Annotated in this window: 63 protein-coding genes, 1 pseudogene and 2 riboswitches (2 of these 66 only partly in view); of the genes and pseudogenes, 15 read left to right on the top strand and 49 right to left on the bottom strand. The window is 39.6% G+C overall.

Annotation, left to right across the window (positions count from 1 at the left end):
* The 10 genes from spoIIIAF to ACQKFG_RS05785 all read right to left on the bottom strand — a co-directional run.
* On the bottom strand, positions 1-208 hold the 5' portion of the coding sequence (spoIIIAF, locus tag ACQKFG_RS05830) for a stage III sporulation protein AF (RefSeq protein WP_192205461.1). It extends 401 nt beyond the left edge of the window; only the first 208 of its 609 coding nucleotides appear in the window; its start codon is at positions 206-208; the stop codon falls past the left edge of the window.
* A gap of 16 nt (positions 209-224) precedes the next feature.
* Entirely contained in the window at positions 225-1433 is a 1209-nt protein-coding gene (gene spoIIIAE / locus ACQKFG_RS05825) for a stage III sporulation protein AE (protein ID WP_192205462.1), read from the bottom strand.
* A gap of 33 nt (positions 1434-1466) precedes the next feature.
* Entirely contained in the window at positions 1467-1856 is a 390-nt protein-coding gene (gene spoIIIAD, locus ACQKFG_RS05820; RefSeq protein ID WP_228467710.1) for a stage III sporulation protein AD, read from the bottom strand.
* A 14-nt stretch (positions 1857-1870) separates the two neighbouring features.
* A complete protein-coding gene (spoIIIAC, locus tag ACQKFG_RS05815; RefSeq protein ID WP_034308319.1) occupies positions 1871-2074 on the bottom strand; it encodes a stage III sporulation protein AC in 204 nt (67 codons plus the stop codon).
* Positions 2075-2095: 21 nt separating this feature from the next.
* On the bottom strand, positions 2096-2611 hold the full coding sequence (gene spoIIIAB / locus ACQKFG_RS05810) for a stage III sporulation protein SpoIIIAB (protein ID WP_192205464.1): 516 nt from the start codon (positions 2609-2611) through the stop codon (positions 2096-2098).
* Complete coding sequence (spoIIIAA, locus tag ACQKFG_RS05805; RefSeq protein WP_427557009.1) at positions 2604-3536, bottom strand: stage III sporulation protein AA; 933 nt, start codon at positions 3534-3536, stop codon at positions 2604-2606. The genes spoIIIAB and spoIIIAA overlap by 8 nt, the downstream gene beginning before the upstream one ends.
* A gap of 348 nt (positions 3537-3884) precedes the next feature.
* Positions 3885-4442 carry an elongation factor P gene (gene efp / locus ACQKFG_RS05800; RefSeq protein ID WP_192205468.1) on the bottom strand — a complete coding sequence of 186 codons (558 nt, stop codon included), beginning with the start codon at positions 4440-4442 and terminating at the stop codon, positions 3885-3887.
* A 26-nt stretch (positions 4443-4468) separates the two neighbouring features.
* Entirely contained in the window at positions 4469-5530 is a 1062-nt protein-coding gene (locus ACQKFG_RS05795) for a M24 family metallopeptidase (RefSeq protein ID WP_427557004.1), read from the bottom strand.
* Positions 5531-5977 carry a type II 3-dehydroquinate dehydratase gene (aroQ, locus tag ACQKFG_RS05790; RefSeq protein ID WP_260284837.1) on the bottom strand — a complete coding sequence of 149 codons (447 nt, stop codon included), beginning with the start codon at positions 5975-5977 and terminating at the stop codon, positions 5531-5533.
* A 94-nt stretch (positions 5978-6071) separates the two neighbouring features.
* Complete coding sequence (locus tag ACQKFG_RS05785; RefSeq protein ID WP_427556997.1) at positions 6072-6584, bottom strand: YqhR family membrane protein; 513 nt, start codon at positions 6582-6584, stop codon at positions 6072-6074.
* Between the two features lie 334 nt (positions 6585-6918).
* Here ACQKFG_RS05785 and ACQKFG_RS05780 point away from each other — a divergent pair, with 334 nt between their 5' ends.
* Together ACQKFG_RS05780 and ACQKFG_RS05775 are read left to right on the top strand one after the other, a co-directional pair.
* Positions 6919-7872, top strand: coding sequence for a DUF1385 domain-containing protein (locus tag ACQKFG_RS05780; protein ID WP_192205474.1), 954 nt, complete (start codon positions 6919-6921; stop codon positions 7870-7872).
* A 138-nt stretch (positions 7873-8010) separates the two neighbouring features.
* Complete coding sequence (locus ACQKFG_RS05775) at positions 8011-8385, top strand: SA1362 family protein (protein ID WP_081395494.1); 375 nt, start codon at positions 8011-8013, stop codon at positions 8383-8385.
* Between the two features lie 22 nt (positions 8386-8407).
* Here ACQKFG_RS05775 and ACQKFG_RS05770 read toward each other — a convergent pair whose 3' ends face one another.
* Both ACQKFG_RS05770 and splB read right to left on the bottom strand, forming a co-directional pair.
* Positions 8408-9289: a patatin-like phospholipase family protein gene (locus ACQKFG_RS05770; protein WP_349727995.1), complete on the bottom strand. Its 882-nt coding sequence runs from the start codon at positions 9287-9289 to the stop codon at positions 8408-8410.
* An 86-nt stretch (positions 9290-9375) separates the two neighbouring features.
* On the bottom strand, positions 9376-10401 hold the full coding sequence (gene splB / locus ACQKFG_RS05765) for a spore photoproduct lyase (protein WP_349727994.1): 1026 nt from the start codon (positions 10399-10401) through the stop codon (positions 9376-9378).
* Positions 10402-10538: 137 nt separating this feature from the next.
* On the opposite strand from splB, the gene ACQKFG_RS05760 reads away from it, so the two are divergent.
* A complete protein-coding gene (locus ACQKFG_RS05760; RefSeq protein WP_427556992.1) occupies positions 10539-10724 on the top strand; it encodes a hypothetical protein in 186 nt (61 codons plus the stop codon).
* 131 nt (positions 10725-10855) lie between these two features.
* On the opposite strand, the gene ACQKFG_RS05755 is transcribed toward ACQKFG_RS05760, so the two are convergent.
* Both ACQKFG_RS05755 and ACQKFG_RS05750 read right to left on the bottom strand, forming a co-directional pair.
* Entirely contained in the window at positions 10856-13426 is a 2571-nt protein-coding gene (locus ACQKFG_RS05755) for a vitamin B12-dependent ribonucleotide reductase (protein ID WP_427556989.1), read from the bottom strand.
* Positions 13427-13817: 391 nt separating this feature from the next.
* Positions 13818-14654 carry a lipoate--protein ligase family protein gene (locus ACQKFG_RS05750; protein WP_192205481.1) on the bottom strand — a complete coding sequence of 279 codons (837 nt, stop codon included), beginning with the start codon at positions 14652-14654 and terminating at the stop codon, positions 13818-13820.
* 203 nt (positions 14655-14857) lie between these two features.
* On the opposite strand from ACQKFG_RS05750, the gene ACQKFG_RS05745 reads away from it, so the two are divergent.
* Positions 14858-15241: a rhodanese-like domain-containing protein gene (locus ACQKFG_RS05745; RefSeq protein ID WP_076365383.1), complete on the top strand. Its 384-nt coding sequence runs from the start codon at positions 14858-14860 to the stop codon at positions 15239-15241.
* A 163-nt stretch (positions 15242-15404) separates the two neighbouring features.
* Here ACQKFG_RS05745 and gcvPB read toward each other — a convergent pair whose 3' ends face one another.
* The 3 genes from gcvPB to gcvT are packed head-to-tail and all read right to left on the bottom strand — an operon-like array spanning position 15405 to position 19325.
* Positions 15405-16862, bottom strand: a complete 1458-nt coding sequence (gcvPB, locus tag ACQKFG_RS05740) for an aminomethyl-transferring glycine dehydrogenase subunit GcvPB (protein ID WP_192205482.1) — start codon at positions 16860-16862, stop codon at positions 15405-15407.
* Entirely contained in the window at positions 16855-18201 is a 1347-nt protein-coding gene (gene gcvPA, locus ACQKFG_RS05735) for an aminomethyl-transferring glycine dehydrogenase subunit GcvPA (RefSeq protein ID WP_342614150.1), read from the bottom strand. The genes gcvPB and gcvPA overlap by 8 nt, the downstream gene beginning before the upstream one ends.
* Before the next feature lie 17 nt (positions 18202-18218).
* Positions 18219-19325 carry a glycine cleavage system aminomethyltransferase GcvT gene (gcvT, locus tag ACQKFG_RS05730; protein ID WP_192205484.1) on the bottom strand — a complete coding sequence of 369 codons (1107 nt, stop codon included), beginning with the start codon at positions 19323-19325 and terminating at the stop codon, positions 18219-18221.
* A 140-nt stretch (positions 19326-19465) separates the two neighbouring features.
* A riboswitch (glycine riboswitch) is annotated at positions 19466-19549 on the bottom strand.
* Positions 19550-19552: 3 nt separating this feature from the next.
* Positions 19553-19640: riboswitch (glycine riboswitch) on the bottom strand.
* A 374-nt stretch (positions 19641-20014) separates the two neighbouring features.
* Between gcvT and ACQKFG_RS05725 the strand changes: the two genes are divergently transcribed.
* Both ACQKFG_RS05725 and ACQKFG_RS05720 read left to right on the top strand, forming a co-directional pair.
* Positions 20015-21703: a DEAD/DEAH box helicase gene (locus tag ACQKFG_RS05725; RefSeq protein WP_192205485.1), complete on the top strand. Its 1689-nt coding sequence runs from the start codon at positions 20015-20017 to the stop codon at positions 21701-21703.
* The gene (locus ACQKFG_RS05720) at positions 21681-22481 is read left to right on the top strand and encodes a YqhG family protein (RefSeq protein WP_192205487.1); all 801 of its coding nucleotides are present in this window, start codon (positions 21681-21683) and stop codon (positions 22479-22481) included. Before ACQKFG_RS05725 ends, ACQKFG_RS05720 begins: the two co-directional genes overlap by 23 nt.
* Before the next feature lie 43 nt (positions 22482-22524).
* Here ACQKFG_RS05720 and ACQKFG_RS05715 read toward each other — a convergent pair whose 3' ends face one another.
* From ACQKFG_RS05715 to comGD, 5 genes are all read right to left on the bottom strand, one after another.
* Entirely contained in the window at positions 22525-22710 is a 186-nt protein-coding gene (locus ACQKFG_RS05715) for a YqzE family protein (protein WP_063233067.1), read from the bottom strand.
* A 116-nt stretch (positions 22711-22826) separates the two neighbouring features.
* On the bottom strand, positions 22827-23213 hold the full coding sequence (gene comGG, locus ACQKFG_RS05710) for a competence type IV pilus minor pilin ComGG (protein WP_192205490.1): 387 nt from the start codon (positions 23211-23213) through the stop codon (positions 22827-22829).
* Entirely contained in the window at positions 23206-23685 is a 480-nt protein-coding gene (gene comGF, locus ACQKFG_RS05705; RefSeq protein WP_192208338.1) for a competence type IV pilus minor pilin ComGF, read from the bottom strand. Before comGF ends, comGG begins: the two co-directional genes overlap by 8 nt.
* A complete protein-coding gene (locus ACQKFG_RS05700; RefSeq protein ID WP_192205492.1) occupies positions 23633-23971 on the bottom strand; it encodes a hypothetical protein in 339 nt (112 codons plus the stop codon). The genes comGF and ACQKFG_RS05700 overlap by 53 nt, the downstream gene beginning before the upstream one ends.
* Entirely contained in the window at positions 23958-24401 is a 444-nt protein-coding gene (gene comGD / locus ACQKFG_RS05695) for a competence type IV pilus minor pilin ComGD (RefSeq protein ID WP_192205494.1), read from the bottom strand. Before comGD ends, ACQKFG_RS05700 begins: the two co-directional genes overlap by 14 nt.
* Positions 24402-24695: 294 nt before the next feature.
* Here comGD and ACQKFG_RS05690 point away from each other — a divergent pair, with 294 nt between their 5' ends.
* On the top strand, positions 24696-26195 hold the full coding sequence (locus ACQKFG_RS05690) for a recombinase family protein (RefSeq protein ID WP_427556978.1): 1500 nt from the start codon (positions 24696-24698) through the stop codon (positions 26193-26195).
* Here the strand turns inward: ACQKFG_RS05690 and ACQKFG_RS05685 are convergent.
* From ACQKFG_RS05685 to ACQKFG_RS05655, 7 genes are all read right to left on the bottom strand, one after another.
* Complete coding sequence (locus tag ACQKFG_RS05685) at positions 26192-27034, bottom strand: hypothetical protein (RefSeq protein WP_427556975.1); 843 nt, start codon at positions 27032-27034, stop codon at positions 26192-26194. The two genes, ACQKFG_RS05690 and ACQKFG_RS05685, sit on opposite strands and share 4 nt — an antisense overlap.
* Positions 27035-27116: 82 nt before the next feature.
* The gene (locus ACQKFG_RS05680; RefSeq protein WP_427556972.1) at positions 27117-27266 is read right to left on the bottom strand and encodes a hypothetical protein; all 150 of its coding nucleotides are present in this window, start codon (positions 27264-27266) and stop codon (positions 27117-27119) included.
* A gap of 184 nt (positions 27267-27450) precedes the next feature.
* Positions 27451-27597 (bottom strand): hypothetical protein, encoded by a 147-nt coding sequence (locus tag ACQKFG_RS05675; protein ID WP_427556969.1) that lies wholly within the window; start codon positions 27595-27597, stop codon positions 27451-27453.
* Positions 27598-27635: 38 nt separating this feature from the next.
* Positions 27636-28100 carry a hypothetical protein gene (locus ACQKFG_RS05670; RefSeq protein ID WP_427556966.1) on the bottom strand — a complete coding sequence of 155 codons (465 nt, stop codon included), beginning with the start codon at positions 28098-28100 and terminating at the stop codon, positions 27636-27638.
* A 1-nt stretch (position 28101) separates the two neighbouring features.
* Complete coding sequence (locus ACQKFG_RS05665) at positions 28102-28434, bottom strand: hypothetical protein (protein WP_427556963.1); 333 nt, start codon at positions 28432-28434, stop codon at positions 28102-28104.
* Positions 28435-28652: 218 nt separating this feature from the next.
* On the bottom strand, positions 28653-29297 hold the full coding sequence (locus tag ACQKFG_RS05660) for a hypothetical protein (RefSeq protein WP_427556960.1): 645 nt from the start codon (positions 29295-29297) through the stop codon (positions 28653-28655).
* A gap of 55 nt (positions 29298-29352) precedes the next feature.
* Positions 29353-30342: a hypothetical protein gene (locus tag ACQKFG_RS05655; protein WP_427556958.1), complete on the bottom strand. Its 990-nt coding sequence runs from the start codon at positions 30340-30342 to the stop codon at positions 29353-29355.
* 927 nt (positions 30343-31269) lie between these two features.
* Between ACQKFG_RS05655 and ACQKFG_RS05650 the strand changes: the two genes are divergently transcribed.
* Together ACQKFG_RS05650 and ACQKFG_RS05645 are read left to right on the top strand one after the other, a co-directional pair.
* Positions 31270-31407, top strand: coding sequence for a hypothetical protein (locus ACQKFG_RS05650; protein ID WP_427556955.1), 138 nt, complete (start codon positions 31270-31272; stop codon positions 31405-31407).
* Positions 31408-31542: 135 nt separating this feature from the next.
* Positions 31543-32358, top strand: coding sequence for a helix-turn-helix domain-containing protein (locus tag ACQKFG_RS05645; protein WP_427556952.1), 816 nt, complete (start codon positions 31543-31545; stop codon positions 32356-32358).
* Between the two features lie 2161 nt (positions 32359-34519).
* On the opposite strand, the gene ACQKFG_RS05640 is transcribed toward ACQKFG_RS05645, so the two are convergent.
* From ACQKFG_RS05640 to ACQKFG_RS05610, 7 genes and pseudogenes are all read right to left on the bottom strand, one after another.
* Complete coding sequence (locus ACQKFG_RS05640) at positions 34520-34714, bottom strand: hypothetical protein (protein WP_427556949.1); 195 nt, start codon at positions 34712-34714, stop codon at positions 34520-34522.
* A gap of 363 nt (positions 34715-35077) precedes the next feature.
* Positions 35078-36490, bottom strand: a complete 1413-nt coding sequence (locus tag ACQKFG_RS05635) for a type I restriction enzyme HsdR N-terminal domain-containing protein (protein ID WP_427556946.1) — start codon at positions 36488-36490, stop codon at positions 35078-35080.
* A gap of 132 nt (positions 36491-36622) precedes the next feature.
* The gene (locus ACQKFG_RS05630; RefSeq protein WP_427556943.1) at positions 36623-37753 is read right to left on the bottom strand and encodes an SIR2 family protein; all 1131 of its coding nucleotides are present in this window, start codon (positions 37751-37753) and stop codon (positions 36623-36625) included.
* A 429-nt stretch (positions 37754-38182) separates the two neighbouring features.
* A pseudogene (locus ACQKFG_RS05625) lies at positions 38183-38323 on the bottom strand (prepilin-type N-terminal cleavage/methylation domain-containing protein); the annotation flags it as partial.
* A gap of 89 nt (positions 38324-38412) precedes the next feature.
* Entirely contained in the window at positions 38413-39447 is a 1035-nt protein-coding gene (gene comGB / locus ACQKFG_RS05620) for a competence type IV pilus assembly protein ComGB (RefSeq protein ID WP_427556940.1), read from the bottom strand.
* Positions 39431-40507, bottom strand: coding sequence for a competence type IV pilus ATPase ComGA (gene comGA, locus ACQKFG_RS05615; RefSeq protein WP_349728552.1), 1077 nt, complete (start codon positions 40505-40507; stop codon positions 39431-39433). The genes comGB and comGA overlap by 17 nt, the downstream gene beginning before the upstream one ends.
* A gap of 106 nt (positions 40508-40613) precedes the next feature.
* Complete coding sequence (locus ACQKFG_RS05610) at positions 40614-40994, bottom strand: Spx/MgsR family RNA polymerase-binding regulatory protein (RefSeq protein ID WP_192205498.1); 381 nt, start codon at positions 40992-40994, stop codon at positions 40614-40616.
* A gap of 215 nt (positions 40995-41209) precedes the next feature.
* On the opposite strand from ACQKFG_RS05610, the gene ACQKFG_RS05605 reads away from it, so the two are divergent.
* A complete protein-coding gene (locus tag ACQKFG_RS05605) occupies positions 41210-41905 on the top strand; it encodes a helix-turn-helix transcriptional regulator (protein ID WP_192205500.1) in 696 nt (231 codons plus the stop codon).
* 85 nt (positions 41906-41990) lie between these two features.
* Positions 41991-42233, top strand: coding sequence for a DUF2626 domain-containing protein (locus ACQKFG_RS05600; protein ID WP_076365317.1), 243 nt, complete (start codon positions 41991-41993; stop codon positions 42231-42233).
* Positions 42234-42288: 55 nt separating this feature from the next.
* Here the strand turns inward: ACQKFG_RS05600 and ACQKFG_RS05595 are convergent, their stop codons facing one another.
* A complete protein-coding gene (locus tag ACQKFG_RS05595) occupies positions 42289-43407 on the bottom strand; it encodes a class I SAM-dependent methyltransferase (protein WP_427556935.1) in 1119 nt (372 codons plus the stop codon).
* Between the two features lie 374 nt (positions 43408-43781).
* Positions 43782-44408 (bottom strand): MBL fold metallo-hydrolase, encoded by a 627-nt coding sequence (locus tag ACQKFG_RS05590; protein WP_192205504.1) that lies wholly within the window; start codon positions 44406-44408, stop codon positions 43782-43784.
* 237 nt (positions 44409-44645) lie between these two features.
* On the opposite strand from ACQKFG_RS05590, the gene ACQKFG_RS05585 reads away from it, so the two are divergent.
* Entirely contained in the window at positions 44646-44819 is a 174-nt protein-coding gene (locus ACQKFG_RS05585; RefSeq protein WP_192205506.1) for a DUF2759 domain-containing protein, read from the top strand.
* 44 nt (positions 44820-44863) lie between these two features.
* On the opposite strand, the gene ACQKFG_RS05580 is transcribed toward ACQKFG_RS05585, so the two are convergent.
* The 5 genes from ACQKFG_RS05580 to ACQKFG_RS05560 all read right to left on the bottom strand — a co-directional run bounded on the left by ACQKFG_RS05580 (position 44864) and on the right by ACQKFG_RS05560 (position 50726).
* A complete protein-coding gene (locus ACQKFG_RS05580; RefSeq protein ID WP_192205508.1) occupies positions 44864-46036 on the bottom strand; it encodes a hypothetical protein in 1173 nt (390 codons plus the stop codon).
* A gap of 162 nt (positions 46037-46198) precedes the next feature.
* Positions 46199-47365: a M14 family metallopeptidase gene (locus tag ACQKFG_RS05575; protein ID WP_427556930.1), complete on the bottom strand. Its 1167-nt coding sequence runs from the start codon at positions 47363-47365 to the stop codon at positions 46199-46201.
* A 143-nt stretch (positions 47366-47508) separates the two neighbouring features.
* Positions 47509-49362 (bottom strand): LTA synthase family protein, encoded by a 1854-nt coding sequence (locus ACQKFG_RS05570; protein WP_427556927.1) that lies wholly within the window; start codon positions 49360-49362, stop codon positions 47509-47511.
* A gap of 167 nt (positions 49363-49529) precedes the next feature.
* A complete protein-coding gene (locus tag ACQKFG_RS05565; RefSeq protein ID WP_427556924.1) occupies positions 49530-50501 on the bottom strand; it encodes an ROK family glucokinase in 972 nt (323 codons plus the stop codon).
* A 15-nt stretch (positions 50502-50516) separates the two neighbouring features.
* Positions 50517-50726, bottom strand: a complete 210-nt coding sequence (locus ACQKFG_RS05560; RefSeq protein WP_076365307.1) for a YqgQ family protein — start codon at positions 50724-50726, stop codon at positions 50517-50519.
* A gap of 213 nt (positions 50727-50939) precedes the next feature.
* On the opposite strand from ACQKFG_RS05560, the gene ACQKFG_RS05555 reads away from it, so the two are divergent.
* Complete coding sequence (locus ACQKFG_RS05555) at positions 50940-51800, top strand: hypothetical protein (protein WP_427556921.1); 861 nt, start codon at positions 50940-50942, stop codon at positions 51798-51800.
* Here ACQKFG_RS05555 and ACQKFG_RS05550 read toward each other — a convergent pair.
* From ACQKFG_RS05550 to ACQKFG_RS05530, 5 genes are all read right to left on the bottom strand, one after another.
* Positions 51795-53333 (bottom strand): rhomboid family intramembrane serine protease, encoded by a 1539-nt coding sequence (locus tag ACQKFG_RS05550; RefSeq protein WP_427556918.1) that lies wholly within the window; start codon positions 53331-53333, stop codon positions 51795-51797. The genes ACQKFG_RS05555 and ACQKFG_RS05550 overlap by 6 nt on opposite strands.
* Before the next feature lie 181 nt (positions 53334-53514).
* Entirely contained in the window at positions 53515-53703 is a 189-nt protein-coding gene (locus ACQKFG_RS05545) for a hypothetical protein (protein WP_192205532.1), read from the bottom strand.
* Between the two features lie 76 nt (positions 53704-53779).
* Positions 53780-54352, bottom strand: a complete 573-nt coding sequence (locus tag ACQKFG_RS05540; protein ID WP_427556915.1) for a 5-formyltetrahydrofolate cyclo-ligase — start codon at positions 54350-54352, stop codon at positions 53780-53782.
* Positions 54353-54533: 181 nt separating this feature from the next.
* Positions 54534-54683, bottom strand: a complete 150-nt coding sequence (gene rpmG / locus ACQKFG_RS05535) for a 50S ribosomal protein L33 (RefSeq protein ID WP_028391797.1) — start codon at positions 54681-54683, stop codon at positions 54534-54536.
* A 117-nt stretch (positions 54684-54800) separates the two neighbouring features.
* Complete coding sequence (locus ACQKFG_RS05530; RefSeq protein WP_427556912.1) at positions 54801-55409, bottom strand: hypothetical protein; 609 nt, start codon at positions 55407-55409, stop codon at positions 54801-54803.
* Positions 55410-55826: 417 nt separating this feature from the next.
* On the opposite strand from ACQKFG_RS05530, the gene ACQKFG_RS05525 reads away from it, so the two are divergent.
* Positions 55827-56207: a hypothetical protein gene (locus tag ACQKFG_RS05525; protein WP_427556909.1), complete on the top strand. Its 381-nt coding sequence runs from the start codon at positions 55827-55829 to the stop codon at positions 56205-56207.
* A gap of 2 nt (positions 56208-56209) precedes the next feature.
* Complete coding sequence (locus tag ACQKFG_RS05520) at positions 56210-56662, top strand: hypothetical protein (RefSeq protein WP_427556906.1); 453 nt, start codon at positions 56210-56212, stop codon at positions 56660-56662.
* A gap of 69 nt (positions 56663-56731) precedes the next feature.
* Here ACQKFG_RS05520 and phoU read toward each other — a convergent pair whose 3' ends face one another.
* Positions 56732-57105 carry the 3' portion of a phosphate signaling complex protein PhoU gene (gene phoU, locus ACQKFG_RS05515; protein ID WP_192205541.1) on the bottom strand. The gene runs 280 nt beyond the window's last position, so 374 of the gene's 654 nt are visible here — the last part of the coding sequence; its start codon lies beyond the right edge, outside the window; the stop codon is at positions 56732-56734.

Below are 57105 nucleotides of genomic sequence, written 5' to 3'. Positions count from 1 at the left end.
CAAATTCACTAGTAGCCGCAGTGAGAATATCGTCGAAATCCATATTGAATAATCCCAATATAGGAGTGATGATGATTGCAATCAGTAAAAGTCCGATGACCATTTTTGCATACTTCTGTAAAGCTGAATTGGGAAGAAGCATATCAATCACAGTAGCCAGCAATACAAATATGATGATGTTGGATACCCAGCCAGCTAAAAAACTCACCAAGCCCTCCTCCTTTCTAACGAACCATCAGGGTAATGTTTCCAGAGGCGATTATGACCGTGACACTTAAAAAAAACATGAGTGAGACAATGGCCAATGCAGCGAAAATATAAATCATGCTTTTACTTATAATGTCAAGGCATTTTATTACAGGACCTCCGCCCAGCGGCTGTAAAAGACTCGCTGCCAATTTATATACAAAAGAAATCATCAAGATTTTTATGGCGGGAAATGTGGTAATGAGCAAGAGAATGATGACGCCTGACAAGCCAACAGTATTTTTCAAAAGAACGGAGGCACTGATGACCGTATCCGTTGCATCGGTAAACATGCGCCCTATTACCGGTATAAAGTTACCTGTCACGAATTTGGCTGTCCTGATGGTCACTCCGTCTGCTACAGCTGACGATGCTCCCTGAACGGAGATCACACCAAGGAATATGGTCATGAATGCTCCGAGGATACCGATGGCAAAATTACGGAGAAGTTGTGCCATCTGAGTCACTTTGTAATGTTCGGTCAGCGTGCTGACTATGCTTAAAATCGCTGCAAAGAATAATAACGGAAGGACGACAAACTGGATCAAGATGCCGCTTGTATTCATCAAAAACATCAATACCGGATGAAAGAATGCTGCCGATACAAGTCCGCCTGAAGCAGCTATCAATGCCAAGAGTAAAGGGATGAGCGCCATTAAAAAGGAAATCATCAAATCTATCGTATCTTTTGTATATTCCATAGCCACATGAAAACTGTTAAGTGCCAAAATGATCAGCACCATATAAACGATTGCATAAGCGACCTTACTTACGGAGCTTTGCTCGAACGCATTCTGCAAAGACTGGAGGAACATGCTGAAAACGGTTAATAAAATGAGTGATCCCAGCAGCTTTCCATTCACGAGCAGTTCATGAAAGATGAATTTTGTCATTCCCTTTATCCATTGGTCAAAGGAAAATTTCTTATCGCCGCTGACAAAATCCATGAAGCTCCCTTTCTGGCTTTCCGGTAAGAATCCTCCATATTCCGTAACGATGTCATCCCAATATTGTTTGAGCTCATCGACACCCAGTCTTTCTATTTGGGCTTGTACCAGTTCGGACTGCATGATCGGCTCTTGATCGATTTCGCCATTTTCTGGATTTTCGGCAGCTTGTCCAATAGATGCATGCAAAAAAAAGAGTAAAACGAATAGAATGGATAAGTAAGGCATCCGCTGCTTCATACATTCACCTCATTGACTAGTAAGAATAATCCGTTAACTTGGGAGCATCTGTAAAATCGTTTCGATAATGACCGTCAAAATCGGAATCGCCATGGCAAGAATCAAGATTTTTCCGCTCAATTCTATTTTGGAAGCTAGCGAGCCTTGCCCCGCATCTTTTGTAATTTGAGAAGCGAATTCTGCAATATAGGCAATTCCGATTATTTTTAAGATGGTCTCTAGATACACTGTATTTACATTCGCATTAACTGCAATTTTTTCTAACATTAAAATGATTTCGTATATTTTGTCAGCTAAAAAAAGAAAGATGGAGCACCCTGCAAAAACGACTAGCAGGAATGCGAAATTTGGTTTTTGCTCTTTGACAATCAGTGCCAAAAAGGTGGCAACTAGGGCAATGGCCACGATTTTTATGATTTCAATCGCGAATCCCTCCCTTACTGAAATAGAAATACAGATTTAATTTTTTGAAATAAATCCTCTACAACAGAAGCAACCATGAATAAAATATAGATAAATCCGAAAAGTGTCACCCACTGGGCATATTCCTTCTTCCCAACCTGATCGAGTATCGTGTGAAGAAATGCCACAACTAGCCCTACACCCGCTATTTTAAATATGATGTCCACATCAATGCCCATTTTCATTCCCCCCACATATTCCTACATCAGCAAGATGATCAATAATAGCCCTGTTAAAAAACCAAGACTTTTCATCATTTTTTCATATTTCCCCTGGCGATCGAGTGCATCGCTCTCTTCCCGTTCCAAGTGTGCCATCGTTAGCATGATTTGCTTTTGCTGATGATATTTATCGCTTTTTCCAAGCGTCTCCCCAAACTGTGAAAGAATCTCGAATTCTCCCTGTTGTAAAGCAAGGGATTGCCATATTTTCTTTAAACTATCATCCCATGCTTCTTTGACGGTGGTTTCACCTGACTCGAGTCGATTTGCAAATGTATCGAAAAAGATGGATAAAGGTTTGGCCATCTGTTTAGAAAGTTTCCTTGCCGCTTCTTTCAAAGGTGTATGACCATACATGATTTCAGCTTCAAGCGATTGCATGGCGACTTTCAGTTGTCTAAGTTGACGAGGCCTCATACTTAATTTTTTCGCAGCTTCGAAACCTGCCCATGTCGTTGCAATAATAATTATCGCTGCTCCTATTATCTTAAACATGCGGATTCACACCTTCTCCCAAGAAAATGGGAACCCCCGCTGCATCAAGGACTTTGTAGCTCCGCTTACCGGATTTACTTCTCTGTAATTCTATAAAGCGTTCAAAGATGTTTTGCTTTAATATTTCGGCGATGAAAGGCCGCTTCTTAACCTCATCCAGTGTATGGCCATGTGTGGTTATAATGAGTTTAATACCTGCATTCACCGCTTCCAGCACAGCCTGCGTATCCGCTGCACGACCTATTTCATCCACGATCAATACATCCGGGGACATTGAACGGATCATCATCATCATCCCTTCCGCTTTAGGACATCCATCAAGCACATCAACCCTTGTTCCAAATTTGAGCTGCGGCACTCCATGAACACATCCGGCAATTTCCGAGCGCTCGTCCACTATCCCCACCTTTTGAGGAGCGATGCCGCGTTCTTCATTACCACTGGATATCATTCTTGCAATATCACGTAATATGGTCGTTTTTCCCGTTTGCGGAGCACCGATCAACATAGTATGCTGCCATTCTTCGTCATACAAATATGAAGTGAGTGGTTCAGCTGCACCTATTTTTTCACGCGCAACCCGAATATTGAATGAGGATATATCCCTGATTGCTTTGACCGACCCATTTTCAAGGATCACCTTTCCAGCAAGCCCCACCCGATGTCCGCCCGCTATGGTTATATAACCTCGCTTTAATTCTTCCTCAAGTGTATATAACGAAAATTGACCTATTTGATTCAATAATTGATCTGCATCCAGATGGGTCACTTCATAGGAAAAGAAGTATGGTTCCCCTCCCACGATGACCTCAAGCTGCCTTCCAACCCGAATTCGCAGCTCTTCCATCCTATCGATCATCATCGGTGTCATACCCCGGAGTTGCTCGTTTAATTTTTTCGGTAAAAAAGAAAGAATCGTTTCCATTTTGACAATCCTCCTGTATACACCACTTTCAATAAAATATATGCCGACAAGCCCATAATGATGACACGCTATTAAAGGAACAGACCGATTATTGATTTTTTATATCTTCCCGGTTCAAAAAAAAAGACCGAGAAATTAATCTCGGTCTACAGTGTTTTTATTTTAGAAAGTTCAAGCTGCATCCCAGAAAATCCACTCCCATTCCGCCGTCTGTCTGCCAAGCGTCTTGGTGTCTCGGCTAGCCAGTTTTTCAGCAGGAGTGCCGAAGTCTTGTTTTCCAGGTATGCATTTCCTCGATAGAACCCACAACAAACGGAGGCCGAGAAATTAATCTCGGCCTCCTTTCATTTATGCACGTGATACGTAAGAACCTTCATTAGTGTTGATCAATAATTTGTCACCTTGGTTGATGAAGAATGGAACTTGAACCGAAAGGCCCGTCTCAAGTACGGCTGATTTCGTGCCGCCTGAAGATGTATCTCCTTTAATTCCCGGCTCAGTCTCCGCCACTTCAAGTTCCACTGTGTTTGGAAGCTCGACCCCAAGTGTTTCCGATTGGAAAGTCATGATATGTACTTCCATATTTTCCTTAAGGAATTTAAGTTCACGTTCAATGCTTGAAGCAGGCAGTTCGATTTGGTCATACGTTTCGTTATCCATGAATACATGGCTATCTCCACTTGCATAAAGGTACTGCATCTTGCGGTTTTCGATATGTGCTTTAGCGACTTTTTCACCAGCACGGAATGTTTTCTCCTGGATTGAACCCGTACGAAGGTTACGAAGTTTAGAACGTACAAAAGCTGCACCTTTCCCAGGTTTAACATGTTGGAACTCGATAACCTGCCAAATTCCATTATCTACTTCAATTGTAACACCCGTGCGAAAATCGTTTACAGAAATCATAAATTTGTCCTCCTACATGTACATGTTTACAGAATGATTAACTCTTTGGTTGAATGAGTAAGTGCTTCGTTACCTTCAATTGTAACGATTGTATCATCTTCAATCCGTACTCCGCCTACACCCGGTAAGTAAATGCCCGGTTCAACGGTTACAGCCATACCTGGTTCTAAAATGATATCAGACCTTAAGGATAATGCTGGACCTTCATGAACTTCAAGACCGATTCCATGTCCGGTCGAATGACCAAAATACTGCCCATATCCCTTTTCTTCAATTAGATTACGAGTTAGTGCATCCGCTTCCCTGCCAGTCATACCAGGTTTGATCCCAGCCATTCCCCGCAGTTGAGCTTCCAAAACAATGTCATAAATATTAATAAGTTCTTCACTTGGCTTGCCAACTGCTAATGTCCGAGTGATGTCAGACACATATCCGTTATAGTATGCCCCGTAATCCAATGTGACAAAATCGCCCTTTTCGATGATTTTATCCGTAGCCACTCCATGCGGAAGTGCGGACCTTATGCCGGATGCTACAATGATATCGAAGGAAGAAGAAGTTGCCCCTTGTTTCCTCATAAAGAATTCAAGTTCATTGGATACATCCAGTTCCGAGATCCCTGGACGCAGGAAATCCAGGATATGTGTAAACGCAGCATCAGCAATAGCAGCCGCTTCCTTTAATATCTTAATCTCTGATGAAGTCTTTATCAAGCGTAAATTCTCAATGACACCTGACACCGGCAAAAGTTGGCCATCAATGGCCGCCTCGTATGCCTTATATGCAGCATAAGTCAGGTGCTCTTGCTCAAAGCCCAGCTTGCCGATATTCATCGCTTTAGCCTGCTTGCCCACTTCTTCGATGATGGTTCCTTTGTGTTGAACGATCTCATAATCCGGTGCCTGCTTGCCCGCTTGTTCCACGTATCGGAAATCAGTGATGAATTTAGCTTCATTTTGGGAAATAAGGACAACGCCTGCACTTCCCGTAAAGTTGGTCATGAATCGGCGGTTATATGTACTGGTGATCAAAAAACCATCAATGCCCACCTTATCCATTGAGGCCCTTAAGCGCATTAGTTTATTCATTTAATTTCTCCCCTTTGCAATCTTTGTGATCGCCTGCAACGCCAATTCATATCCGTGTATCCCCAAGCCGACAATCTGTCCCGCCGATACCGCCGCGGTCACTGATTCATGCCGAAAGCTTTCACGGGCATGTATGTTCGAAATATGCACTTCCACCACAGGAACATCAATTCCGGCTATTGCATCACGAATCGCATAGCTATAATGAGTAAAAGCTCCAGGATTAATAATAATCCCGTCAATCCCATAATCCTCTGACCAATGTAGCTTGTCGATGATCGCTCCTTCATGGTTTGTTTGAAATGAGGTTAATTCCACATTTAACCCTTGAGCTTGCTGCATCAATTGTGCTTCCACATCCGCAAGCGTCGAGGATCCATAATGCGCAGGTTCCCGCTTCCCCAAGCGATTTAAATTCGGACCATTGATTAGTAAAATTTTTGTCATCATCAAACACCTGCTCATGTTAAAAGAATGCTTTCCATGAACATTCTATCATAATTACAAATTGTCTTACTACTTTTTTACAACCAATAAGCAATCAGCTTTCTGACTGCTTCTCGGCTTTGTTTTTTTGACGCATATATTCCTGATGATCGTATGATATAGAAAACCCTATAAAAAGTCCGTATAAAATAAAAATGCAGACACTTGTTATAACCGTATTTGCTGTCATTTTAGAAAAGGTTGGCAAATCGACGAACATCGGTTTTAGGACAAATACCAGCAAAGCCCAGCAAACCACTCCTAAAAAAATACCCGTAAAAATACCCTTCATCCTTTTAAAAAGACTATAGTATAAAAAAGCGATCCCCACGGATAGAATCCCGAATAAAATTATGGTCATTACCGTACCGAGCCACTGATCGATCCAGGTCATGTTGGACCATGAAGTTAGTATGAATTTTGGGCTGAAATCCATTAAATTAAAATAATTGGCACAGATACCGATAAAACTTGCTAAAGCCCCCCCAACAAAACCGACAGCAAGTACATTGTAGATTAACATGCTTTGATATCCCTGTTGAATTTGTCCATTTTCATTAGAAGACATATCAATCACCTCCGCTACGTAGTATGCCCTTTGTTAATTAGAACTATTTTTTTTTGTTCTTAGGAAGGAGAATCACTAGAGGTTTTGTGATTTATTCTGTATGATTAAATCATAAATAATCTACTTTTTTCAGAGGAAAATACCCATCCTCTGTGGAAGTTTATAATGTACACAGGATACTACCTTCCTGTGATTCAACATTCATAAAGTAATCGCAGGGTTAGAGCTTCCATTCAATTTTATTGGAACGCCTTTAAACCCTTGTGATGCTTGATAATAAACATGTTAGCACCCTTGAGAGAGCTACGTGAATAACTATTAGGTTGGTGTAGAAATGTCTGAGGTTCAAAAACCCGTTTATGGAGGGCAGGCTGTAGTGGAAGGCGTCATGTTCGGCGGCAAACATCACACAGTCACTGCGGTACGCCGCAAAGATTCAACGATTGTATATTATCATCTTCCGCGTGAATCGAAACCTGTTGTCAACCGCTTAAAAAAAGTACCGTTTCTACGCGGTATCGTATCACTGATTCAGTCAAGTGCCACCGGCTCGAAACATCTAAACTTTTCAACTGAACAGTATGAAGAAGAAGACGGGGAAAAGCAGGAAGAAAAGAAAAAAGAAACGAAAGAATCTTCTAAAATAAGTGTATGGCTGGGAGTTGCCGTAATCGGTGTTCTTTCCTTCCTATTCGGGAAGTTGCTTTTCACTTTGATTCCAGTCTTTCTTGCCGAATTGACAAGACCCATATTCAGCGGCCATATGGCCCAGGTTTTAATGGAAAGCTTGTTCAAGTTGATATTATTGCTGGTATACATTTACGTAGTATCCATGACGCCTTTGATCAAGCGTGTCTTTCAGTATCACGGGGCAGAGCATAAGGTGATCAACTGCTTTGAAAGCGGAAAAGAATTGACCGTAGCAAATGTGCAGGCAAGTTCACGCCTTCATTATCGCTGCGGCAGCAGCTTCATTTTATTTACAGTCATTGTAGGCATGTTCGTCTATATGCTTGTTCCGACCGATCCATTATGGCTCCGTGTCGTGGATCGAGTATTGCTAATCCCCGTCGTGCTTGGCATAGCCTTCGAGGTACTGCAGTTGACCAACAAAGTAAGGGATATTCCCTTTCTTCGTTACCTCGGCTATCCCGGACTTTGGCTTCAGTTATTGACAACCAAAGCCCCTACCGATGATCAAGTCGAAGTCGCATTAGCATCCTTCCAAGAACTGTTAAGGTTGGAAAAAGAAACAGAAAAAAGTTTAGAATCCGATGTAATCGTGTAAAACATCTATACACATTTTGATTATGGAAAATCATATACTAACTATGGGAATGCTCTTTACTTTTTTTCAAATATTTTACATTAATGATGTTTAAAATAAGCTAGAAATGCTTATGATGCTCTTAAGGAGGTGTCTTTGTTGAAACGTTTCATATCTTTCATGATATACGGAATCATCGCCCTCGGAGTCCTCGGACTAATGAGCCGACTATTTAATGACCCGATTGGCTTTTTTAGAAACATTCTCATAATAGCCATTGTCGCAGGGATTATTTATATGATTTATACCGGATTAACAAAGGGAAAACCAGTTAAGAAAGAGCAGCAGGCATTCCGAAAGGCTGCCCGCCAATCGAAAAAAAGGCTAAAAAACCGAACTTCGAAAAAAGATAATGTGGCTAGCTTCTCTGCAGCAAAATCATCAAAGAAAATAAAATGGAGAAAGAAAACGGATAGTCACTTAACCGTCATCGAAGGGAAAAAGAATAAAAAGAAAAATCGGGCTTCTTTTTAAGAGCCCGATTTTTTATTTACAATCAATAAGTCCATTTTTTAAGGAATTCTCTCGTGCACTGCCTGCCCCGATTCATCAATTCACCCTTTTTTTCATCATTCAGATTGAAATCCATTGCAGAAATTCCCTTCATCGGAATAAATACAATATTATGGACGTGTTTCTTGGAAATATACCGTGCATCATGGGCATCTTTCATCGTTTTGAATAATGCGGAGAACAATTCAACCGCATTATCCACCTCATGCGGTTTCCATATCTCATCGACACTTAGGCGCAAACCGATGACTGGCCTTTCCTTTCTTACATGATCGGAATTGAATAGCCACATTGGAAAATTGCTTAACACACCTCCATCTACAAAAAGGAACTTGCGTTTTCCGACATCAAGTTTGACTGGCTCAAAAAAATAAGGAATGCTACAACTCATTCTTACTGCCTTTGCCACTGGAAAAGTGCTCGGATCAATGCCATAGTTCGGTAAATCATCAGGCAGTACCACCAATTTCCCATTTGTAATGTCAGAGCTTATGATTCTGAGGGATTTCGGTCGAATATCCTTAAAGGTGACTACATTCCTTTCGGCAAGTTTACCGGCGACCCATGTCTCCAGGGCGTTGCCTTTATAAAGGCCAAGTTTCCAGTATAAAAGGATCCATTTGGCAAACGGGATAGGCAAAAGACCACGCCTTTTGTCCAGCAGACCGCTTAAATCTATATCAAGAAAAAGCTTTTCCATTTCTTTACCTGTGTATCCAGCTGCTACAAAAGCTGCAATTATGGAGCCTGCACTTGTACCGGCTGTTCGATGGAATACAAATCCCCGTTCTTCTAATTCCTGCAGGGCTCCCACTAAACCATAGCCTTTAATCCCGCCTCCGGAAAAAACGCCGTCAATAATCATAGCTGCCCTCCCCTAATCCGGTCTTTACATTTCTAAGCAGGATTAGAGCGATTTATGACAGTTTTTAATAGAAAAGTTGCCTTGATTCAGGTAAAGTACTGAATTTCCGCCTTAGGGAAGAATTCAGCGATATACCCACGAATGGTCGTTTCCAGTTCTGCGGCTTCTTCTTTTTGATAAACATATTTACCAATTCCATATCGGCCCCATTTATATTTACGCTTTGTTTCGTCCAGTTCCAATTTTGTTTTCGGGTAGTTTTTTTGAATCACTTTTTTTGCTGGGCCAGTAAACCGATGCTGAATTAATTCGAAGGTCAAGTCAGGGATATCCACCCCATTCAAAGCCTCACTTAGCCGTTCGAATAATTCATGGTAGCCCTCCTTCCATGCTTCATGACGATATATTGGAGCTACGATAAAACCGAGGGGATATCCTGCCCCTGCCACTTTACGTGCCGCTTCCATCCTTTCTTCGAAGCTCGAAGTTCCGGGCTCGAAATTCTTTATCACATAACGTGAATTTATACTGAATCGAAATCTTGTTTTTCCATTATGTTCAGCATCCAACAGATGGTCGACATGATGAAATTTAGTTACGAACCTTAGAACCCCATATTCACTTTTTCCAAAATATTCTATGGCCCTTTTTAACGAATGTGTCAAATGGTCAATTCCGACGATATCCGATGTACAGGCTGCCTCAAAACGGGTAATTTCAGGCTTTCTCTCATTTATATATTTTTCGGCTGCTTCGAAAATCTCATCAAGATTCACATATGTCCTAATATATGGTTTTGATCCGAGTGTCGTCTGTAAATAACAATAGTGACAATGCCCCATACACCCTGTAGCAAGAGGTATGGCATATTCAGCAGATGGCTTTGAGGAATCGAATTTCAATGTTTTTCTGATTCCTACCACAAGCGTCGATTTGGCGACACGATATTTTTGCTGATCATTTTCTCCAGGTAGATCCCTAATTTGGTTATGCGATGTGGTCTCACGGATTTCAATGTTCAAATCTTCAAATTTCTTTTTTAATTCCCGGCCAAGCGGGTATTCCAGTGCCCTTGGCTCAATATATACTAACTGTGGCATAAATGGTTTCATTTCGATCTCCATTCTTTTATCGATTTGTTCATATTTTCAATCGAACTACACAATCTAATTCATAAGGATAGTTTTTCTTTATTCTGTTAGCCTCATGATTGTTTATACTTGGTAATTCAAAATGAAGGAGATGCGATATGGTTAATAAACGAGACTTCTTGACAAATGGAACGGGGCAACAAGCGATCACCGTCCAAACAGATAATAAATATCCAAATCCAAGGAATATACCTGGAGACTCGGTCGATGAATTTTCGGTATTGAAAGATGGCAACCAATATCTAGCTGAAAAGGAAATAGGGCAGCAAAATGAAAATGGTTGATTGAACGCAAAAGAAGACCGAATTTACGAGGATTCGGTCTTCTTTTGCTATGTAACTGAACAGGCAGTTACTTGAAAAAAAAGTCGTTAAGATAGCTTTGCAGCATACTTAACGACTTCCCTTCCATCAGCTTATAGCCCGCATTTCAATTGCGCTCCGCAATTCGTGCATGTATTGCATCCGCCCATTTCCTGAACTTCACCTTTACGGCATACCGGGCAAGTGTTACCCACTTCCGATCCAATTGTAACATTCGTCGAACGCAGTTCATTTATCGTATCGACCAAAACAACTTTCTTCTTAACTTCCACATCTGTCAATTCATCCATTTCAAGCTGCTCGTCCATTTGGTTTTCTTCCGCTTTGAGCGTAAGGACCTGACTGTCACGGCTTCCGTCCACATATACAGTACCGCCTTTTGCTCCGCCTTTATAAAGACGTTCATATACTTTTTCAACTTGTTCGACAGTATATCCTTTTGGCGCATTGACTGTCTTACTGATCGAACTGTCAATCCAGCGCTGAATGATGCATTGAACATCAGCATGCGCTTCCGGGGCTAATTCCATAGCGGAAATGAACCATTTTGGAAGCTCTTCTGTATCGGCTTCCGGATGACGTTCCAAGTATTCCTGTACAATGTCAGCCTTCACCTCTATGAATTTACCCAGACGGCCGCTGCGGAAATACGTGAAAGAGAAATATGGTTCAAGACCTGTTGATACCCCAACCATCGTTCCTGTGCTTCCTGTAGGGGCCACTGTCAATAAATGAGAGTTACGGATGCCATGTGCAGCAACACTTTCCCTGATATCTTCCGGCATTTTTTCCATAAACCCAGTTTGGGTGAAACGTGTTCTAAGCTCATTGGTTTCTTCGTCCGTTGACCCGATCAGGAACGGGAAACTGCCTTTTTCTTGAGCAAGTTCCACAGAAGCCCTGTAAGCAGTAGTCGCAATCGTTTCAAATACCTTGTCAACCAGGATATTTCCTTCTTCAGAACCATATTCCGTTTCACAATAAATCAACAGGTCATGCAGACCCATTACACCAAGGCCAACCCGTCGCTCGCCCAGTGCCTGTTTTTTGTTTTCATCCAAGAAATAAGGAGTTGCGTCAATGACATTGTCCTGCATACGCACACCGACTTCGACGGTTTGCTTAAGTTTCTCGAAATTAACCGTTTTGCTATCTTTATCAGCCATTTCAGCCAAATTGACTGCCGCAAGGTTACATACTGAATATGGGGCCAATGGCTGTTCGCCACAAGGGTTCGTGGCAACGACCTGCTGACCGTATGCTTTGGCATTCGTCATTTCATTAGCATTATCGATAAAGAAAATTCCTGGTTCAGCAGAATATGTGGCACAAATGTTTATTAAGTTCCAAAGCTCTTTAGCTCGGATTTTACGGTAAACACGGACTTTGTGACCCATTTTTTCCCATTCACGAACATCACCGACATTATGCCATTCTTCATTGTAAATGGCCATTTCTTCGGCATTATAGCTCTCTACATCAGGAAAACGCAATTCGTATTCCGCATCTTGTTCCGCCGCTTCCATAAATTCCTTAGTCAGGCAAATAGAGATATTGGCTCCAGTCAGAAAATCCGGATTATGGACACTGTACGTTCCACCTGTACGGATCTTTTCTTCTGCATCCCTAATGATTTTCTCACTGAACCCACCTTGGCCAGGAATCTCCTTATAATTGATGATCCCTTGATACATAGCCGTTTCCTGTTCCGTATGCGGCGTGAATTTCAATTTATCCGTCGCATATTTCTTGATGGCTTCATCTTTAGTGTTTTCCACTAGGTAACGCAGAATCCTTGGATTTTGCATTTTGGAAATGATGAACTCCGCAATATCAGGATGCCAATCAGCAAGCATGATCATTTGCGCGCCGCGTCTGCTGCCGCCCTGTTCAACAAGATGCGTCAGTTTTGCAATATCGTCAAGCCATGATACTGAACCAGAGGATTTTCCATTCACCCCTTTTGCCAGAGTGTTTCTTGGACGCAGTGTCGATCCGTTCGTACCCACTCCGCCGCCGCGGCTCATGATCTCCATCACTTGTTTCCTATGTTCTGAGATCCCTTCACGTGAATCCGGTACGAATGGCATTACATAGCAGTTGAAATAAGTAACGTCCGTATTGGAACCTGCACCGTATAATACTCGTCCTGCCGGGACAAAATTAAGGTTCTTTAATTCTTGATAGAATTTATTGAACCATTCCGTTCTTTTTTCTTCCGTGGTTTCCACTGATGCCAAGCCCGTTGCATTACGTTTCGCAATTTGTTCATAGTATATTTCAAGCGGCTTTTCGATTATATCCAACGGACGGTTAACAATTCCCGTCTCCACTTCTTCCGGATTATCCAATACGCCACGGAATTCTTCATCCACCAATACCTTGGCTTTTTTGGTTTCCCAATCAATTTCAACGATGTAACCGAGACCCCTTGCCGGGAATTTCGGATCTTCCTTAATCGTCAACACGACGAAATCGCCTGCCGAGAGTGTGATTTTTTCAGTATCCTTAAAAGAATAGCGGTCAAGCATGACTAGACGGGACACTCCCTTATGCGCCATTTTCATATCAGCAGTTACAGGGTGAACCTGGGGAAATAAAGAAATATCCTTATTCAACCTTTCTAGATCAACCTTTAAAGCTTCTTTTATTACAACCGACATAATTCCCTCTCCTTTATATGTTTCAAGATCCGTTCTTGCTGCCGCAAAAATCCTTATGTAGCCTTACATGTCCGTTTCGCTTAACAAGTACCCTAAATTTATCATAGCGAAACTCAAAAATCAATATATAGTGTCGCATTAAATATTTCAACTACTATATATTGTGTTTGTTTTGAATAACTTTTTATTTTGTCAAACGATAAATCAATTAATATAGTTAGCAAAAGGGAGGAAAATGTCGATTTACGATAATTTTTCATCAGATTTCAATTAATTTGGACCTTGCTTTTTCCCCATCCCTTTTAGGGCTTATCCCTGCAAGGGATACCTTATTAGGTCAAAAAATCTGAAAAAACTTTTTTCTTTTATCACTCTTATTATCCCACTTCTTCTATCTCATGAAATTCCATTCATCGCTTTCATATTTACTTTCTGCAATGGCCTTCACTTCCTGCAATTGCTTTTCGGTTAGGACGTATGGCTCTAAATCGATCGAAAGTCCTTCGGCAAAACCTTTTTCAAAAGCTTCTTTCGCTTCAGGGATGGTAACCTTTCTTCCAGCAATGTCATTTATGGCCACAGCTTTATTTTTCAGGTTTTTTTGCATTCTCTCTTTAACCCTGTCATTTGAGAATTTAAATACGCTAAAAAGCTTATCATCATCAAGATCAAGCAAAATGGACCCGTGCTGAAGGATGACGCCTTTTTGCCTGGTTTGAGCGCTGCCAGCGACCTTCCTGCCCTCGACGACCAGTTCATACCAGCTTGGAGCATCAAAACAGACGGAAGACCTGGGCGATTTTAAAGCTTCTTTTTCCTGATTTGTTCGAGGCACGGCAAAATAAGCATCCAATCCCAGATTCCTGAACCCCATTAATATTCCTTCAGAAATGACACGATATGCTTCAGTAACGGTAGTTGGCATTCCCGGATAGGATTCTGGAACGATTACGCTATAAGTCAATTCATGCTCGTGCAGTACCGCTCGTCCTCCTGTTGGCCTGCGAACAAAACCAAGGCCTTGCCTTTTGACCTCTTCCAAATCAATTTCCGCTTCAGCCTTTTGAAAATAACCAATCGACAATGTTGCTGGATCCCAGCCGTAAAAGCGTATGATTGGCGGAATTTCACCTTTGCTTTGCCAGTTTAACAATGCTTCGTCCAAAGCCATATTAAAACCCGGTGAACAATACCCCGAATCTATAAAACCCCATTTTTCTTTAGTCATCCTTACCCCTCGTTTCAATAGACTGTTTTTCAATCCCCCACAAAAAACTCACATGTAGTAGTTTAACAGACTTTAACACTCTAAAAAAGAACGTGCTATCAAGTCGATGAAGAATTTGATGAAAATTCTTTTTGATTATTGGGTAAAGCAATTATATAATAAGGATTGTCTGTATTCGTTAAGGTAGAAGGGAGTTTTTATGTTTGGAAATATTATATACACTGCTCATCATCTTGGGAGTGGTTATTGCGTATTCACTTTTTAATTGGTACCGCCAGCGTAAAATCGTTAAAACATTAACACAGGACGAATTTATCGCTAACTACAGAAAAGTGCAGCTAATCGATGTGCGGGAACCGAATGATTTCGATAATGGTCATATCTTAGGCGCAAGAAACATCCCTATGACTCAAATGAAAACCCGCTTGGTTGAAATTAGGCCGGACAAGCCTGTATATTTGTACGCTCAGAGCGAAATCATCAGCGGAAGAGCTGCAGCCATGCTATACAAAAAGGGCTACAGGGAACTTTTTCACCTAAAGGGCGGTTTCAAGATGTGGACCGGGAAAATCAAAGCAAAGAAATAAGACCCCATCTCCGCATGGGCTCTTTTAAATTAAAAAGACTTCTTCTGCATCATGCGGGCTTTAGGGAATGAAAGTTAACTGTTGAACTTTTAATGAACTCTTACATAAACATGAAAAAATCCCCGCCGGCTGGCAGGGATTTTTTTTCGTGTAAGCTATCAGTCTATGCTTGAAAACGCAGAACAGGTTTTCTTGCAGCAAGAGTTTCGTCAAGCCGCTTTATAACGGTTGTATGCGGAGCTTCCTGAACGATTTCCGGGGTTTCTTCCGCTTCCTTGGCAATCTGGATCATCGCATCGATGAACGCATCCAGCGTTTCTTTCGACTCGGTTTCAGTCGGTTCTATCATCATTCCTTCTTCCACGTTCAACGGGAAGTAAATGGTCGGAGGATGATAACCGAAATCCAGCAATCTTTTGGCTATATCGAGAGTCCTTACCCCTAATTTCTTTTGACGGCGTCCGCTTAATACGAATTCATGCTTACAATGACGATTATATGGTAAGTCAAAAAATGGTTCCAACCTACGCATCATGTAATTGGCATTGATGACCGCATTCTCGGTGACGGCTTTAAGACCATCTGGCCCCATTGAACGAATGTACGTATACGCCCTCACGTTTATCCCGAAATTACCATAATAAGGTTTTACCCTGCCGATGGATTGCGGACGATCATAATCAAGAACGAATTGCTCACCTTGTTTGACCACAAGCGGTTTAGGCAAGTAAGGAATCAAGTCCGACTTCACCCCTACAGGACCAGAACCCGGGCCGCCGCCGCCATGCGGGCCTGTGAATGTTTTATGGAGATTTAAGTGAACCACATCAAAGCCCATATCACCCGGTCGTGCTTTCGATAGAACTGCATTCAGGTTGGCTCCATCATAATAAAGCTTCCCACCTGCGTCATGGACAAGTTGGGCCATTTCCAAAATATTTTCTTCAAACAATCCTAATGTATTGGGATTCGTCAGCATCAAGGCCGCGGTATCCGGTCCGACAACACGCTTTAAATCCTCAAGGTCGACTAACCCATTTTCATCCGACTTCACTGTAATCGTTTCAAGGCCGGCAACAGTTGCAGAGGCAGGATTCGTACCGTGTGCAGAATCAGGCACAATCACTTTAGTCCGTTCTGTATCGCCATTCGCTTCGTGAAAAGCGCGAATCATCATCAATCCAGTCCATTCACCGTGAGCACCTGCTGCAGGCTGTAATGTCACTTGGTCCATACCGGTGATTTCCGTTAAGTGTTCCTGCAAATCAAATAATAGTCCCAATGCTCCCTGAACAGTAGCCGGATCCTGATATGGATGGATATGGGCAAAACCGTTGAAGCGCGCCACATTTTCATTTATTTTCGGATTATATTTCATCGTGCATGAACCCAGCGGATAAAAACCCGAATCCACTCCATGATTCCGCTTGGAAAGTGCTGTATAATGACGCATGATATCAAGTTCGGACACCTCAGGAAGTTCTGCCTCTTCTTCACGGATGTAGTCGGCAGGAAGAATTTCTTCGAGCGAAATAGTTGCAACATCCATTTCTGGCAGACTGTATCCGATTCGACCGGAAGTACTGATTTCAAAAATGAGTGATTGATCTTGATTATTCATGTTGATCCCCCAATTCCTGCGCAAGTGCATCAATTTCTTCTTTTGTTCTAAGTTCAGTTACCGCGACCAGCATATGATCTTTCAGCTCAGGATAAACCGTCCCTAAATCGAAGCCGCCGATCATCCCTTTTTCAAAAAGGTTTTTATTGATTTCTGAAAACGAAGCAGGCAGTTTAATGACAAATTCATTAAATGAAGGACCGTCGAATATCACTTCCACCCCTTTTGCCATAATTGCTTTTTTCGCATAATGCGCTTTTTGAATATTTTGCACAGCCATTTCTTTGACACCCTTTTTCCCAAGCGCGGTCATTGCTACAGAAGCTGCCAAGGCATTCAAAGCTTGATTGGAACAAATGTTGGATGTGGCTTTGTCACGGCGGATGTGCTGTTCACGAGCTTGAAGGGTCAGTACAAACCCCCTTTTACCATTTTCATCCACCGTTTGACCGACGAGTCGGCCCGGAACTTTCCGAACAAGTTTATTAGTAACGGCAAAATAGCCACAATGAGGTCCCCCAAATGCCGCTGGAATGCCGAATGGCTGGGCATCCCCCGTTACGATATCTGCACCGAGTGCTCCAGGGGATGTCAAAGCTCCCAATGCAAGCGGGTTACTGGAAACGATAAACATGGACTTGACACCATGAATGATTTCCTCCATTTCTTTCAATGGCTCGATGCGGCCAAAAAAGTTCGGATATTGCACGATCACTCCTGCAATGTCATCATTCGCCAATTCCCTTAAAGCAGCTAAATCCGTCACACCGTCTTTATAAGGAATTTCGACCACTTCCACCCGTTGCCCTTTCGCATATGTCTTCACAACTTCCCTTGATTCAGGATGAACGGTTCCTGAAATGAGAATCTTCTTGCGCCGCGTCTGGCCAGAAGCAAGCATGGCTGCTTCGGCTAGCGCCGTCCCGCCATCATACATGGATGAGTTAGCTACATCCATTCCCGTCAATTCACATATCATCGTTTGATATTCGAAGATCGCCTGAAGCTCGCCCTGTGAAATTTCTGGCTGATACGGTGTATAAGCCGTATAAAACTCAGAACGGGATAAAACATGATCGACGATGACCGGTGCGTAATGATCATAGACACCCGCACCAAGGAAGGAAGCATAGCTTTTAAGGTCCGCATTCTTGGCAGCTAGCCTTGATAATTCTTTCATTAATGCAGGTTCCGATTTAGCAGGCTTAATATCGTATTCTCCTTGGAAACGAACGCTTTCAGGGATATCATTGAAAAGTTCTTGAGTAGAAGATACCCCTATCACTTCCAGCATTTCTTGTTTATCTTGCTCTGTCATGGGTAAATAACGATGTTTCATCTAATGACCATTCCCCTCTATTTACGTGGTTTTTTATAAAAAGGTGTTTGTATGATAACGGCTTTCAAACGCTTGGAACGGATTTCCACTTCTACTTCCGCATCCAGTACCGAAAATTCCTTATCGATAAGTACCAATCCCACGTTTTTCTTCAACGTGGGTGATTGGGTACCGGTCGTGACCTCACCAATGACTTTATCACCGCTGTAGATCTTATACCCATGACGCGGAATGCCACGGTCAATCATTTCAATTCCCACAAGCTTGCGGGGAGCTCCATTCTCCTTTTGCTCAGCAAGAACGGCTTTCCCGAAAAAATCCGCTTCCTTATCCACTTTCACTGCAAAACCAATACCGGCTTCTATCGGGGTGATGTCCGCTGAAAGCTCCTGCCCATAAAGCGGCAGTTTCGCTTCAAAACGCAGGGTATCACGAGCACCTAAACCAATCGGCTGAACCCCCTCTTCCTTTCCGGCTTCCATAATCGCCTTCCAAAGGGCAGGACCATTTTCACTGTCACTATATATCTCAAAACCATCTTCACCAGTGTATCCAGTACGGGATACCAACGTGGAGATACCGTTAATCAGGACATTTTCCTTGAACTTGAAAAATCCAATTTCACTTAAGTCAGTATTTCCCGATAGTTTTTGTAATATCTTTTCTGCAGATGGTCCTTGAAGTGCCAGCTGTGTATAGTCACTCGATACATTCGTAATTTGGACATCTTCCGTTAAATTAGCTTGAAGCCAATTGAAATCTTTTTCTGTATTCGCTGCATTGACCACGAGCAGATAGTCGTCCTCTGCCCTTTTATACACGATAAGATCATCAACCGTGCCTCCGTTTTCATAACACATGGCGGTATATTGGGCACCGCCCTGCTGCAGCTTTGATATATCATTAGTGAGCATTTTCTGTAAAAAGGAAAGGCTCCCAGGACCCTTAACATCGACTTCCCCCATATGGGAAACATCGAATAACCCCGATTTTGTACGTACGGCTTCATGTTCGTCCTTGATACCCGAAAATTGGACAGGAAGTTCCCAGCCGCCAAAATCAATCGTTTTACCTCCGTATTCACGATAAACCTCGAATAGTGGTGTTCTTTTTAAATTGGTCAAAAAATGACCCCCTTCAGATTTTTTTTGAAATTAATTGGCTTCATTATCAAAAGCTTCTTGTCATTTCGCATCAGGTATATCCTGATTCATGATGTGAAAAAAGCACAAAAAAGGACAGAGAAAGCCCATTTGAGCTTTTTCTCTGTCCTGAAACCTGAAAGTTTACCTATGTAATAGGTTTTCCCCTTTGGTGGCCGTCCCAAAACGGGCGGCGCTCTCCAGAGTTGCGTCCAATAAGAGTTCTTTTGCCTGAGAGATTCACTGCTAAGTTTGCTCCTTCGGCGCTACATCCGTAGTCTCTCCCCTTATCTTCACCCGCATATGAATGGTCTGCCAATGAAAGGAAACGAAATAGCCCCAAGCATCGGTAAAACCTTTGAGCATCATCGAATACATTCTCTGCCAATTCTCCTAAAACTTCAGAAACCGTTTGAGTGATCTCCTTCAGTAATCTTGGATAAATTAAGAGCCTATAGCCCATACTAAGAAAACGCGAACTGCAAAATCGATGTACAAAGATTCTTTGTAGCGTTTGGAAATTGAATTTTCTAAATATACTTATATCCTACCCTAAGAAACTTATCTCTGCAATATCTTTTGAAGAGAAATATTTTTCTTACTTCACATACAAAATGTTCGGGTTTTGACCCTTTATTAAGGAAATTATGATTTAAGAGGGAGTTATTTCTATGAAAATCAATATATCCTTCAATTCTGAATGGAATGACGAGCTTCTGCAAAAAGTGGAAAATGACGGTCCATGGGGAAATTGGGAGCTTTATAAGCTGGCGGTTCAAATGGAGGAAAATCTTATTATCCCTGATTTTGAAGGTTTACAGGCGCCCAAACACCTTCCGCAGTTAACCCCGCTTCCCCATCAATTGGAAGCAGCAAAGCAAGTGGTGGAAAAGATGAATGGAAAGGCCATTTTAGCTGATGAGGTGGGGCTCGGAAAAACAATTGAAGCAGGCTTGATCCTAAAAGAGTATATGATTAGGGGCCTTGTAAAAAAAGTATTGATCCTTGTTCCAGCCTCCCTTGTCACACAATGGGCGTTTGAATTGAATACCAAGTTTCATATACCGGCAGTCGTTCAGAGAAAAAGTTATGTTTGGGACTCCTGTGATGTGGTCATTTCATCCATCGATACAGCGAAACGCGCTCCACATCGAGATATCATTTTCACTCAGGAATATGACTTCATCATTATTGATGAAGCTCATAAACTTAAAAATAATAAGACGAAGAACTATGAATTCGTCCAAAATCTGAAAAAGAAATTTTGTTTACTCCTTACAGCCACTCCGATTCAAAATAAAGTCGAGGAGATTTTTCACCTCGTTTCGTTATTGAAACCGGGCCACTTGGGAAATGCTTCGCTCTTTTCGGAAAAGTATAAAGGGAAAGGCCGCAACATCATTGAAGATGAACACCTAAAGGAACTGGTCAATACTGTCATGATTCGAAACCGGCGGGCCGATACTGGCATTGAATGGACAAAACGGCATGTGGAAACCATCACCATTGAATTTTCTCCAACGGAACAGGCATTGTATGATGCTGTTTCCAAATTCAAGCCTATTTCGGATGGATCAAAAGGAAGCGCATTTTCGGCTCTCACTCTCCAAAGGGAAGCATGCAGCAGCAGAGAGGCGGTCTTTTATACTTTAAAGAATATGAAAGAAAAGTATGATCAGCCTTCCCCTGACTTTTTGGCAAAGCTTGATGATTTATTTTCTAAAGTGAATGAAACAGTCCAGAACTCCAAGGCTGAAAAAGCTTTGGAACTGATCAAGAAAATTGATGACAAAGTGATTATCTTTACCGAATACCGGGCGACTCAGCTATATCTCCAATGGTACCTACAGCAGAATGGAATTTCTTCGGTTCCTTTCCGAGGCGGTTTTAAGCGCGGAAAGAAAGACTGGATGAGAGAATTATTCCAAAAGAATATACAGGTATTAATTGCAACAGAAGCTGGAGGGGAAGGGATAAACCTTCAGTTTTGCCATCACTTGATTAATTTTGACCTGCCATGGAACCCCATGAGGCTCGAACAGAGAATTGGACGGATTCACCGCCTTGGACAGGAAGAAGATGTGATGATTTATAACTTCGCCACGAAAAATACAGTAGAAGAACATATTCTGAAGTTATTATACGAAAAAATAAATTTATTTGAAAAAGTAATTGGAGAATTGGATGATATTCTAACCAAACTGGATATTAACAACATTGAAGAATATTTAATCGATGTGGTCGGCGAGTCCAAAACAGAGGGCGAAATGAAGATCAAGATGGATAATTTTTCATCATTAATCCAATTCGCTCAATCCATGAAGGAAGGTGATGTTCATGCAGCAACGGGAAATTCATGATTTTTTAAAAACTTACTTTAAGGCCAACGATTGTGAAATACTGGATAATGCGCCGACCCACCTTACAGTCCAATTGACGATTGAAATGGATAAAGAATTAATGAACAGACCCTTTTATTGGCATTATCTAGAAAAAACAGGTGGCGTTCCGAACCCAGCACAGATGACTTTCATTACCGATCCAGAACAGGCTCCATCCGATTTAAAGGGAGAAATGATTCATTTTGGCTCCCCACGCCTACATCAGATTATTCAATCAACCAAAAAGCTGGCAGGTTATACTAGACTTTTTGAGGATACTCCTCCACCAAAGGGCGGCGGAAATAATCCTTTGTTTCCTTGGCTGACCCTGAATGTGAAAATATCCTATCAATGCGACCGTAAAAAAGATACTTTCATGTCGATCGGATTGAATTTAATCTCGGGTGAAATCATGGAAGGGTTTCACCATCGGGTTTTACCTGTAAAGGTCACCCCCAAAATACCGGATTACTCCTTTACGCTTTCACCTTTAATCATGCCCAAGAGTGGATTGGCAAGACTGGATACATACATCAGGACCAGTTTCGAGGATGATGACCATTCCTGGGCGGAGGAAGCAATGCTGCGCTGGCAGAATGATTTGAATTTATTGGAGCATTTTTACAAGGATATGGACGAAAAAAGTGAGAGTTATTATACCGAGAAAGAGGCACTAAAAGCCCAATATGAACCCAACATCAGAATATCCATCATAAACGGAGGATTATTTTACCTTTCAGATAGGGCATTGGGATAAGTATAGAATGAAAAACAGATGTCCTAAGTTCGGGACATCTGTTTCATTTTTTGATATTTTTCCTTACGAACATCGACAAAGCAAAAGGGACAATGCCAAACCAATGGGACATACCATGATTTTTATCCTCTTTTCTGTGACGGCGCTTTTCTTTTCGTTCTTTTTTCGTCAGATTAAAATACTCGACAAGCTGCTGCGTCAGATATTTAATATAAGCGTTTGTAGACATTTAAAATCATCACCCTAAGCAAAGTATGCCCGGTTTACGCCCCTTTTATTCCTTCGCATGTACCCTGAACACGTGAACCTGTCGCGTACCATTAAAAAAAAGTGTTGATTTTCGTATTACACAGCCTGCTTTTCCAACCATTCCTTCACTTGCCCAGCTTCTTTATCGTATTGAATGATGACCCTCCCTTCGCGATCATTTTTGGTCGTGGAAGAAAACTCGATATATACGTAAGGACCTTCTTGTTTCATCAAGGAATACCGCACCACACCATTGGGATATGAAATTTCCCCCTGGATGATTTTTGGAATCTCTTCGCCCCAATCTGCCGTCACATCCTTGATGGCTAGATGGACAAGGTGGTCGGCCACAAGCGATTCTTCCACTTCTTTATAAAACTTTTTATCAATGATAAACTGGTCTATCATTAGTATCGTGAACATGATGAAAACACTCGCTACAATCATGACCATCGGAAAAACGACTCCTTTTTGATTATTCATCGACTTTCGCAACATTCCTAATGAATGGGTGAAATCTTCGACTAAAAGTAGTCCCTGCTTTATCAGTTATATTTATTACAATGGCACCGCCATCCTTCTCAACCTGGAATTCAGAAATGTTCTGCAAGATGACCTCATGCCCCATTCCATTCACTCGTCTTCGGACCTTATCTTCATATTGTTCATACGATGATAATTGCTCACCTGAAAGCAAATATAATTTATTTCCCATTACATCCTGAACTTTGGAACTCCGGACCTCCTGCTTCATTTGCATGGTAAAGACCTCCCACTCTTTAGGATGCAATTTATCAACGAACCCCATTTGGGTGTGAATGATAGAAAAAAGCTGTAGAACAAAAAGGGACGTCGTCATTAAAATCATTAAAGAAAAAAGCATTTCGATCATCGTAAAGCCATCATTTTTTCGCAGCATCACAAATGGATTCCAGATTATCCGATTCATCTTCATAACGTACACACCCTTCAATCATTCCCGGGAAATCCCCATGGTCCTTCCAAACCAATTCATAGGATTTTTTTTTATAAATGATCTCCTGACCAACTGCTTCTATCTCCCCATCCATGAACGCCGTCAATCTTTCATATAATAAATGGTGGGCTTCTGTCCTTACGGCAATATCTTTCCGATCCATCAATAACTCTTCAAGAATTGGCAAAATGGCAAGGACCAAAAATATACAAACGGCAAAAGCGGCTATCAGCTCAAGGTAGACGTAACCTTTACAATTTCTCAATCCTGAACCTCCCTTTACCGATATTGAGGACCAGCTTGTACTTTCCCTTTGAGGTGTCAATCATAATCGTTCCTGCTTTTGAAGCATTTCCATACTGATTAAAATGAAAGCTGAACCCCAAAGTGCCACTTAAAAACTGTATATCCTTCGGTATGCTTCTCTCTAGGACGACCCCTTCCTTATATGACGAAACGGTATAAACCTTTTGGGTATTATCAATATGGAGGTAAATCAAGCTCTCATGACTGATGGCATACTGTTGTGCATAGAAAAGATCTTCATGGAATTGAGAAAGGAATAGCCTATTTTCCATTCCTTTTGTGAAGCTAGGATATAGATTAGGACCAATGGAAATCAGGAGTACAAAAATAGCGAGGACAATGAGGGTTTCAGATAGTGTATACCCCCCATTGGAATGCCGTATTTTCACTTCTCTCCTACTCAACGACCGTTACCTTTCCTTTACTATCCAAACTAATATCATCCCCATTAGGACAGGATGTCTGTTTGAGATAGCCTTGACTTTCCAATTCACCGATACTTCCGGGCAGTTTAGAATTGTCGATCTCATAAGCCTGTACCTGTGCTTGGGCCATCTTGTCAGTAAAACACAGTTCATCCTCCTATAAATGAATAGCTCTGACCCTGTCACAGTTTTAGAAAACACTCTTAATGTTAATAAGAGAGGACTATAAATCAGAGCATTAATGGAGGAGAATTCAAGATGGTACAAACAGCAACAAAGTTAAAGGTAGCTCTTTATGTGAGGAAATCTAGAGAGGAAGAAGGAGGAGCAGAGGAAACCCTCCATAACCAAAGGGAAACTTTAGTTAGAATAGCTGAGCAAAAAGGATACAGCTATGAATTATTTCAAGAGGTTGAGTCCTCAATAAATTGGAACAGACCTGAGTTAGTTAAGATGATTGCAGGAATAGAGGGAGGAAAATATGACAGGATATTAGTCAGCCACATTGACAGATTAGGGAGGGAGATAGGTCTCCTAGATGACATTAAAAAACTTTGTATTGAGCATGAAATAATCATTGAAACTCCTGACAATGAAATAAAGTTTGATGATGAAAATCAGGAACTACTTTTTGGATTTAGCTCAGTCTTGTCTGACTATGAATACAAAAGAATTAGACACAGATTAACTAAAGGAAAGTATGATGCTGTGGCAATTAAAAATAGATGGATTGGCTCTACTCCTCCATTAGGTTATACATGGGATAAGAATACAAAGCTGTTATATGTAAATCTTGAGGAAAAGAAAATAGTTAGAAAAATGGTTGAATTAGCTTTGTTGGGCTACTCCTCAAGACTTATTGCAGATAAGGTAAACAAGTTAGGATACAGGTCTAGAAAAGGCAATCAATTTAAAACAGACAGAGTATTAGGCATCCTACAAAATAGAGTTTATCTAGGGGAGTCAAAGTATAACTCTAAGAGGCTAAAAAAGGTAGCAGTTGCAAAAGATACTCATGAGGGAATAATAACTGAGCAGGAATTTAATCAGATACAGGCTCTCTTTACATCTAGGAGGAGTAAAGAAAATCTGCAATCCTTAGGTATTAAATCTCCTGTTAATAAGCTTTTAGTTTGTGGGGTTTGTGGAAAAGGGATGACCATACAACTTAATAATAAAGTCAGAAATACAGGGAGAAATTACTCTTTTTATCAGCTAAGACCTTGTAGACATCAGATTGACTTTGATACTAAATGCCATAATGGAGGAGTATCTATTTATAAAGTTGAAAATGCAGTCCTAGAGGCTTTAAAGCTGTACAAACAAGAGTTAAAGCAGGCCTTAGTAAGTCTGTTAGCTGAGGATACATCAGGTTTAGAGAATAGCCTAACATCTAATCTAGAAGGTCTTGAGGCAGACCTAGCTAAACAGGAGAGAAAAGCTAAGAGGCTGTTAGACCTGTATCTAGATGAGGAATTAGACAAGCAATCATATCAGCAGAAAAAACAGGCTTTTGAGGATATAATATCAGCTCTCAGAAATGAAATAAGCATTGTCAGCAATAAATTAGAAAGCATTGATGCCTCTACTCAAGCAGATAAAGTAAAAGGAATAATTGAGATGATTGATAACTTTGAGGAGATGGAGTTGGAGGAGCAAAATGCTACATTAAAGCTCATTATTTCAGGGATTGTCTTTACTAAAACTGCTGAAACAAATAATGAGCCTGTTATAGATATTAAGTGGAGAGAGTTTTAACACTCTCTCTTTTTTATTTTTATTCCACCCCTTACATCAATAAAGTAATCAGGATGGAGTTCTGTCTGAAATCTTACTGGACAATTAGCATTTCTTTCATCCTCAGGAATTTCAACAAAGAGTAAAGGAATATCCATTCCTGGTAATTTCTTAAGTAAAGATACTAATGAATTCTCAGATAATACCAATGCATTCTCTATAAATACTTCCATGTCAGCAAGGATAGGTGATTCTTTTTCATTATCTAACTGCCATGTTGGGGCTTTAAAGTAAGAAGACTCACCTCTATCAATTTCCTTTATGTTATTGATTGTTAGCTTGTGCCAACCATTAGGATGCTCCACAGCATTTCTCATAAAAATAAACTTTTTAATCCATGTATCATTGTCCTTTTTTAACATCCTATACAAATCATCTTTTTCCCCAAATTTCTTTTTAGCCCATTTATAAGCCTCATCATAATGAGCCTCAGAAAAATCCTCATTGTAAAATATTTTATAAATCTTTAATAAATCCCTTAATGTTGACTTAGCTTGATAAAGAAAATCCTCACACATGATTCTTAATTCTTTTACATTAGGAGTATATTTGAAATTTAATTCTGAAAATAAATTTTTGGTCTCATTAGCTTCATTTAATTCACTTTGTAACTTTGAATAAATTTCATAACAAGAAACAAGCCTTTCACATACCTTTATTCCCAAAAGCTCAAATATTTCATCCTTTTGCTTAGCTGTTAATGGAAAATTACTAATTAAGAAACCTGTTTGAAAACCAAGCCTAGCAAATATTGGATTGCTTTTGTCAACATCAAATGGTAGCTGCATTTCAATATCCATCCTTTTTCACCTCACCTAATTACAATTATATAACATTACTGAGAGCAATAATAAAAAAGGAAAAGCCTCATTGCTCCTCCTTCTAACTTGCAGATGTATTTACTTTTTGATTGTACAACTCAATCATTTTCTTTGCCCACATATCAAAGTTAGGTTTTCCATGTATCTTAACTGTTACCTTATCTTTTGTCTTAAAAGTAATAAGCTCTTTATTATTAGTCTGATATGTCATCCTGTATCTCTCCTTGTTTTTTTAACCCTATGCATTAACATTAGAAGTAATTTTTAAAACTGTGACAAATAGTCAAAAACCTTACATAACCATATTTAGAATAGGAGTGAAACTGTGACAGAGGACAAAAAAAGGAGGAGACAGCACTAGCCATCTCCTAAATACTTGCTATTAAGTTACTTACCTATTTACTCTGTTTAGCCATTTTGTGCTTAGCCAATCTATCAGCCTGAGCCTTAGACAATCCTGCACTAATTCTCATTAAAGGATGCTTACCCTTGTCTTTCTCTTTCTCAGAGCTATGATTAGCCTTTACATGTTTCTTATCCATTCCTTTTCCCCTCCTTATACAAAGAGAGACACTAGCTGTTAGTTAGCTACTGTCCCAATCCTCTTATAATGCTTTCTGATGTAGTTAGATACTGTACTTTGATTAGCTCCAAACTGCTTAGCAATCTGCCCATAGCTAAAGCCTTTCTCCCTCATCTCAATCCATTTAACAATGTCCTCAGGATTATACTTAGCAGTCTTTCTCTCTTTAGTGGGCTTATCCTTCTTAGCTTTAGGAGCATGGCTGTCTATCTCATCCTCTAAGATGCAAAGCCTCTCAAATAGCTCATCTGGTAGCTGTACAGCTTGAGTAGGCTTGTACTCAATCTTTTTAATGTGATTACCTGCAAAGACTGGATTAGGGAAAAGCCTAACAAACTCCCCATTAAGATTAAGACCTAGTTTCTCAGGAGTCCTAAGAGCCTCCATAGCCTTGTACAATAGGTCATCTAAGTAGTTCTCATATCTAATCTGTTCTTCTCTCTGTAGATTGCTCATAGCCATATTAAATCTCTCCTCTTATTTTTGTAGTAGTTACTGTTAAGGCTGTCCTTAGCATCTCAGGCTCTTTCTCTTTCATCTCCATAAAGACTATGTAAGCCTCAGGGGAAAACCTGCCTCTCAGGATAGCTGTAAGAGTTGCATGAGGCATAAATGGATAGTTAGCTTTAACCTCTGCAAAGCTGTTACCCTCCACAAAATGGCTGTACAGTAGCTCTCCTATCATCTGTCCTGAGTAGATTCCTGCTCCTGCCCTCATTAGCTTGTAAGTATTGACAGACCATACAGGAGCTGACTCTCCTGATACTTTGTATTGATTAAAATTAGGTTCAAACATGATAACCTCTCCTTTTATTTTTGTGAGTGCATAAAAAAAGAGAGGCATCAGCCTCCCTGCTTTACTGCTCCATTGAAAATACTTTGCTTGCAAATTTCACTAAAACTACTGCTGAAATAACCTGTAGTACAATCATGTGTAGACCCTCCCAGTAATTAGCTCTTTATCTCCCTGAGTCAGTCTCCCTGTTAAGCAGGTCTCTCTCCTCCTGCTGTTACTTACTTACTTTCAATCATTGCAATAGCTGAAATGACTCCTAGTGTACTGATGCTAAGTCTTACTCCCTTATGAGTTTGATTAGCTACATTCAAGCTGTGGGCTACTGACTCAAGTGCATAAACAAAGCCATTAAGCTCATTCTCTACAGTCTTTAGAGCCTTAACAATCTGAGCCTTATTGCTACCACTAATAACAGGGGTAACTGTCTCAATCATGCTGTAAATATCAGCACTTAAAGCATTTACTGCCTTATAACCCTCTGCTAGAGCATCCATTGTATCAGCCTTAGCCTTGCCTCCTAGACTTAACTGAGCTGATGCTACAGCTTTAATAGTCTCTTGCTTAGCCTCAATCTGTTTGTTAATCTCCATTACTTGACTGACAATATCAGAGGATACATTTAGCTTGTTAATGCCCATGCTAAGCTCTGTAATTTCAGCCTCAAGCATTCTGCTCTGTGCTGACATATTAGCTGATAGGGTATTGAAAGCCTCTACTGTTTCCTCTACCTTGTCTACTGCCTCCTGTGCCTTATCAAAGGTAGTAAGCTGAGCTTTAAACTCCTTAGTTAATACATCCTGTGCCTTAGCCTCAAGTCCTAGTAATGCCAATCCTGATACAAAGTTAAGTTGTAGTTTATTCATAAGTAATCAATCTCCCTTTAGTTTAGTTTTATAGTTTAGTTTTATAGTTTAATTCCTAAGTTTTTAAACATTCTTGCATCTCTTCTGCTGTAGTAAGCAGTACCTGTAGCTCCTCCTCATACTTACTAGCTCTAAGCTCTACATCTACCTTGTCTAGCTCAGGAGGTTTTACTACTGGCTTAATGTCCTGCCTATTAGCTTTTGCTTTCTCATACTCCTCTGCACCTCTTGTAGCTCCATGCTCCATTACATAAAGGTCTAACATCATCTCATCTAATGTCTTATCAGACTTTCTAGGAGTAAAATCACCCTCTGCATATCTCCTAACCTCATACTTATCAAATACCTCAGGGATGTCTTTCTCAATTCTGTCCACTCTTACAGCAGTAGCTAATAGCTCTAGGTCTGGATGCTCTACATTATTCATCATTGAAAGATGTACAGCTCCCCAATACATAAGCTCTTGCTTAAAGCTCTCATCCTCTAAAGAGCTGTTTACAAAGTTCTGAGCATTGTCTTTACTGCCCTTAGCTCCTCTGTAAATCAGGCTACTGGATTCTGTCATCAAGCCCAATGTCCTAGTATTCATAAATTGCTTTAACATACCTACCTGAGCTTTAATCCAGTACCTCAATGTCTTAGCTTTAGCCTCTTGGAGATTAAGTACCTCTGTAGCTGTTAGCCCTGTAAAGTTTAAGAAAAACTCCCACTCTCTGACTGAGGCATCTTTGCTAGTAGCTTTCTTAAAGACATTCTCAACAAATTTATCAATCTGCTCCTCACTCAATACCCTTGTATTTAGCTTAGAATAGTCAATCTCTGTTTCTATCTCAGCTTGTAGCTCTGTAAGCCTTGCCTCATACTCCTCTTTGTTGTTGCTAATGTACTGTCTTAGACTTCTATCATTAATGCCTAAGATACTAGCTACATCTTTCTGCAATGCTCCATATCTAGCCTTAACCTCTGCAAAGGCAAGGGCTACATCTAGCTGAGCTGTAGGAGCTTTTTCTCTCAAATACTCCTCAATCAATTGCTTGTTATTCATCTGCTGTATCTCCTCTACTTAATACTTTTGGTTATGTTCTTTTCCTGTCAGGTGACTCTTTCTCATATAAAAAACACATTATTAGGGATAATGTTAGAAGGGCAAAGGCATTTACTAGGACAGGTAATCCAGTAACCTCTGCCACCCCTTTCCACCTTATAGTTTAGGTAATGTAGGCTGATTAAAGTAAAATTTGAAAAAAACTTTAATTAATTTTAAAAAACTTTCTAGACAAACAAAAATAGCCCTCCCATAGTCTTAGCCTTAGCCAAAACATAGGGAGAGCATATCCTTATCTATTTTATTGTCCTATCTCTACATTAGAATCTTATATCTTTACAATGATGTTGCCTGAGCTTGCTCAGCATCTCTTATAACAGACTTATCCTTAAACCTTTACATCTTTAATAACTTTACTGTATGTATTTCTATTACTATATTTCTATATCAGTTAAAGCAGTTATAACAGTTTATACAGTTTATTAAGGATTCCCACTACTAGTTCACTTGTCAGACTTGAATTAAAGTACAAAATACCAAGTAATTTTTACCAGTGCCTCAAACCATTGGTATGACTGAGTTTCTAGCTCAAAGTTTTTTTAAGTTTTTGGCTTCAGATACTTTAAAATTTAGCAGACTTTTTTAAATCTACTCTAAGTATGTTACTCAGGCTGATACACAGGAGCATACTTTGACTCTCTACCTGAGCTACCCTGACTCCCTCTCTTACCCTCTGAGTAATCATCTGCCTTTCCATCTGCCCTAAAGGATAGAGATAGCCTCCCTGCTGTTGTATGCATTTCCTTAAAGTTTTTTAAATAATTGTCACAGTTTACTTGTTTTCTCTACCCACAGCTAAGCTATAAGTGTAAGGAATTGTAGGCTGCTTTAATACAATTCACATAACAATAGAGAGGATGATGGGCTATGAAACCAATGCAATTTTATGAGGATTATAAAGCAGGTTATCAGGAGTGGAAAAAGGATAGAGCAGAAAAGCATGAGCAGACAAAGGCACTAAGAAAAGCTAAGGCTACTCAGACCAAACCACTAAAGCAAAATTAGACAGTTATGAAAAACTTAACATTAAAGTATTTATAGTATCTAAAGTATTGAAAGTATAGAAAGAGCCTCTCTACATAAGAGGTCAATGGATATTGTCAAATAACAACAATAATGAGATAAGGGAGATAAATTAAAATGACAACTATTAAAAACACTATTCCTAAGGATGTAATAGAAAAGGGCAAAGCAATCATTAGAAAGCAATTAAAAGAGGAGGGCTTAACTAAACAGCCTCCTGTACTGACTATCAATGTTAAAGAGCAGTATGATGCAGATAATGATGAGATGTTTAAGACTGGAGCTGTAAGCATTGACTTAGACTTTATCAGAGATGGAGGTCTACAGGTGCTACAGCCTACAGCATTAAAGATACTCCTTGCTATTGCATCTCATGCTGATAAAGATGGCTTTACCTTTGTTAGTCAGCAGACAATAGCTGAGGAGGTAGGGCTAAGGAGCAGACAGCAGGTAGCTCAGAGGATTAATGAGGACTTGAAAGACATTAAGGTAGGAGGCAAAGTCTTACTAAAGTCTGTAATGCTTAATAAGCCTGATGGTAAAAGGTTCTGCCTGTACCATATTGTTAATTGTAAGGTAGTACAAGATACTTATAATCCTGATATGGATGAGCAGTATGATGATGATTACAGCTTAGATGTAGAGGATGCAGAGGATACAGCAGTAGTAGTAGAGGTACAAAATGTAGAGCCTGAGGCAATTGAGCCTGAGGCTTTTATTATGCCTGAGAAAGCAGTAGAGACAGCTCCTGAGGCTGTAGTAGCTCCTGCTAAGCCAGTGTTAAACATTGTAGAGCAGATTAGGGCAGAGGCTAAGGAAAAGGCTAAAGACAGCTCCTTAAATGAGAGACAAAAGCATAATGTAGGCATTGATGCAGATAATGAGGCTGTAGATGTATTGTTTGACAGCTTACTTGCCCAGACAGCTTACTAGAATAAGTTACCATTTAATAATTCAATTGGATACTTTAAAGGCTACAATACAGCAGGATAAGAGTATGTAGGGATGAAATACTCCCTCCTCTCAGGTGTAGTATGTTGTGGTTGCTTTTAATGTGTAGATTGAAAGTAATTAGCTCTTAAAGTAGAAAGGGGTTGAGTCCTTGAGGCTCTCTCCCTTCCTTCTCTCTTTTAGAGTGACAAATTTAATACTTTTGTTTGGGTTCTTTTAAGATACTCAATTAGGGATATGTCTAGTCTGCTGATGCAGGTTAGGCACTTTTTTTTGCTCTTTTTTCCCTGACTTGTGAGGTAAATTACCCTTTTTACTTTTGGGGAGGACAGTATAGACAGTTAATAGCCAGTATAGAGACAGATAATGTAGAGAGACATGCTTGAGAAAGGCTCTAGGAGACAATTAGATTAACATTAGTAAGGTATAGGGTAGTTAATTAGCTTGTAGGGAGGCTGTAGGGAGCAGGTAGGATGCTGATTAGGACAAATATAGTGCTGTAAGTTGCTGATAGGTAGCTGATTAAGGCTTAAAAGTCCATAAAATGAGCCTTGTACATTCCTGTCCTATCAGCAAATACTTTAGCAGGATGCAGTGTTAAAGAGTCTGCAAGCCTTGTCCTGACAGCATTTAAGCTACATCCTCTGCCCTTATCCTCCTCTTATATACAGGATATGAGCAGATATTGAGCCTATTACTGCCTACTTCCTGCTAATATGGACTGTTTAGGAAGGAAATAAGGCAGGTAGCTACTTATATAAAGCTGTTTGACAAACTAGACAAACTATGCATCCTCCTGTAGTTTATGCATTATTGTACCCTTTCACAAACTTTCTGAGCAGTTACAAGAGGCTGAAAACATTGATTCAATAGGCTTTGTATAGAATCCTGTATAACTAATAATTATTGGTACTTTGTGAAAGCCTGATATAACAAGGTTTATGCAAGTTACCAACTTCCTACAACTGTGATTATGTAAACCAATTATGTATATACAATTCATCAAACTGCATAGATAGGGGTAGGCTCAAATAGTAGCAGGGCAGTTAATGTAGCAGGTAGGGCTCTCAGCCATAGGAGCAGGGTTACTACCTGTAGGGACTACATAGGGATACTGAGAGGAGGCAGGTACAAGCAGGATGCAACACTGTCCTACTACATTGTCCTACCCATAGCATGAGCCTAGCCTCACAGTAGTATGAGCCAAGCCTTAACTATAACCTGACTAATGCTGTAGATAGATTGTAGATAGATACTGCTAAGAATTGTACTGCTACTGATTGTACTGATAAGCAAAGCCCTCAGCATAGCCTACATTGTACAGTAGTCATAGCCTTAGACTTATTTAGTATGTCTTGATATTATGACAGCTTAGAGCTAAGATGTGAAAGCCTCAGCACTATTGACAAGCTATTACTAATATGTATTGTAATGCTAAGCTGTTACTACTGATGATACAAAGCTGATACATAGTTAGTACATACTGCCAAGCAAGCATAATACTTAGTCATTGTCAAGGGAAAGTTTAAGGGATTTTTGACAGGGATACCATGGGGAGGCACTGGCAGGAGAGGCAGGGAGAGGCAAACAAGATATAGCTATTCCTTTTTTTCACAATCAGGAGGACTCTACATGATACCTTACTGCTACTACACAGCCTAAGGACAGGCACAGGACAGGCTTAGCATTTCTAGTATAGTACCTAACCTCTACATCTCTCCTACAGCCCTACCTAGAGCCTATTAGACAGTTATGAAAAACCTAACATTAAAGTATATATAGTATATAAAGTATCTATAGTATTGAAAGTATAGAAAGAGCATCATTTGGGACAAAGCATAGCATTATTATTGTTGAGTGTTACAAAGATATATAAGTAAATACAGTTAGTAAAATAAGAATACCCTCCTTTTAAAATGGGCAAAGTCTTATAAATTTTTGTTATCCTATTTTGTAGAATCAGGAGGAAGACTACTCTGTAAGAAGGCAAACAAAAAGAGCTATAGCATCAAACTACAGCCCTTTAAAGTCATCTGTATTGACCTCTATCAGTATCAGACTAGCTCCTCAGGTATCTTATTAATCTCTTTAGGACTGGATGGAGCAGGTATGGTATCATTATCCTCCTCAGATACTACTACAGCTAATCATTACCTTTATTTCTACCCTGCCCAAACTCCCTCTTTAACTTCTCTCTCTGCTCATTAACCTCTATTGTCAGCCTCATTACTTTCTCTGTATAAGTCTGCTTAGTTATTACTCCCTCAGACCAAAGCCTCCTAAGCTCCAGCACCTTAACATCTAGTTTATCTAGCAAGTCTGCTCCCACAATAGTCATTATATAACCTCCTTACTATTGACATTATAGGAGGTGAGGTACATAAAAGAGGGCAAAGCATTCAGCCTCAGTTCCCTCTAATTATCTCACCATTTGCTTTTATCCTTGTACCTTTAGGATACTTTTTAAATTCTTCTAACCTACCATCATGTTTTAATTCCCATATAAGAGGTTTAATTGTTCTGCCCTCAATCCTGAATCAGATAATATTCACCATATTACAAAGGATAAATATATGTCAATGTATTCCAGTATACTGAAACTCCTGTCCTGATATAAAAAAGAGCTTCATCAGCTCCTTTAACACTTACCTCTTTTATCCCATTCTGAATTTAAGAGAACAAGATTATATGTCTTTTATCATTAATAAAGAAACTTTTGGAAGGGATGAGATTTTTTGATTTTTCTTTCTCTTGATTTTACACTTTCAATAATTTCTTCATATGAGATTAATTTAGTTATGCTAATTAAATCTGCACCAGTTATATAAACAATTTCTTCAAGTGGGTAATTATTCTTAAAAAGTTGAACAATCAAGAATCCTCTTATATAGGCTGGATTTAATAACTTCCAACTAGGATTACCTTCATCAATATATTTTAGAATATCAAAGATATAGTTTACCTGACTTTCTGATACAGGATTGTAGTCTTTTCTATATTTACAATAGAAAAAGTGATTTCCTTTGGCTTTATTTCTCTTGTTATGGTCTAACAATTCTTTTAATAAATTTAGAATTTTTTGAGGTATTAACAGTTCTCTATTACCCAAGTTGAGCTTATCTTTCTTGATATTGTCAAATGTGAGACTCATGAGAGTAGACCTATCAAACCCATAACATAAACATAATAAGAACATGACCTTATTTCTTATAGCATCTTTTTTACCCTCATAGAAATTCAAAATCATTTCAATGTTTTCATCATCTAGTATTTCATCCTTAACAGAGCTTATTCTTTCAATATTCATCCTTTTAAGCAATTCATTTCTCTCTTCATTAAAATTATGTGATTCTATTTGTAATGTTTGAAAAAATGACCTGATATGAGAATATTTATTGTCAAATGTTTCAGCAGAAAATAACTTTTTACCTTTGTCTTTTGCATTCTTAACTTCCATCTCATGATATAAAAATTCCTCAAACTCTTCCAGTCTTATTAAACTTAATGGTCTGTACTTTCTTAAATTAGAGGAATAGTATTTAAAAAAACCATTGAGAGTGCTTTTGTAATTATTCCAGCTACTACCTCCATCTGGATATTTAAGTGCTTTGAATTGTGCAATATCCCCAAAATACTTTGTTATTTCTTTATCAAAAAGGTATTCTTTACTGAAATACTGGATTAAATCCTTTTGCTTATGATTAAAAATGTCTATATTAAAGACTATTCTATCAAGATTGCTCCCTCTATCTTTATTAGGTATAGGCTCTATCTTCCTATTGAATAAAATATAATTTCTTCCATTAGTCAATATTCCCCACTCATAGCCAGTGTTTGAAAGATAATCTGCTAATTGTGACTGCTCTTTTTCAGTTAATTTATTGCTAGAGGCTTTAACCTCAACTAACAAATACCTTTTATCATCAACTTTTACTGCTATATCAATTCTGCCATCTTTATAATGTTTAGACTGTTCATAATTAAACTCATTTGAATCATACCCTAGCATCTCTAAAAATTTTACAACTACTTTATTCTGTATGTTTGCCTCACTGGTATCTTTATTCCTATTGTACATTTCTTTAATAAAGTTTATGTCTAATTCTTTAGTCATGTTCTCCCCCTAAATATTCCAATTCAAATATATTTTAATGCAGAATACAAAAAAGGTAAACATTTCTTTTTTTTCAATTGAGATACAGCACTTTTTTAATTAAATTATGACAAAAAAAAGAGGCATTCAGCCTCATAAAATAGATTCTTTTGCTTTTATACTGTTAGCTCCACCAAATAAAATATTTTCACTATCTATTTGAAAATAATCCTTTCTGGGTATCTTTAAGGCTTTATTTACTCTTGTTACAAACTCTAATTTAGATGCCTCATCATTAGCATAGTCTACAATTACTATTTTAAAAGGCTTAGGGTTTTCTTTTCTTCTAGCAATTTCACATCTGTTTGAAATTGCTTTATTTATGTGTTCATCTCTAAAACTATAGCCAATGATATATAACTCATCACAGATATAATCCTCAATAACCATGCTTTTCTTAAATTCATTGTAGTAGAAATGAAATGGATTTTGTTGCACTTTTAGACTTTTTCCCCCACCAGTTACTATTGAGGGTACAACACCTTTATCAAAAATATTTTCATACAAATTACTGCTCCTTAAAGACTCAGTAGTTATCTTAAAAAGCCTGCCAGTTTTTATATCCTTAAAAGAGGACAATGAGCCATGTAAGTGATGTAGCCTTACATTGTTAGCATAATTTATAGGATGAAACTGTTTACTTCTATCTGGGTCAAAATAATACTGTAAGCCATTATCAATGGCATCCCATTTCTTACCTGTAAAATGAAAATCTGCAAATTTATCTTTGGGGTAATATGTCAGCAAAATTGTTTCTAAAAGCAAATCAAAATTCAGGGTAAATAAATCTATTTTTTCTGATGTATCTATTGTATCAACTAACCAATCAACAAAGGGTTGCAACTTATCTGAGATGTCTTTTTGCCTAACATTATCAATTATTAAATCAAGAATAGATGATGTATATTGATGAATCATTGTTTGTATTGCTTGAATATGATGCTCAAATTCACTGTTATTTAATTTATAAGCATCTAAAAAGTTCTTACCTTTTTCCCCCACTAAAAACCCATTATAATGTGCCAATGAATCATAAACTTGTTCAATGGAGGCAATAGCTTCCTCAAAATCTAACTGTGAATAATTATCTTTCATGTGATGTTTAATAAACTCTCTGTGACTCTCATCTAACCTATCAAAAAATCTTTCTGTAATGGACTTTAAGCTAAAATCAGAATTTAATGCTACTGATAATCCATTACCTGTTAAGACAACTCTTTTCATGAAATATCCCCCTTTATGAAAGACTGACTATTCTTTTTATAATACCAAATTTTTCAATTAATGTTTAGAAAAAACAGATAAAATGATATTTTTATTTCCAGTAATTCCCCTTATATATAAAGTGTATAAAATGATGTAGTACAACCAGTATCAATATATCTAAACAAAAATTTTGCATCATCATTATCTTTGTATTGAATTGAAATCAGGTCAGGCTCTTGAAATGAATGACAGACAGGACACTTAATAGGGAGAGAGTAGAGGTTAATCAGAGGAGTTTTTTACCTGTATCAGTTACTAAGTAATTTACTTTTTCCTTATTCAACTTTTCATCTATAACACCTTCCTAGTTTTTGTTATTAACCTTGACCAATGCTGAAAACCCTTGTAGAATCAGCTTTGTAAAGAGGATGAACTGTAATTACTCCTTTTCACGAATGCTTCACATCCTTTAGACTGGATCGTTGATTGGTTCTTCGTGATATTGGGGATCGTTATAATCAAAAGGATGGATATTACCAGTAAAACAATAAGCATTTCAATTAGTGTAAAACCATGTTCATTCATCATTTTCTTCAACATATCATCATGCTCCTGAAACCATCTGAATACCGGATGACCTTCGAGCATTTTCACCTCCGGAATACAAAAATGAAATCCTATATACCTTCGAGCAGTGAGAACATCGGCAGCAAAACTGCCAAATAAATGGATACGATCAAAAGACCTATAAGTGAAAACATAAGAGGCTGAATGATTTTCAAGATTGCATTCATCCTCTCTTCAATTTTCTCCAGTAAAAAACGACTGTAATGAAGCAGCTCCGCATCAAGTCTGCCGTATTTTTGACCATTTGCAGCGACCACCGGTAAATTCCCATCAAAATATGGGAGCTCACGGAAAATCATTTCAAGTGATCTGCCCTCGATCAAATCATCCTTAATGATATTGCATAGTTTTTGATAAAAAGGCTGCTGTTGATTTATCGAGAATAATTTGATGCTATCGTTTATCGATAGCCCTCCGGAAAGTAAGCCACTGAATTGGCTAGCAAAAAAATAAGTTTCGTATAATTTGATGAAGGTCCCGAATATCGGAATCCCCATCAAAATCCTTCGCTGCCTTAATGGGCACAATCCGTTAAACCAAAATCGTTTGAGTACATACAAGAATAGGAGCAATCCGAGTAAAAAGAAGGGGAGTGCTGGAAGAATGAATGTGGAGGCTGTCATTAATTTTAAGAGTGCGTGCTGATCGACATCCATCGTGAAATAGATTGTCTGGAATTTGGGAAGGAGAACACTCTGAAGAATATAAAAAACGATGCTTACAAAAAAGACTAAGAATACGGGATACACCATTAACTTTTTTACTTTATCCATATCCTCGGTTCTTTTCTTCCAATATCGCCCTCCTTCTTTCAACGCCCGCTCCAGGTCGCCATATTGTTCTCCATAATATATATAACTTACAAGCTGCGGATGAAAACCAAGATGGGTCAGCACCATGTGCAACGGGTAACCATTCCTTAAATCGGCTTTAGCCTGAGTGAAGTCTTCCGCTTTCTTCTTTGATTCCTGAAACTCAAGAAAATGTAAAGCATCCGCCAAAGGATAACCATGATTCAATAATTCACCTAGCTTCGAAATAAAGACTGCCTGTTCTTTTACCTTCCATTTACTTTTTGGTTTCATCATATACCAGCCGTTCATATTCCTCGGAATCCACATAGCCCATCGCAACCGCTTTTCCGATTTCATCCTTCAATTGGCGGTAGCTGACCGTTGCCTTTCCTTTTTCATCTCCCATTATCCCGAGAACCTCAGCTAGGCTTTTTCCATATAGCAATTCATATACACTTGCCCTTTTATTCCTGGCAGTCATTTTGCAAGGTAAAGCACAGTCCCCTTTACATGGAGGACATCGCAATTCAACCAGCCGCTGTGCTGTCACGCCAATCAAACTCTGCTCAACCTCAAGCAAGCTGACACCAAATTCCAGTAACCTGGAGATGGCGCCCTGGGCGTCCCTTGTATGCATGGTTGTAAGTACCAAATGACCGGTCAATGCGGCACGCACTGCGATCTTGGCGGTTTCTGCATCCCTGACTTCCCCAACCATGATCACGTCTGGGTCATGCCTCAGAACAGCTTTTAGACCGACAGAATACGTAATGCCCGCCTTTTCATTGATTTGGACCTGCAATACCTTTTCGGATACATTTTCAATGGGATCTTCAAGTGTAATAATATTTCGATTGATCATCTCATTGGCATGGTGAAGCAAGGAATATAGTGTCGTGGTTTTTCCACTGCCAGTCGGGCCGGTAAATATGAGCATGCCATGGGAATGCTTCAGGAGCGCAATCAATCTTTGAACGGTGCTTGGAAATAAGGATAACTGTTCTAGAGGAAGGATATTCTGTTGGGGGATTAAGCGGATGACCAAACTTTCGAGATGGGCAGTGGGTAAAGTGGAAAGGCGGAGTCCGACCACCTGGTTGGCCAAATGGATGGTGATGGCACCACTTTGGGGCCTCCTTTTCTCCCCTATATCCATCGAGGCAAGGAACTTCAAATGAGCGATCAGCCTCTCTGCTTCAAAGAATGATAAGGTTTCCTTTGGAACAAGCTTATTGTCTATCCTGAATTGGATGAGAGGTCCCTCCCTTCGAAAAAAAATGTGGATATCCGATGCCGATTCCTGGACAGCACGGGTCAATATTTTTTCTGCGGTCTTTTCAATCGATATCAATTCATTCATCACCTCCTATGATTCTTGTTGTATGGATTCGACAATCCACGACAAATTCCTGCTTCAAAAAAAAAAAAAAAAATTCTCGAAAAAAATCGAGAATATCTCACATGCTCATTTTCAAATCAAAACTTTTGGAAACCAAATTTCTTAATGCGTCTACATTATGACCAATCACCAGTTTTTGCCCGTCTATGAGAATGGGCCTTCTTAATAACTTCGGTTCTTTTGTTAATAATTGGATTGCATCGGAAAGCATCATTTCGTCCATATTAATTTGTAAGTCTTTGTATGCTTCACTTCTTGTTGCTAAGACTTCATCAAGCCCTTCCGATGTCAATTCAAGAATTCTTTTTAACTCTGCTACAGTTGGAGTCTCTCTGAATAAATGTCGCTCATCGAAGGAAACTTGATTGGCCCTTAACCATTTTTTTGTTTTGCGGCAAGAGGTACAACTTGGATACGAAAAAAAAGTTAACTGTGCCATACTCATCACTCCCCGTTCACAATTTGTATACATTATCAATCTGTGTAACAATTGTATAACATTTGCACAACTATTGTATAGATATTTGCTTTATAAATCCGCTTTATTTGTGAACATTTTATAAATTAAAGGGAGTTTGCTCTTTCTCTTATTCCATTTTTTTCTGCCTGCATTATAATGGACATAGTTAAACTATGGAATTGCAGGAGGAAGTAATGGAACAAACGTTAAAAATAACAAACGTGTTAGCTGATCCCACCAGATATAATATATATCAGTATATTGTGAATAAGCATGGTGATGTATCGGTACAGCAAATCGCCGATTCTTTTAACATCCATCCAAATGTTGCCCGTTTGCATTTGTCAAAACTGGAGGATATCGATATGTTGACCTCGGATGCCCGAAAGACCGGGAAAGGCGGTCGTCCCAGCAGACTTTATCGATTATCCGATAAAGTCATTCAGCTAAATTTTCCATATAGGAACTATCAGCTGCTTTCAAAGATTGCCATCAAGACGATGATGACATTAGGGGAACAAGGAAAACAGGCACTTTATGAAACGGGAAAAGTATTCGGGGAGGATTTGATCAATCAGCAACTAGCCTTGACATCGATCGATGGACTTAGTTTTGGGGAAAAGGTCAATATGCTTAAAAATGCGGCTACCCTCGCAGGATTATCTCCTGAAATACAAGCAAGCGAAGAAGAAAATAAAATATACTTCCGTATCTTCAATTGCCCGTTTAAGGAAGTGGCTGAAGTGGAGCCAAGAACAATCTGCTCCATGCACAATTCATTTTTAGAAGGTATGTTCGAAGCTTTGTTTGAGAATGTCAATATTGTGGAATTAGAAAATATGATGTCCAATTGTGCAACATGCTCATATCAGGCTTCGGTTCTCACATAGAAACAAAAGGCATCCTTTACATTACCTTACAATTTCATTTATAATTATTTTGAATGTACACGTCTAGACATAAGGAGGGATTCGGGTGGAACGCATGTTCAGAGTATGTGGATTTTGGACAGGAATTATGGCAATTTTCTTTTATCTTGGCCATATGCATCAAACGTCTTTGCTTTTCTTTGCACAAACGATCTTTTTTGTACTTTTAAGTTATTTGAAATTATCTGAGCGCATGTATATTTATGTTTTCGGCGCCTATCTTACCGTTTTCTTTGCAGGGTTTTCCTACTGGAGCGTATTTATGATGACTCCGGGTACCGCGCATTAAGAACAAGCAATATTACATAACCCATGAATTTTGATTCATGGGTTTTTACTTGTCATCATTCAGGAAAGATCCTCACATCTTCTGCTAAATTCTTTGTTTGGAGCAGCACTTTGAAATGCTCACTAAATCCCCCTGGAACGATTAGCCCCCGAATTGCACGATTACGCTTTGCCGTTTTCGAGAATGGATCAGTTCCTTGATGGTCCTTCAATTCTTCCAATATCCCTGCTTTAAGCAAGAAATCATTTTGAAGAAATAGCCCCTGATTGGAAAGTTCCTTTCTTTTTCCAATCTCGAGTAATGTGTCAAAATGGATATGTGACGTCAAATCCATTTCACCAGGATACATAAGCGCATCTTTAATCATTTGATGCTGATGATAGCCCCTCAAGCTCCCTTGAAGATGAGCTGGCTCCTTCCATTCCCTTTCGGTATAGCCATAATCAATCGTAAGGAGAATACCCGATTCGATACAGGAAATGATTTTCTCATATTCAAGGACCATTTTTAGCGGAACTTCATATCGTTGTTTTTCATTTAAGGTGATAGTTCGTTCTGTAAGGTAAGATAGAATCTCAGGGTTGTCCAAAGGTTCCCTCTCTTCCACCAAATCGCCTTCCTTTTCAGTGACGAATAACTCTACCAGGGCTCCGTTATACTTTTCAATGACATGTACAGGCAGCGCGTCGAAAAGTTCATTTGAAAAGACGATTCCATTTACATTCGTCCATTTTTCTAAACTGGGGGCAGAAACTGCCTGTTTGAACATCCCAATACGTTCTTGCTGAACCTTTCTATGAAAGGGACTGCCATCCACAAGGATATAAGTCAGAGAGTCCCATATCTCCGGTTCCATTTCTTTTATGAAAACAAGGATGTCATAAGCCAGTTTACCGTCCCCTGCGCCGACCTCGATGATACTTGGTGAAACTCCGCACCTTTTTATCAAATAAACGAACCACCTGGCCAGTGATCTACCAAATGCATCCCCAACATTGCCAGACGTATAAAAATCCCCTCTTGAGCCAATTTTCTCTTTTGCGCGTGCATAGTAGCCTATATTTGGCGTATATAAAACAGCATCCATATAGTCATGATAGGAAATCCTTTTTTGGGGGCTTCCTGCAATCAATTCCTTCAAGTGATTTTTCAATACAATAGCCTCCGTCTCCATGATCTTCCACCATATTGAAAATTAAACTTTCCTTTTTCTTAATAAAACACAAAAATAATTTTTTTATCGACCATACATGAAAACAAATTTAAGGTTCACAAAATGTTCAATTTTTCATCTCACAGTTCTTAAGGGTGCCACCATTAAAAAAATGATTGCTTTCGGTAAATATTAATATACGCAACATGCTTCAGAGCAGGATCAGAAGAGTCATCCACACTAGGAAGACACCAGAAATTTTCTTTAAGCCTTTTAAAGGTGAATGTCAAAACGTTTTTTTATTCAGTATAGTTGCGGAAATGACCCATTTCAATATTTTTACATCATAAAATGCTAAAAATAAAACAGGTGCCATATGGCACCTGCAAAAGTCATTATCTCAAAAAGGGATTAGTATTCTTTTCATCCATAATGGTCGTGACAGGCCCATGCCCAGGAAAAACGATAGCATCATCAGAAAGTGTCAGCAGCTTCGTTTCAATGCTATTTAACAGCACTGCCTCGCTTCCCCCTATTAAATCGGTTCTGCCAACGCTTCCTTGGAACAAGACGTCCCCTGAAAAGAGGAAACGTTCTTCCTTCGCATAATACGAAACGCTCCCTGGTGAGTGTCCGGGAGTTTCGAATACTTCGAAAGTGAATCCTCCAATAGTAAGCTCCTGCTCATTTGCCAGGATGTGATCGGCAGGCTTCATTCGCATCGGATTTTCTGGGAACCAGTTTTGAGAACCATTCAACGCGGGATCAAGCAGCCACTTGGCCTCTTTTTCATGAATATATGCAGGGATCCCATAATGATCCCGAATAGCATCAAGAGCACCGATATGGTCAAAATGTGCATGTGTCAATAAAATCGCCAAAGGCTTTAAATTTTTTGTTTGTATGTACTGTATGATTTTCTGTGGCTCTTCACCCGGATCGAAAATGATGCAATCCTGTCCATCGGAGACTACATAACAATTCGTTTGCAGCGGACCTAAAGGAATTTGTTTCCATTTCATTTCCATCAACTCCAATATTATTTTCTATCTTCATCTTACACTAATTAAGCTGCTAATGTTAATCCAGTTTACTCAAGTCATAGAAGTGTCACCTATTAAACCTCGACAAATAATTGAAAAAATATTAAGATATTAACAAATGCAATCTTTTCTACATATTTTTGGTAGTTGCTTTATTCTCTGGGTATATTATTAGGGATTAGGTATTTATTCATTACGTAAAAAGGGGGTTTTGACATGATATTAATGGTTGTTTTCGGACTTGTGGCTATTTTAGCAGTAGCAGCTGTGTTTACCTCATTAAAAAAGAGAAACTTCTTAGGATTCATTTTTGCAGCCGGCAGTGCAGTCGTGTTTGGCTGGTTCACTGTCATGACTATCATCAACAGCGGTTTTCCTGTAGCCCATTGAAGAAAAAAGCTCGCCATCCGGCGAGCTTTTGTTTTTTTAGGTCATCATGTTTGTTTGAATAATCTTTGTATTTGATGGGTTTTCATATCAATGATTTTCTCAAATTGATATCCATATAAGCAGAAGTTGCCATCAAGCGAACAGCTTAATGGTTCATTTTCCATGTCCTTCATCAATTCTTCTTGTGTGCCTTTTTCCCAATTTAATTTAGTTAAGGTAAACCTTCCCTCATATTGGTCCGCATCTTTTGATTCATTAGGAATGAACGTGATGAATTCCTTGTTTTTTTCAATGAAATCATAGGATGGGATCACCCAATCTGAAAAGCTTTTCAATAGCGGCATGGAAAAAGAGTGGATCGGCTTGTTTGTAGAATCATAAAATGCATATGTACCCCGATCTTTTTTTTCTGTCTCCACTTGAATCGTCATCAGCGCTTTTTTTATCTTTTTAAAGTGAATGACATCGAGCATAACACTGTCCGCTCCATCCTCATTCAGCGCTTTTCTTTCTAGGGGAGCCGTCAAAGCAGGTTCTTCCTTGTCCCAATCCAGAAACATCAATTCATTTTCACTTGCCCATTGAGCAAAGGGCTGCGGAAAGTCCAGAGTTTCCATAGTTTGTTCATCTGGATTCAACACATAACTGCTGTATGTCCAATCTTCATAAAAACTCGAAACAAACAACTGGCCATCTTTAAATGAATTCCACTCATAAGCTAATTCATAGGCTGGGATCGCCACGGAATACAATGGATTTCCCGTTTTATCGAGTATTGTGATTGATGCTTTATCCGAAGATGTGAAGGACGATAACAAAATATGCGTACCAGACGGACTGATCGATACTTCAGAAAACGCAAAAGCCGGCTGATAGAAAACGGAAGTATCATTCGTCTCCAAATTCCATGTCATCAACTGGGATAATTCATTACCATCCCGCTTCACAGAATATAAAATGGTTTTAGAATCCAGCCATCCAAAAATGGCTTCGATTTTTTCCGTTTCTGCAGTCGGGACCTTTAAATTGCTTACTGAAATTTCCATGTTGGATTGGGAATGTTCTTTTTCCGTAACATTTACGGGTTTACTAAGGTCCTTGGAAGGCTCACAAGCCGAGATAAGAAGGATAGTGGAGATAAATAATGGGACGAAACACAACATCTTACAAATGGAAAGCCGCATACAAAGTGCTGCTTTGGATACTTTAATCTCCACACACCTCCCACTTCAAAACTAAATATGTGAGCGAGACATTAGAAAGAGAGTAAGGACTGACCAATCGAATCCTTACTCTCTTTCATTATAAAGTAAAAAAGAGAAAATGTGGCGGATAATGATCTTATATTTTTTTGGAAGTATATTCCTTAGAAGAATGCATCACATATATAGGCCTGCCATCAAAATCTTGACAGAATCTTCATATATGCCAGGCAAATGGGATAGCGGAAGCGGATTGATGCCCTTTCCCAGTTCGATTGTGAATCCGCCCCGTTTAAATTCCTGAATGAACCAATCTTTATACCCGGCATGGCTGTCAACATATTGTACGGACCGATATCCGCTGCGCTCCTCAAACTCCCTCGCAACATTCGCTGCCTGTTCGGGTTCATGGCCCTCATATCCCCAATAGAATTCTTTTCCCTGGGTGTGAAGTGCAAGCACTCTTTCAAAATTCCGTCTTATTGCCAGCTCCTTCATGGCCAATGCTTCTGGTTCTGATAGCGCGGTCTCTCCTGGAAAATCCCTCGGGGCAGGAGCTTTTGGAATCTTTCTGCGCTTTTCAATCTCCCAATTGGCAGGATATTGATTATTCAGGTCTACACCGCGGATATTGGCTTTCCAAGCATAAAAAGCAGGATTTCCATTATTTATTTTTAAAACATCAACCTTCCCCTCTGCCGCCTCCTTCCCCTTTAGGACAAGCTCGACTCCATCCGGATTCACCATTGGAACCATCGAAATGGTCATATCCCGATAGAAGGGCATACAATCCATTTCACATAGTGTACGATCATTCGTTACCGCCAGCAGAAAATCATTCAGCCATTTCATCAAAACTGCCGTAGTGATCCATTCATTAGCATGGAATGAACCGTTATAATGTATGACCTTTTCACCTTGACCGATTCTTACCTCAAGTAGTTCTTTTCCCAACACACTCCTCCCGATCGATTCAACCTTAATAAAGGGGTAATGAAAAGATAGAATATCGAGATCGTCAAGAAGTGATTGATATCCATAAGGCTTGTCGGTGACAATCATGGGATTCATCACCCGGACGGGTACGGAAAAAGGTTTTTGTCCATCTTGATTCAACAATATTATCCCATCGATGGGCATGTGATATTGTAAAGCGATTTCGGCAAAATCAATATCTAACCGGGACTCTTCCTGAACAATGTACCCAGGTATCTGTACTTCCCTGCCATTTGGCAAAACCCCGCCAGTAATGGCGGGATTGGCATCCTCAATCAAAACCCGAGGAACTCGGAACAATTGACTGTAATATGTCAAATCATCCCCGCTTCTGCTCACAACTTTCATTCATCCTCCGCCCCTTTCATTGTTTTATCTTTATGAAGCGAAAAACAGAAAGATGTTCAGGAAGACTCATATGTTTCATAATTGTAGTGCTACTGACTCTACCGAAAAAATAAAAAAACCTGGATTGTGCCAGGTTTCCTTTTTCAACGTTGCTCATAAAATCGGAGCAAATCCCCATAAATGATTTTGTCGGAGTACTCAAGTTCCTGCTTTGCCTTATCCAAATACTTTTCACATGAATCCTTTGCTGTCGCCGCTCCGGTCTTTTTATCATAACAGGTATCCATCGTATAGAGATGATCCTTTGTGATGAAACTGCTATCGCGAAGAACAGTGAATTCCAATTTTTCATCAGAAAAAAGATCTTTGCCGAATTCAATATAATCATCATTTTCAATCCCCAATAAATGAAGGAGAGTAGGCCTTACATCAATTTGGCCGGAAACGGTGGAAATCATTTTCCCCTCCTGCCCAGGGATATGTATGATGAGCGGGACACGCTGAAGTTGGATGGATTCGAAAGGCGTGATTTCCTTCCCAAGGAACTGGCTCATGGCAGAGTTGTGATTTTCCGAAATTCCATAATGGTCACCATATAGTACAATAATGGAATCCTCATATAATCCATCACGTTTCAAATCACCGATAAATTGTTCCAAGGCTTCGTCTGTATAACGTACAGTCGGAAAATACTGATTCAAAGTTTTGGAATTCGAATCATATGGTTCCAATGTCCGGTCTTCTTCATTCAAAGTGAATGGAAAATGATTGGTTAACGTTATGAACTTGGCATAAAAAGGCTCAGGCATCCGCTTCAAGTGAGAGATTGATTGCTTGAAGAACGATTTATCATTCAAACCCCAATTGATGGAATTCCCTTCAGAGACTTTGTATTCATCACTATCATAAAACCGTTGGTACCCTAGAGAAGCGTACATTATGTCACGATTCCAAAAGCTTTTCTTATTGGCATGGAAGGAAGCCGTATTGTAACCTTTTTCCGTTAAGATTTCGGGGGTGGCTTTGTATTCATTTTGGGCATGAGTGAAAAATACGGCACCCCTACCTAAAGGATAGAGGGAATTCTCAATAATGAATTCTGAATCGGATGTTTTCCCCTGGCCAGTTTGGTGATAAAAGTTATTGAAATAATAGCTCTCTTTAATGAATTGGTTCAGAAAAGGAGTGATTTCTTCACCATTGACAGTTTTATTGATGACAAAGCTTTGAGTGGATTCCAATGATACTACCATCACATTTTTGCCTTTTGCCAAACCATAAAGGACATCATTAACCCCTTTTTGATTCGCACGGACATAATTTTCAATTTCCGACAATTCACTACCATCCGCAAGGGCCCGCTGAGCAGATGATTTCGTCTGTAATATTGCATCATACAGGTGATAATGATACGTACCGATATTCTTAACGAGGATTTCGCGGTCAAACGTTCTTGTCAGGAGTTCGGGACGCGCCGCTTCCGCTAAAGCCAAGTTAAAGAATGTCACTCCCAAAGCCATTAACAAAAAGAATTTACGGTCCTGGGGATTGTATCGACATTCATGGAATGTTTTTGGTCTGTATTTCAGCAGAAGCATCAAGACCAGAATATCGGCAAAATACAAAAGGTCACTTGGATTGATCAATTCATGTACACTGCTTCCAAGATCGTTCATATTGCTCGTTTGAAAAAGAACGGGAATGGTTAAAAAGTCATTGAAAAAGCGAAAAAAAACAAGGTTGGCAAAAAGGACGAAGGTGATGAAAAAACTCATGATCAATAAATATGCTGTCCTTCTATTTTCTTTTAAAAAAATATTCACGCCAAGAGTAAGCAAGAGGAAACTGACAGGATTGATGAATAGTATGAACTCCTGGATCCAATTATCAATATCTATCTCAAAACTTGTTTTATAAGCAATATATGTTTTAAGCCAAAGTGAAATCAATACGACCCAAAACAATGAATATCCCTGTTTTTTGAAGACCCCTTTCAATCCCGGTCCCTCCTCATCGAAAAAGCGCTGGAGCCATGATGCAGAGCGCCTCAATCATGGGGCATGGTTCTCGCAGGAACGATTGCCCCCGCCCTCAAAAGGGAAGCATTTTTTGAAGATTCCATCTTTTTTTCTTATAGCCCTGTTTTACACAGGGCAACAAGGAATCACGTATGCAGTTGGCTTTTAATGAGCCAGGCTGCACCTATTACCCCTGCATCATTGCCCAGTGTGGCCAGGCTGATTTTCGTTGATTTACTAACTCGTTTGAATGCATACTTTCCGAAGGCAGAACGGACAGGATCAAGCAAAATGTCTCCCGCTTGCGAAACGCCCCCACCAATGACGATTTTATCTGGATTCATGACATTCCCAACATGTGAAAGTGCCAGCCCCAAGTAATTGGCCACCTTATTTACCACAGCTTTGGACAAAGGATCACCTGCTGCAGCGCATTGGAATAACAGTTTGGAAGTAACCGCATTTCCCTCTTCGACTTTCTGCTGAAGCATTGACTGTTCATCGGCGTTATTCAAGGCCTCTAAAGCCATACGGACGATTCCCGTTGCCGAAGCAACCGTTTCCAAACAACCAGTCTTACCGCAATTGCATGGTGCGCCTCCGTCCGTTACGACCGTTATATGCCCTATTTCTCCAGCAGCCCCACTGGTACCATGGACAATTTGCCCATTATGGATGATTCCGCCGCCTACACCCGTTCCTAAAGTTACACAAACGAGGTCTTTGGCGCCATTACCGGCACCTTTCCACATTTCGCCTAAAGCTGCCATATTCGCATCATTATCGATCACAGCCGGAAGAGATGTCTCCACCTCCAATAAATCTTTTAGAGGATAGTCCTTCCAGCCTAGATTGACGGCTTCATATATGGAACCGTTAACAAATTTAACGGGTCCGGGAGCCCCCATCCCTATCCCCACTATCTTACTCTTCGGTTCATTAAGTTCCACGAGCTTCGCATCAATTGCTTTGGCTATGTTAATCGTGATGAATTTTCCCTTTTCGGAGATGTCCGTGCCGATTTCCCATTTATGAATAATCTCTCCGTATAAATTGATCAGAGCCAGTTTGGTAGTTGTACCGCCTAAATCCACACCCATCAGCCACTTTTCCATCATTCTCACCTTTTTTTATCAATTTTTTTTCTGTTTTTCCCTTTCAAGAGACAATTGCTGCCTAATCAAAAGAATCGCCATTTGATAATCTTTTGTATCCATCATCTGCATACGGTGGATTTCCCTTATTTCGGCTTCCATCAGTTCAAGCTCGGCTAAGCGATCACCAATATAAATAAATGTACCAAATCTTTTCAAGTATTGTTGAAGATCATAATATGTTTTCATAGTAAACCTCTTTACTCTTTTCTATAGGAAAGTATATCGAATCAGCCTCTTTGTAACAAGCGCCCATTTCCCCTTTGATAATTTCCCCCTTCCCCCTCATACATGTCCAATTTTATTCATATGATGAAATATCAAGAATGTGGACTCTTTCGATTTGATTTAACAGCTTAATGTTTTTAATGCATTCATCACGCGTGAAAACGGAGGGGAAAAATGAAAGTACAATTGAAGTATACCGTCTTTTTGGTTTTAACCACCATTTTTGTCATCCTTTATTTATCGAATCATAAACAGACAGAGGAAACCATCATTTTTTTTCCCATCGATTCCTCGCTCCATTTTGAACATGCCTCCACCCATCTGACACCGAAGGGTACCGGGGATTCCACCTATACCATCACTTGGAGGGTGGAGTCTACTTTGGACCAGCCTGCTTACTTACGCCAGGACGTATCGCTTTTATACAAAAATGGAAAATTGGCAGGAGCTTTAAAAAATTGGCGCCAAAATAAACAAGAACTCTCTCAAAAAGCAAAATCTAAAGAATCCGAGAGCGGGCGTTATGAAGCGGTAACGTTTCATTATGCCGAAGTTCATCCGAGTGACACAATTTTCACCAGTGCCCAGCAGCTCAGTAAAGATAAACTCTATACAGTAACGACACCGGCTTTTCAATTTTTCCACCGTCCCCTTTCAGAAGAACAGGTTCAGTGGAAAAAAACGCTGGACGGCTTGACAGATCAAACGGTTCGAAATGGTTTGGAGAAAGCTGGTCAAGCTTTTCAGGTTAATCTGGAACAATACAATATCATCTCTTTAACAGATCTGCCCTCAAAGAAAAATCAATGGCTTGCTGCCTTTCCCCAATTCAAACGGGAGGAAATCGTGGGAAAACTATGGGAAGGTCTTTACAAAAATTATGTGTTGGGAATAAAAAAGGAGGATGGATCCACTGTGACTCCACAAGGTAGCACCACCCCCCTATTGCTTATGGCGAAGAATCAAAGTGAAATACTTGTCTTGTTTACCCTGAAAGACGGTACCCCAATCATGTTGCGTCAAAAGTTGTTATAGTTGCTTTTCAATTTCCGCCAGAAGTTTAGTGTATGACTTATTATCCGGGGCAAGCTCAATGGCCTTATCAGCTTGCTCCTTAGCTTGATCGAATGATTCGAGATTCATGTAGACTAAGGCAAGATTGTAATGGGCTTCATGCAAATCAGGATTACTTTCAATCGCTTTTTCATAATAATCCCTTGCTTTGTATATGTCCTTTTTATCAAAAGATAAATTTCCCAGCATAAAAAGCGATAGCGGTGCTTCAGGATTTGCATCCACATATTTGAATAGCATCTCTTCCGCTTTGTCCTCTTCATCATCATCTATATATTTCTGGGCCATTATGGCCATGGTATTATCATCTATAGCTGCACTTTCCTGATGATTGAAACCAAATTGCAGCAGGGCATAGGTCAGTATTACCGTGCCTATCAGAAAAGCCAGCTGCCGAAAGATATTCTTGGATTTTGGCAGGTGGACCACTCCAGCAGCCAAGAACCCTCCGATCAAACCTCCGATATGTCCTGCATTATCAATTCCCGAAACGGTGAAACCATATATTAAGTTAATGATGATCAACACGATCACCGATGAGCCCATCGAGCGCATGAATAATTTCGGATAGACGATGCCAAAGTACAGAAGTGCCCCAAAGCAGCCAAAAATGGCTCCGCTCGCTCCCGCGGATAGATTCGGGGTCATGATGAAGCTTCCTAAAGTTCCAGCGAAACCAGCGAATATATAGATGATAAGGAACCTGGCATTCCCATAAATCCTTTCAACTTCAGCACCGATTAAATATAATGAAAATGTATTCATCAGTAAATGAATGAACCCAATATGGACGATCATCGGTGTAAAGAACCGCCACCATTCCCCTTGTATGATATAAGGGGAAAATTTCGCACCAAACTCGATCAAAGTTTTGGAATTGGTGCTGCCTCCATTAAACCCCATCAAGATGAATATAGCTATTTGTATCGCCATGAATATATATGTAAAGAATGGCTTATTGGCATTTTGAAATACCTTTTGCTCTGCCTTAGCCTTTTTAACTGACTCCGAGATGGCGGCCTTCTTTACTGCGAGGACCTTTTCCTCATCTATTTCATTTTCTTCACGAATTTGAATTGAAAGTGGCTTTTTCAAAACAAGTTCAAGGTTTTGCAACGAATCATGAATGTTTTCACACGTTAGAAGAAACGTGTTAACATTCGTTTTTTTAAAGGAAGCCACCCGTGAACTAAATTCATGATCATCCACCGGGGCGAATTTACTAACATAGATACTTAATATATTTATGGGCTTCTTGTATAATTTCCTTCTGATCCTTTCCCCATTCTGCAATGTTCGTTCGATATCGCGTTTCAGCCAATTAGCCCAATCCAAATCATGTCGAATGAGTCTTATGACTGGAAACTCCTTATTCTTATCGCTCTCAAGCCAAATCTCCTGATGGTTTTCCGTGACAGTGATCATTCGATAATCATAATGGGCAGTCAACTCCCTTATGGTTTCCCAAAACAAATAATCCTCTTTAAATCCCAATGCCTTCCCCACTTTCCAATGAAACTTAAGCTTTTAAAATTCCTGTTTCTATAATTAAAACTATAGACGAAAACATGTAAAAAGTAAAAAAGGAGACTGTTAAAATCCACTCCCCCCTATCCTTATAAATAAAATAAAAAAGGAACCCCTGATCAGGTTCCTTTTTAAGATGCTGGCATCCTCATTTAGTCTGAGTGAACATGCTTTGCATCATTTTATCCCTGAACATTGGCATATCCAAGGATTTTGTCACTAGAAATCTTCTCAGCATGCCGTTGGACAGCGCAACATTTATCAGGCGATACCGGTTTTGGTAACCTGCATAAACAACTAAACCTACCAAGAAGATTTGAATAATTAATCGAAGCATAACAATCCCTCCTATCAATAGTTTGATACAGGACAGGATTTTTATGAGCTAAAAGTGATAATTAATAATCTTCTTCTTAATGGGCATACGTGCGTATAACCCTGGATGGGGTAATGAGTTTGCCGACCGCTATATCATGTACCTCTATCGGGAGTTCATCCATTAATTGAAGCTCGTATGTAAGGGCCAATGTATCTCCCCGGTAATAGGATAGGAAACGGTCATAATAGCCTCCTCCAAAGCCTAGGCGATACCCTTCCTTGGTAAAAGCAAGACCGGGTACGATCAATGCATCCAAATCCTCTTTGTGAGCCTTGGCTGTATCAGCCACTGGTTCTAGCAATCCGTAATAAACAGACTCCAGCTGATTGAAGGACGAGATTTTTTTGAATTCCATTGTCTTTTTTTCAGGATCACATTTTGGTACAGCCACTTCTTTTCCTTCATTCCATGCTTGTTCGATGATCCGTACCGTTGGAACTTCAGGCGGGATGGAGATGGTGATGCCAATTGTTTCAGCTTTTTTCCATTCCTCCAGTGAAAATAAGTTTTCAGCGATTCTGTTCGATAGTTCCTCATGTTCTTCTTTAGTCAGCTGCATTAAACGGGACCTAACTTCTTGACGGAGCTTATTCTTGTTTTCTCTCATCTCTTCCGACTCCTTTAGTCTACTTCTATCATTATCTCATAATATTTGTCCATTTACGAAAATATGGTGTCGGAAATCGCCGAATCATTCGTGCATTCTGGTGAAAATATTCACTAAAGGAAAGAGAGAAAAGAGGGACTTAAAAAAATGCATAAAAAAACAACAGGAAAAATCCTGTTGCTTACTTTGTTTCACGGTGAGTCGTGCTGCGTTTTTCTCTTGAGCAGTATTTTTTAAGCTCAAGACGGTCTGGATTGTTACGTTTATTTTTTTTAGAAATATAGTTACGGTCTCCACATTCAGTGCAAGCTAATGTAATATTCACGCGCATTGTGTATTTCCCTCCAAACATATTGACATTTTCACATAGGACTTTTCTATAATATCATTATTCAATGCGAATTGCTAGTATGTTTTTCGGGAAATCCAACATTACTTTTTCGTATTCTTAATTGTTTACGTTTTGCATCGTCAGGAGGAGTTGATTATTTATAACTTTCGCTTCTTCTTTCGTATCAGCATGAATGACCCAAGCCACAGCTTCCACACATTCTTTCGGTAAGATTTCCGTTTCTAGCGTAAACACACTGGTAACTTCCCCTTTGGCGAGCGGTGAATAAGCCAGAAGACCTTCTTTCAATGATTTGAAGCATCCCTCTTGATAAAGGCTTCCCTTACCTTGGATGCAATATTGAGAGATGCTTTTTCCTTTCACCAATCCACCCAATAAGGCAATCGATTGAGGGGCTACATGTAAAATCGCCCGTTCATTCGGACTGTAAAAGGCTACTGCCTGCCTTTCGAAAGCGTTTTCATAGTGAAAAAACACTTTAGGGCGCTTAGTCTCGAATGAGGTATTCCTAATCGTGAACTTCGAAAAGGTCACCTTCCCCTGGGTATATGTTTGTGAAAGTGTCCGGATCTCTCCATTAGGATGACTCATCATATCTTCCTCAGGATACCAATCAAAACTCTCATCCATCCATAGTCCAACCTTTAGTCCCTTGCGAAATATATCCTGGTTATCCTGCGGCATATACGCGAATAGCGAATTCATAATAATCATCCCTTCCCCTTTATTTATCCTTATATAACTTATCGTTAGGCGCTGACAGTGAAACAATCCACTATAGAATCTGCACACCATTTTCTTATAGGTCAAACGTTTTTTAACTATTCATAATATTTTGTTTTTTCGATTTATTCTATCTTTATGTTAGCACTGAATTGGCTTATGGACAATAAACACTTTTTGTCGAATTTTATGTATGTTATCTCTCAAAGGTTTTTTTTCCCATTTTGATACCTATTTTTTTTTCTTCAACGACGGTCATAAGGCTTTTCGACAATATTATTTAAAAAACAGACAATAAATGAAGTATAAGGCCCACTTAGAATAGGAATATCTCCATTTTTTTAAAAATATGTGTAAAATATAAGTATATTGTCGAAATTTATCATCTGAGGTGAAAACATGGAAACACTTATCATCCTTCTTTTTTCATTAGCGATCGTCCTTCTCATCATCTCCTTTTTCGGTAAAGATAAAGTTGCCAAATTAGAAGAAGATTTAGAACAGATGACACTAACGTATATGCAGGATATCTATCAATTAAAGATGAAGGTGAAGATTCTTGAAGAGGAATTCGTTATCCAGGACGACATTGTTCCCCCTGTAAAGGATAAATCACCTGTCAATCCCAACGATATCGAACCCATTCATGAAATTCTAAAAAGCCAGGTTCTGTCTTTATATAGTCAAGGTCTTTCTTTGGACCAGATCGCTAGACAATCCTCGTTGACGAAGCAACAAACCATATCAGTGATCGAGCAGCAAAGAGTGCGGGGTGAATGAAAATGAACAAAGCAAAACTGCAAGGTCTTTCCGCCGGTATCATTTTTACCACAACAATCTTTGCCGGCTTTTATTATGGCACCGGATTATCCGCAGGCACTCCCACTACTGCTGAGGAAGCTAAGGAATTGCTCGTGAAGAAGGGATTCGTAGTTACACTTCCTATGGAGGAAGCTACAAAGACCGTCCAACCAAAGGATCCGGATAAGGATTCAATGGAGAAAGAGGCTTCGAAAAAAGAGCCTTCCATCGTCTCCTATACAATTAAAGTGAAAACGAATATGACCACAACCGAAATTGCCGATAGCCTTTACAAAGAAAAAATCATCGATGATGCTGCTGAATTCGAAGCTTACATGAATGACCGGGATTTCTCAAAAAAAATACAAATCGGCGAGTTTGTTGTTACTAATAATATGTCATATAGACAATTGTCCAATACTTTGACCCATTAATGAATAAGAGAGACTTTTAAATGGACGATGTCCGAGAAAAAGCCTCTCTTTTCCTAAGTTTAGGATGGTTCATTCATTCCTGCTGATATATCTGCCTCTTACCAGGAAGTAAATATTCTCTGCGATATTCGTTGTATGGTCCGCTGTCCTTTCCAAATATCGGGCAATTAAGGAAAGCTGTGTAACCTGCTGCAGGTTTTTTTCATCTGAAAGACGAAGGAGACTTCGAATCATATCTCCATAAAAGCGATCAACCTCATCATCCATTTCAATGATTTCCCTTGAAAGGACAACATCTTCCTTCTCGAATGCTTCTATTGAAAGTTGAATCATCTTTAATGTAATATCATGCATCTGCTTTAAAGGGGTTAAAGGCAAAATGAATGGCTGGTCACCGATCCGGATGGATGCCTTAGCGATATTCACACCAAAGTCCGCCATCC

Source organism: Peribacillus sp. NPDC076916 (assembly GCF_050269675.1).
GTDB classification, from domain to species: domain Bacteria; phylum Bacillota; class Bacilli; order Bacillales; family DSM-1321; genus Peribacillus; species Peribacillus aracenensis.
This window is presented reverse-complemented; position numbering and strand designations above follow the sequence as displayed.

Coding starts and splice junctions, on each gene's coding strand:
- comGG (WP_192205490.1), bottom strand. CDS start 23,213: ATGAATAATCAAAAAGGAGTCGTTTTTCCGATGGTCATGATTGTAGCG.
- ACQKFG_RS05685 (WP_427556975.1), bottom strand. CDS start 27,034: ATGGATATTGAAATGCAGCTACCATTTGATGTTGACAAAAGCAATCCA.
- ACQKFG_RS05645 (WP_427556952.1), top strand. CDS start 31,543: ATGACAACTATTAAAAACACTATTCCTAAGGATGTAATAGAAAAGGGC.
- efp (WP_192205468.1), bottom strand. CDS start 4,442: ATGATTTCTGTAAACGATTTTCGCACGGGTGTTACAATTGAAGTAGAT.
- spoIIIAE (WP_192205462.1), bottom strand. CDS start 1,433: ATGAAGCAGCGGATGCCTTACTTATCCATTCTATTCGTTTTACTCTTT.
- gcvPA (WP_342614150.1), bottom strand. CDS start 18,201: ATGAAACATCGTTATTTACCCATGACAGAGCAAGATAAACAAGAAATG.
- ACQKFG_RS05630 (WP_427556943.1), bottom strand. CDS start 37,753: ATGAAAAGAGTTGTCTTAACAGGTAATGGATTATCAGTAGCATTAAAT.
- ACQKFG_RS05590 (WP_192205504.1), bottom strand. CDS start 44,408: ATGAAATGGAAACAAATTCCTTTAGGTCCGCTGCAAACGAATTGTTAT.
- ACQKFG_RS05720 (WP_192205487.1), top strand. CDS start 21,681: ATGCAGCAACGGGAAATTCATGATTTTTTAAAAACTTACTTTAAGGCC.
- rpmG (WP_028391797.1), bottom strand. CDS start 54,683: ATGCGCGTGAATATTACATTAGCTTGCACTGAATGTGGAGACCGTAAC.
- ACQKFG_RS05585 (WP_192205506.1), top strand. CDS start 44,646: ATGATATTAATGGTTGTTTTCGGACTTGTGGCTATTTTAGCAGTAGCA.
- ACQKFG_RS05655 (WP_427556958.1), bottom strand. CDS start 30,342: ATGAATAACAAGCAATTGATTGAGGAGTATTTGAGAGAAAAAGCTCCT.
- ACQKFG_RS05520 (WP_427556906.1), top strand. CDS start 56,210: ATGAACAAAGCAAAACTGCAAGGTCTTTCCGCCGGTATCATTTTTACC.
- ACQKFG_RS05650 (WP_427556955.1), top strand. CDS start 31,270: ATGAAACCAATGCAATTTTATGAGGATTATAAAGCAGGTTATCAGGAG.
- ACQKFG_RS05715 (WP_063233067.1), bottom strand. CDS start 22,710: ATGTCTACAAACGCTTATATTAAATATCTGACGCAGCAGCTTGTCGAG.
- comGB (WP_427556940.1), bottom strand. CDS start 39,447: ATGAAACCAAAAAGTAAATGGAAGGTAAAAGAACAGGCAGTCTTTATT.
- ACQKFG_RS05565 (WP_427556924.1), bottom strand. CDS start 50,501: ATGATGGAAAAGTGGCTGATGGGTGTGGATTTAGGCGGTACAACTACC.
- ACQKFG_RS05640 (WP_427556949.1), bottom strand. CDS start 34,714: ATGACTATTGTGGGAGCAGACTTGCTAGATAAACTAGATGTTAAGGTG.
- spoIIIAC (WP_034308319.1), bottom strand. CDS start 2,074: ATGGGCATTGATGTGGACATCATATTTAAAATAGCGGGTGTAGGGCTA.
- ACQKFG_RS05680 (WP_427556972.1), bottom strand. CDS start 27,266: ATGACATATCAGACTAATAATAAAGAGCTTATTACTTTTAAGACAAAA.
- ACQKFG_RS05635 (WP_427556946.1), bottom strand. CDS start 36,490: ATGACTAAAGAATTAGACATAAACTTTATTAAAGAAATGTACAATAGG.
- ACQKFG_RS05545 (WP_192205532.1), bottom strand. CDS start 53,703: ATGCTTCGATTAATTATTCAAATCTTCTTGGTAGGTTTAGTTGTTTAT.
- ACQKFG_RS05660 (WP_427556960.1), bottom strand. CDS start 29,297: ATGAATAAACTACAACTTAACTTTGTATCAGGATTGGCATTACTAGGA.
- ACQKFG_RS05755 (WP_427556989.1), bottom strand. CDS start 13,426: ATGTCGGTTGTAATAAAAGAAGCTTTAAAGGTTGATCTAGAAAGGTTG.
- ACQKFG_RS05575 (WP_427556930.1), bottom strand. CDS start 47,365: ATGAAAGTTGTGAGCAGAAGCGGGGATGATTTGACATATTACAGTCAA.
- ACQKFG_RS05525 (WP_427556909.1), top strand. CDS start 55,827: ATGGAAACACTTATCATCCTTCTTTTTTCATTAGCGATCGTCCTTCTC.
- ACQKFG_RS05540 (WP_427556915.1), bottom strand. CDS start 54,352: ATGAGAGAAAACAAGAATAAGCTCCGTCAAGAAGTTAGGTCCCGTTTA.
- ACQKFG_RS05785 (WP_427556997.1), bottom strand. CDS start 6,584: ATGTCTTCTAATGAAAATGGACAAATTCAACAGGGATATCAAAGCATG.
- ACQKFG_RS05780 (WP_192205474.1), top strand. CDS start 6,919: ATGTCTGAGGTTCAAAAACCCGTTTATGGAGGGCAGGCTGTAGTGGAA.
- ACQKFG_RS05530 (WP_427556912.1), bottom strand. CDS start 55,409: ATGAATTCGCTATTCGCGTATATGCCGCAGGATAACCAGGATATATTT.
- spoIIIAB (WP_192205464.1), bottom strand. CDS start 2,611: ATGTTTAAGATAATAGGAGCAGCGATAATTATTATTGCAACGACATGG.
- ACQKFG_RS05605 (WP_192205500.1), top strand. CDS start 41,210: ATGGAACAAACGTTAAAAATAACAAACGTGTTAGCTGATCCCACCAGA.
- ACQKFG_RS05675 (WP_427556969.1), bottom strand. CDS start 27,597: ATGGATAAGAAACATGTAAAGGCTAATCATAGCTCTGAGAAAGAGAAA.
- ACQKFG_RS05795 (WP_427557004.1), bottom strand. CDS start 5,530: ATGAATAAACTAATGCGCTTAAGGGCCTCAATGGATAAGGTGGGCATT.
- ACQKFG_RS05690 (WP_427556978.1), top strand. CDS start 24,696: ATGGTACAAACAGCAACAAAGTTAAAGGTAGCTCTTTATGTGAGGAAA.
- ACQKFG_RS05670 (WP_427556966.1), bottom strand. CDS start 28,100: ATGGCTATGAGCAATCTACAGAGAGAAGAACAGATTAGATATGAGAAC.
- ACQKFG_RS05770 (WP_349727995.1), bottom strand. CDS start 9,289: ATGATTATTGACGGCGTTTTTTCCGGAGGCGGGATTAAAGGCTATGGT.
- splB (WP_349727994.1), bottom strand. CDS start 10,401: ATGAAACCATTTATGCCACAGTTAGTATATATTGAGCCAAGGGCACTG.
- comGF (WP_192208338.1), bottom strand. CDS start 23,685: ATGAAGATGAATCGGATAATCTGGAATCCATTTGTGATGCTGCGAAAA.
- ACQKFG_RS05555 (WP_427556921.1), top strand. CDS start 50,940: ATGAAAGTACAATTGAAGTATACCGTCTTTTTGGTTTTAACCACCATT.
- ACQKFG_RS05750 (WP_192205481.1), bottom strand. CDS start 14,654: ATGACTAAAGAAAAATGGGGTTTTATAGATTCGGGGTATTGTTCACCG.
- ACQKFG_RS05560 (WP_076365307.1), bottom strand. CDS start 50,726: ATGAAAACATATTATGATCTTCAACAATACTTGAAAAGATTTGGTACA.
- gcvPB (WP_192205482.1), bottom strand. CDS start 16,862: ATGAATAATCAAGATCAATCACTCATTTTTGAAATCAGTACTTCCGGT.
- ACQKFG_RS05725 (WP_192205485.1), top strand. CDS start 20,015: ATGAAAATCAATATATCCTTCAATTCTGAATGGAATGACGAGCTTCTG.
- aroQ (WP_260284837.1), bottom strand. CDS start 5,977: ATGACAAAAATTTTACTAATCAATGGTCCGAATTTAAATCGCTTGGGG.
- ACQKFG_RS05595 (WP_427556935.1), bottom strand. CDS start 43,407: ATGGAGACGGAGGCTATTGTATTGAAAAATCACTTGAAGGAATTGATT.
- spoIIIAA (WP_427557009.1), bottom strand. CDS start 3,536: ATGGAAACGATTCTTTCTTTTTTACCGAAAAAATTAAACGAGCAACTC.
- ACQKFG_RS05760 (WP_427556992.1), top strand. CDS start 10,539: ATGGTTAATAAACGAGACTTCTTGACAAATGGAACGGGGCAACAAGCG.
- ACQKFG_RS05610 (WP_192205498.1), bottom strand. CDS start 40,994: ATGGCACAGTTAACTTTTTTTTCGTATCCAAGTTGTACCTCTTGCCGC.
- ACQKFG_RS05665 (WP_427556963.1), bottom strand. CDS start 28,434: ATGTTTGAACCTAATTTTAATCAATACAAAGTATCAGGAGAGTCAGCT.